This window comes from Variovorax sp. P5_A3 (assembly GCF_056400665.1).
Genome location: NZ_JBFUKW010000031.1, coordinates 1 through 55489, shown reverse-complemented (window position 1 = coordinate 55489; position 55489 = coordinate 1). Strand labels below are relative to the sequence as shown.

The following is a 55489-nucleotide window of genomic DNA, read 5'->3' as shown; positions in this document are numbered from 1 at the left end:
CATGGCAAGACGACGCTGACGGCGGCGATTGCGACGGTGCTGTCGAGCAAGTTCGGTGGCGAAGCCAAGGCCTACGACCAGATCGACGCGGCGCCGGAAGAGAAGGCGCGCGGCATCACGATCAACACCGCGCACGTCGAATACGAGACGGCCAACCGCCACTATGCGCACGTGGACTGCCCGGGCCACGCTGACTACGTGAAGAACATGATCACCGGCGCGGCCCAGATGGACGGCGCGATCCTGGTGTGCTCGGCCGCTGACGGTCCGATGCCCCAGACTCGTGAGCACATCCTGCTGGCGCGCCAAGTGGGTGTGGGCTACATCATCGTGTTCCTGAACAAGTGCGACATGGTCGACGACAAGGAGTTGCTCGAGCTGGTGGAAATGGAAGTGCGCGAGCTGCTCGACAAGTACGAGTTCCCTGGCGACGACACCCCGATCATTCACGGTTCGGCCAAGCTGGCACTCGAAGGCGACAAGGGCGAGCTGGGCGAAGGTGCCATCATGAAGCTGGCTGAGGCGCTGGACACCTACATCCCCACGCCCGAGCGTGCGGTGGACGGTACTTTCCTGATGCCTGTGGAAGACGTGTTCTCCATCTCCGGTCGTGGCACCGTGGTGACTGGCGCCGTCGAGCGCGGTGTCATCAAGGTTGGCGAGGAAATCGAAATTGTGGGTATCCGCCCGACGGTCAAGACCACCTGCACCGGCGTTGAAATGTTCCGCAAGCTGCTGGACCAGGGTCAGGCGGGCGATAACGTGGGCGTGCTGCTGCGCGGTACGAAGCGCGAAGAAGTCGAGCGCGGCCGAAATGGTCATGCCCGGCGACAACGTGTCGATCACCGTGAAGCTGATCAACCCGATCGCTATGGAAGAAGGTCTGCGCTTCGCCATCCGCGAAGGTGGTCGTACCGTGGGCTCGGGCGTCGTGGCCAAGATCCTTGACATCTGATTCGAGTACATAGGGGTATAGCTCAATTGGCAGAGCGTCGGTCTCCAAAACCGAAGGTTGTAGGTTCGATTCCTACTGCCCCTGCCACCCAGGGTGGCCCTAAACAAGGCCCGTCACGCCCCTGACGGGCTTCGGCGTCTCAAGCGACGCATTGAATTGAAGGCTGTGAGGCCTCAGGAACAAAGCCCAAGATGGCCACTTCTCAAGTTGAAACCGTGAGCACGAGTGCGGATAAGGCCAAGTTGGCCGCTGCCGCCGTGTTGGCGGTTGGCGCCATTGTTGCGTTCTATTTGCTCGCTCGCCAAGGGGCAATCTTGCAGTGGGCGGCTTTGCTTGTTGGCCTTGCCGCCGCCGTGGGCTCGTTCGCGAGTTCGGAAAGCGGTCGGCAGTTGTGGGCCTTTGGGCGTGATTCTTGGCGGGAGGTCAAAAAGGTTGTCTGGCCTACCCGCAAGGAAGCGATCCAAATGACAGCTTACGTGTTTGCTTTTGTTGCAATCATGTCGATCTTCCTTTGGCTCACCGACAAGACGCTCGAATGGGTGTTTTTCGACCTCATTCTGGGCTGGAGAAAATAATGACTGATGACGCTGTCGAAGCCACACCGGAAAGCACTTCAGTGCTAGCGGCACCGGCCCATCCAGATCTTCGCTGGTACGTTGTTCACGCGTACTCTGGCATGGAAAAGGCCGTGGAGCGCAATATTACCGAGCGCATCGCCCGAGCCGGCATGCAGGACAAGTTTGGGCGCATCTTGGTGCCGACCGAAGAGGTGGTGGAGATCAAGAATGGGCAGAAGCGAACCACCGAGCGCCGCTTCTTTCCCGGCTACGTTCTGGTCGAGATGATCATGGACGACGAAAGCTGGCACCTGGTGAAGCACACCAACAAGGTGACCGGCTTCGTTGGCGGCGCAAAGAACCGCCCGGCACCGATTTCCCAGAAGGAAGTTGAGGACATCGTCAGCCAGATGCAGCAGGGCACCGAGAAGCCGCGGCACAAGGTGGAGTTTGTCGCCGGCGAATTTGTGCGTGTCAAGGAAGGTCCGTTCACCGACTTCAATGGCACCGTAGAGGAAGTTAATTACGAGAAGAGCAAGGTGCGAGTGTCGGTCATGATTTTTGGTCGCGCTACGCCTGTTGAGCTTGAATTCAGTCAAGTCGAAAAGACTTGAGTCTCGGCGAATCGGAACCAATTCCGCTGCGCGTTGTCCGACTCGGCGCGCGGCCTAGTTTGAAGAGTCGTTTAACCCCGGGGAGCCAAGGCTGAGGCCAAGGCGTCACTACCCGCAAGGAGCAAAGCATGGCGAAAAAAATCGTCGGCTTCATCAAGCTGCAAGTGCCAGCTGGTAAGGCCAACCCGTCACCGCCGATCGGTCCCGCATTGGGCCAGCGCGGTTTGAATATCATGGAATTCTGCAAGGCGTTCAACGCGCAGACCCAAGGTGTCGAGCCCGGTCTGCCATTGCCGGTGGTCATTACCGCGTTCGCCGACAAGAGTTTCACCTTCATCATCAAGACGCCGCCTGCGATCACCTTGATCAAGAAGGCTATCAAGCTCGAGAAGGGTTCGGCCCGTCCGCATACAGACAAGGTCGGCAAGATTACGCGCGCCCAACTCGAAGAGATCGCCAAGACCAAGATGAAGGACCTGACGGCTGCCGATCTGGACGCCGCGGTTCGCACCATTGCCGGTTCTGCTCGCTCGATGGGCGTGAATGTGGAGGGCGTGTAAATGGCCAAGATCACCAAAAAGCAAAAGGCCCTTGCAGGCAAGGTCGACAGCAACAAGCTGTACGCTCTGTCGGACGCCATCGGCATCATCAAGGAAGCCGCGACTGCGAAGTTCGACGAGTCGATTGACGTGGCTGTCCAACTCGGTATTGATGCGAAGAAGTCGGACCAAGTCGTGCGTGGCGCCGTCGTGCTGCCCAACGGAACAGGTAAGACCAAACGCGTTGCAGTGTTTGCTCAAGGCGCCAAGGCTGAAGAAGCCAAGGCAGCCGGTGCCGACATCGTCGGCATGGACGATCTGGCTGCGATGGTGAAGGCTGGCGACATGCCCTTCGATGTCGTGATCGCCGCACCGGATGCAATGCGCGTCGTCGGTACGCTCGGCCAGATCCTTGGCCCTCGCGGATTGATGCCCAATCCGAAGGTCGGCACCGTGACTCCTGATGTCGCTACCGCCGTCAAGAATGCGAAGGCTGGCCAGGTGCAGTTCCGTGTTGACAAGGCGGGCATTGTGCACGGCACGATCGGTCGCCGTTCGTTCGACAACGACAAGTTGCAAGGCAACCTCGCTGCGCTCATCGATGCCCTGGTCAAAGCCAAGCCGGCAACCAGCAAGGGTGTGTATCTGCGCAAGGTTGCCGTGTCGTCGACGATGGGTCTGGGCGTCCGTGTGGACACGCAAACCATCGCTCAGCAGGGCTGAAGTGCATGAAGGGCCTTGCCGCGGCGAAGGCCCAGAGAATTTGCTCCCTTGTCGGTCAAACGGCAGCGGGGCGATGTGGTGGGTCGAGGCCGCGACAAGCGGCCTCGGGCCATCCAAGACCGCTGGTGTGCAGTGAGTGCTGCACTTAATCGCTTCGCATTCCGTGAGGTAGCCAGCGCAGATGGCGATTCCGCTGCAAAGGAAATCCTTTCCGAAACAGTTGGTCGCTGCATGAAGCGCGTTCCGAGGCTCAGGCCAAGGGGCGCATTAAAAGGAGTAGACCTTGAGTCTGAATCGCAGTGAGAAAGAAGCGGTCATCAGTGATGTGACCAGCCTCGCCGCAAAAGCTCAAACGCTCGTGATGGCGGAATACCGTGGCATCACGGTGGCTGATATGACCAAACTGCGCAACGATGCGCGCAGCAAGGGTGTGACACTCAGCGTGTTGAAGAACACGCTGGCACGCCGTGCTGTCGCTGGTAGCGCGTTTGAGATTGTTGGCGACCAGATGACCGGCCCGCTTATCTATGGCTTCTCCGAAGACGCCGTGGCCGCCGCAAAGGTGGTGGCCGATTTCGCGAAGACCAATGACAAGTTGGTGATTCGCGGTGGCGCTTTCGGTGGCAAGGCCCTGGACGTCGACGGCGTGAAGCAATTGGCCAACATCCCTTCGAAGGAAGTGTTGCTGGCGCAACTGCTGGGCTTGATGCAATCCCCGATCTCGCGCACGGCCCGTGTTCTGGCTGCGCTGGCGGAGAAGCGTGGTGGTGGCGATGCACCGGCCGAAGCTCCGGCCGAAGCGCAAGCTGCTTAGGCCTTGCGTTTGAAATATTCAACCCAATTGTTAGGAAATCAAAATGGCATTCGATAAAGACGCATTTCTGACCGCGCTCGACAGCATGACGGTCCTCGAACTCAACGATCTGGTGAAAGCCATCGAAGAGAAGTTCGGCGTAAGCGCCGCGGCAATGGCCGCCCCTGCTGCTGGTGGTGGCGCTGCCGCCCCTGTCGCCGAAGAAAAGACCGAGTTCAACGTTGTTCTGCTTGATGCAGGAGCGAACAAGGTGTCGGCGATCAAGGCAGTGCGCGAAATCACCGGTCTGGGCCTCAAGGAAGCCAAGGACCTAGTGGAAGCCGCTCCCAAGGCAGTCAAGGAAGGCCTGCCGAAGGCAGATGCCGAAGCCGCCAAGAAGAAGCTGGAAGATGCTGGCGCCAAGGTGGAACTGAAGTAATTCGGTCTCCCTGGAGGGCTGGAGCGCGCCGCAAGGCCCTCCAGCCTTTGCCGCTTTCAGAGCGCACCCAAAAGCCGGCTTGGGGCCGGGTTTTCCCGAAGACCTTCGGTCGACGGAAAAGCAAGCCAAGACGGTTTTTGAGTGTCTTCTGACCCCGACTGCAGAAGATCCCTTGGTTCGGGTGATGTGCAACGCATCACTGTCCGCCAACGGCTGGTAGTGGCCAGCCGCCAAGCAGGGGCGCGAAAGCGCCGCTGACAAGTCGCTGAAGATCTCAAGCTCCGGAGCTCTCATGGCCCAAACGTCCACGTACAGTTACACCGAACGCAAGCGCATCCGAAAGAACTTCGGCAATCGCGACAGCGTCGTCGAAATTCCTTACCTGCTGCAGATGCAGAAAGACGCGTACACCGCGTTCCTTCAGGCCGGTATCCCGCCCCAGAAACGGACCGTGGAAGGTCTGCAGGCTGCGTTCGACGCGGCATTCCCCATCGTCTCGCACAACGGTTTCGTCGAGATGAAATTCCTCGAGTACAACCTTGCGAAACCTGCCTTCGATGTCCGCGAATGCCAGACCCGCGGCTTGACGTTCGCCTCGGCAGTTCGCGCCAAGGTTCAGCTGATCATCTATGACCGCGAGTCGTCGACCTCGCAGTCAAAGGTGGTCAAGGAAGTGAAGGAGCAAGAGGTCTACATGGGCGAAGTTCCGCTCATGACCGACAAGGGCTCATTCATCATCAACGGAACCGAGCGCGTCATCGTGTCGCAGCTGCATCGTTCGCCAGGCGTGTTCTTCGAGCACGACAAGGGCAAGACGCACAGCTCGGGCAAGCTTCTGTTCTCGGCGCGCGTGATTCCTTACCGCGGCTCGTGGCTCGACTTCGAGTTCGACCCGAAGGACATGCTGTACTTCCGCGTCGACCGTCGCCGCAAGATGCCGGTCACGATCCTGCTGAAGGCCATCGGCCTGAACCCGGAATCGATCCTCGCGAACTTCTTCGTGAACGACAACTTCCGCCTGATGGACAGCGGCGCACAGATGGAGTTCGTTTCCGAGCGCCTGCGCGGCGAAGTCGCACGCTTCGACATCACCGACAAGTCCGGCAAGGTCGTGGTCGCCAAGGACAAGCGGGTCACCGCACGCCACACGCGCGAACTCGAGCAGTCGGGTACCACGCACATCAGTGTGCCTGAAGACTTCCTGGTCGGGCGCGTCATTGCCCGCAACATTGTCGACCCCGATTCTGGCGAAATCCTGGCCAAGGCCAATGACGAACTGACGGAAGCGCTGCTGAAGAAACTGCGCGCTGCCGGCGTGCAGGACGTCCAGGCGATCTACACCAACGAACTCGACCAAGGCGCCTACATTTCCCAGACGCTGCGCATCGACGAAACGGTGGACGAATTCGCCGCGCGCGTGGCCATCTATCGCATGATGCGCCCCGGCGAACCGCCGACGGAAGACGCGGTGCAGGCCCTGTTCCAGCGCCTGTTCTACAACCCGGACACTTACGACCTGTCGCGCGTCGGCCGAATGAAGTTCAACGCCAAGGTCGGTCGTGACGAATCGACCGGTCCGATGGTGCTCACCAACGAGGACATCCTGGCCGTGGTCAAGATCCTCGTCGACCTGCGCAATGGCCGTGGCGAAGTCGATGACATCGATCACCTGGGCAACCGTCGTGTGCGTTGCGTCGGCGAACTGGCCGAGAACCAGTACCGCACCGGTCTCGCGCGCATCGAAAAGGCCGTGAAAGAACGTCTGGGTCAAGCGGAACAAGAGCCGCTCATGCCCCACGACCTGATCAACAGCAAGCCGATCTCGGCCGCACTGAAGGAGTTCTTCGGTGCCTCGCAGTTGTCGCAGTTCATGGATCAGACCAACCCGCTGTCCGAGATCACGCACAAGCGTCGTGTTTCGGCCCTTGGCCCGGGCGGGCTGACCCGCGAGCGCGCAGGTTTCGAAGTGCGCGACGTGCATGTGACCCACTACGGCCGCGTGTGCCCGATCGAAACGCCTGAAGGCCCGAACATTGGTCTGATCAACTCCTTGGCACTGTACGCCCGGCTGAACGAATACGGCTTCATCGAGACGCCCTACCGTCGCGTGGTGGACGGCAAGGTCACGATGGACATCGACTACCTGTCGGCCATCGAAGAAGGCAAGTACGTCATCGCGCAGGCCAACGCCGCGCTGGACAAGGACGGCAAGTTGACCGGCGATCTGGTCTCGGCCCGCGAAACCGGCGAATCGATCCTGGTGAGCGCCGAGCGCGTGCAGTACATGGACGTGTCGCCAGCGCAGATCGTGTCGGTGGCTGCCTCGCTCGTGCCCTTCCTAGAGCACGACGATGCGAACCGCGCGTTGATGGGCGCCAACATGCAACGCCAGGCCGTCCCTGTGCTGCGCCCGGAGAAGCCGTTCGTTGGTACCGGAATCGAGCGCGTCTCCGCGGTCGACTCGGGCACCGTGGTGACTGCAACCCGCGGCGGTATCGTGGACTACGTCGATGCGACGCGCATCGTGGTTCGCGTGAACGATGCCGAGGCTGCGGCTGGTGAAGTCGGCGTGGACATCTACAACCTGATCAAGTATCAGCGATCGAACCAGAACACGAACATCCATCAGCGTCCGATCGTCAAGCGCGGCGACAAGATCGACAAGGGCGACGTTGTGGCCGATGGCGCGTCGACCGACCTGGGTGAACTCGCGCTCGGCCAGAACATGCTGATCGCGTTCATGCCCTGGAATGGCTACAACTTCGAAGACTCGATCTTGATCAGCGAACGCGTCGTGGCCGAAGACCGCTACACCTCGATCCACATCGAGGAACTGGTGGTGATGGCTCGCGACACCAAGCTGGGTGCCGAGGAAATCACGCGCGACATCCCGAACCTGGCCGAGCAGCAACTGAACCGCTTGGACGAATCGGGGATCATCTATGTCGGCGCCGAAGTGCAGCCGGGCGACACGCTGGTGGGCAAGGTCACGCCGAAGGGCGAGACCACGCTGACGCCTGAAGAGAAGCTGCTGCGCGCGATCTTCGGCGAGAAGGCTTCCGACGTGAAGGACACCTCGCTTCGCGTCGATCAGGGCTCGCAAGGCACTGTGATCGACGTGCAGGTGTTCACCCGCGAAGGCATCACGCGCGACAAGCGCGCCCAGCAGATCATCGACGACGAGCTCAAGCGCTTCCGCCTCGACCTGAACGACCAGCTTCGCATCGTCGAAGCCGACGCGTTCGATCGGATCGAGAAGCTGCTGACCGGCAAGGTGGCCAACGGCGGCCCGAACAAGCTGGCCAAGGGGACCAAGCTCGACAAGGCCTACTTGTCGTCGATCGAGAAGTTCCACTGGTTCGACATCCGCCCGGCGGAGGACGACGTTGCGGCGCAGCTGGAGTCGATCAAGAACTCGCTCGAGCAGACGCGGCACAGCTTCGACCTAGCCTTCGAGGAAAAGCGCAAGAAACTCACGCAGGGCGACGAGTTGCCCGCGGGCGTGCTGAAGATGGTCAAGGTCTACCTGGCCGTCAAGCGCCGCCTGCAGCCTGGCGACAAGATGGCCGGCCGTCACGGTAACAAGGGTGTTGTGTCGAAGATCGTTCCGGTCGAAGACATGCCCCACATGGCCGACGGTACGCCGTGCGACATCTGCCTGAACCCGCTGGGCGTGCCCTCGCGGATGAATGTGGGTCAAGTGCTGGAAGTGCACCTCGGCTGGGCCGGCAAGGGTGTCGGTCAGCGCATCGGTGACATGCTGCAAGCCGAGGCCAAGGTGGTCGAATTGCGCAAGTTCCTGGACGAGCTCTACAACGGTTCGGGCCGCAAGGAAGACTTGAGCAAGCTGAGCGACTCTGACGTCTTCGAGATGGCGGAGAACCTGTCGCAGGGCGTGCCTTTCGCGACGCCGGTGTTCGACGGGGCCTCGGAAGAGGAAATCCGCGGCATGCTGAAGCTCGCCTACCCGGATGAGATCGCCAAGCTCAAGGGCCTGACTGCAACGCGTACGCAGGCTTACCTGTACGACGGCCGCACGGGCGACCAGTTCGAGCGCCCGGTGACCGTCGGCTACATGCACTTCTTGAAGCTGCACCACTTGGTGGACGACAAGATGCACGCACGTTCGACCGGCCCGTACTCGCTCGTCACGCAGCAACCGCTGGGCGGCAAGGCGCAGTTCGGTGGTCAGCGTTTCGGGGAAATGGAAGTGTGGGCGCTTGAAGCCTACGGCGCTGCCTATGTCCTCCAGGAAATGCTCACGGTGAAGTCCGACGACGTGCAAGGCCGTACCAAGGTGTACGAAAGCATCGTCAAGGGCGAACACTCGATCGAAGCCGGCATGCCGGAGTCGTTCAACGTGCTGGTCAAGGAAATTCGTTCGCTGGGTCTCGACATCGAGCTCGAGCGTTCTTAATTTGAAAAGGGAAAGAGTCTTATGAAATCGCTACTCGACCTGTTCAAGCAATTCACACCCGATGAGCATTTCGATGCCATCCGCATCGGCATGGCTTCGCCCGAGAAGATCCGCTCATGGTCTTTCGGCGAAGTGAAGAAGCCCGAGACCATCAACTACCGGACCTTCAAGCCCGAGCGCGATGGCCTGTTCTGCGCCAAGATCTTCGGCCCTATCAAGGACTACGAGTGCCTGTGCGGAAAGTACAAGCGCCTCAAGCATCGCGGCGTGATCTGCGAGAAGTGCGGCGTTGAAGTCACGCAGACCAAGGTGCGTCGCGAGCGCATGGGTCACATCGACCTGGCCGCGCCCTGCGCCCACATCTGGTTCCTGAAGTCGCTGCCGTCGCGCCTGGGCCTCGTGCTCGACATGACGCTGCGCGACATCGAACGCGTGCTGTACTTCGAAGCCTACGTGATCACCGACCCCGGCATGACCCCGCTGAAGAAGTTCGGCATCATGTCCGAGGACGACTATGACGCGAAGCGCAAGGAATACGGCGACGAGTTCATCGCCAAGATGGGCGCCGAGGGCATCAAGGACCTGCTGGAAGGCATCGAACTCGACAGCGAGATCGAGAAACTGCGCGGCGACCTGACCGGCTCCGAAGTGAAGGTCAAGAAGAACTCCAAGCGCCTCAAGGTGCTGGAAGCCTTCCGCAAGTCGGGCATCAAGCCCAACTGGATGGTGCTCGAAGTGCTGCCCGTGCTGCCGCCGGACCTGCGTCCGCTGGTGCCGCTGGACGGCGGCCGTTTCGCGACCTCCGACCTGAACGACCTCTACCGTCGCGTCATCAACCGCAACAGCCGTCTGCGCCGCCTGCTCGAGCTGAAGGCGCCGGAAATCATCGCGCGCAACGAAAAGCGGATGCTCCAGGAAGCGGTCGACTCGCTGCTGGACAACGGCCGTCGCGGCAAGGCCATGACGGGCGCCAACAAGCGTGCGCTCAAGTCGCTGGCCGACATGATCAAGGGCAAGAGCGGTCGTTTCCGCCAGAACTTGCTGGGCAAGCGCGTCGACTACTCGGGCCGTTCGGTCATCGTGGTCGGCCCGACGCTCAAGCTGCACCAGTGCGGCCTGCCGAAGCTGATGGCGCTCGAGCTGTTCAAGCCCTTCATCTTCTCGCGCCTCGAAGCCATGGGCATCGCAACCACCATCAAGGCGGCAAAGAAGGAAGTCGAATCCGGCACGCCGGTCGTGTGGGACATCCTTGAGGAAGTGATCAAGGAACACCCGGTGATGCTGAACCGCGCACCGACGCTGCACCGACTGGGCATCCAGGCCTTCGAACCCATCCTGATCGAAGGCAAGGCGATCCAGCTGCATCCGCTGGTTTGCGCGGCTTTCAACGCCGACTTCGACGGCGACCAGATGGCCGTCCACGTCCCGCTGTCGGTGGAAGCGCAGATGGAAGCCCGCACGCTGATGCTGGCCTCCAACAACGTGCTGTTCCCCGCCAACGGCGAACCGTCGATCGTGCCGTCGCAAGACGTGGTGCTGGGTCTGTACTACACGACCCGCGACCGGATCAATGGCAAGGGCGAGGGCCTGGTCTTCTCCGACATCGGTGAAGTGCAGCGCGCGCTCGACGCCAACGTGGTCGAACTCACCGCCAAGGTGGCGGTCCGCATCACCGAGTACACCAAGGACAAGGAAACGGGCGAGTTCACGCCGTCGACCTCGCTGGTGGACACGACCGTGGGCCGTGCATTGCTGTCCGAGATCCTGCCGAAGGGCCTGCCGTTCTCGAACATCAACAAGGCGTTGAAGAAGAAGGAAATCTCCAAGCTCATCAACGTCTCGTTCCGCAAGTGCGGCCTGAAAGAGACCGTCGTGTTCGCCGACAAGCTGCTGCAAAACGGCTTCCGGCTGGCGACGAAGGCCGGTATCTCGATCGCGATCGACGACATGCTGGTGCCCGCCGAGAAGCACGGCATCATCGAGCGTTCCGCCAAGGAAGTGAAAGAGATCGAGCAGCAGTACGTCTCCGGTCTGGTCACGTCCGGCGAGCGCTACAACAAGGTGGTCGACATCTGGGGCAAGGCCGGCGACGAAGTGTCGAAGGTCATGATGGCCAAGCTCTCCAAGGAGAAGGCCACCGATCGACATGGCAAGGAAGTCGAGCAGGAATCCTTCAACTCCATCTACATGATGGCCGACTCCGGTGCTCGCGGTTCCGCCGCGCAGATTCGCCAGGTCGCCGGCATGCGGGGTCTGATGGCCAAGCCTGACGGCTCGATCATCGAGACGCCGATCACCGCGAATTTCCGCGAAGGCCTGAACGTGCTGGAGTACTTCATCTCCACCCACGGTGCCCGAAAGGGTCTGGCCGACACGGCACTGAAGACCGCCAACTCCGGTTACCTGACGCGTCGCCTGGTTGACGTGACGCAGGATCTGGTCGTGATCGAACAGGACTGCGGCACGCAGGACGGCGCAGTGATGCGCGCGATCGTCGAAGGCGGTGAAGTGATCGAATCGCTGCGCGAGCGCATCCTGGGCCGTACCGCGGCCGAGGACATCCTGCATCCGGAAACGCGTGCAGTGCTGGCGAAGGCCGGCGACATGCTCGACGAAGACGTGATCGAAGCGCTCGAAGCCGAAGGCGTCGACGAAGTGAAGGTTCGCACGGCACTGACCTGCGCGACCCGCTTCGGCCTCTGCGCCAAGTGCTATGGCCGCGACCTCGGCCGCGGCGGACTCGTCAACAACGGCGAAGCGGTCGGCGTGATCGCAGCGCAGTCGATCGGCGAACCCGGCACGCAGCTCACGATGCGTACCTTCCACATCGGGGGTGCAGCATCGCGCGCGGCAGTCGCCTCCAGCGTCGAAGCCAAGTCCAACGGCGTGATCGGCTTCAACGCCACGATGCGCTACGTGACCAACAGCAAGAACGAGCTGGTCGTGATCGCACGTTCGGGCGAGATCGTCATTCATGACGAGCATGGCCGCGAGCGCGAGCGCCACAAGGTGCCGTACGGCGCCATCCTGGCGGTCAAGGCCGACCAGCAGATCAAGGCCGGCCACGTACTGGCCAACTGGGATCCGCTGACGCGCCCGATCATCACGGAATTCGCCGGTCTGACGAAGTTCGAGAACGTCGAGGAAGGCCTCACGGTCGCCAAGCAGGTCGACGAAGTCACCGGCCTGTCGACCTTGGTCGTGATCGATCCGAAGCGCCGAGGCGCCGCGAAGGTCGTGCGTCCGCAAGTGAAGCTGATCGACGCCTCCGGCGCCGAGGTCAAGATCCCCGGTACCGACCACTCGGTGACGATCGGTTTCCCGATCGGCGCGTTGGTCCAGGTGCGTGACGGTCAAGACGTGGGCCCCGGCGAAGTGCTGGCGCGTATTCCGGTCGAAGGCCAGAAGACCCGCGACATCACCGGTGGTCTGCCGCGCGTGGCCGAACTGTTCGAGGCGCGCTCGCCGAAGGACAAGGGCATGCTGGCCGAAATGACCGGTACCGTGTCGTTCGGCAAGGAGACCAAGGGCAAGATCCGCCTGCAGATCACCGATCCGGAAGGCAAGGTCTGGGAAGACCTCGTGCCGAAGGAAAAGAACATCCTGGTGCACGAAGGCCAGGTGGTGAACAAGGGCGAAAGCGTGGTCGACGGTCCGGCGGATCCGCAGGACATCCTGCGCCTGCTGGGTTCGGAAGAACTCGCGCGCTACATCGTGGACGAAGTGCAGGACGTGTACCGCTTGCAGGGCGTGAAGATCAACGACAAGCACATCGAGGTGATCGTTCGCCAGATGCTGCGCCGCGTCGTGGTCGAGAACCCGGGCGACACCAACTACATCGCCGGTGAACAGGTCGAACGCAGCGAGATGCTCAACACCAACGACGCTTTGCGCGCCGATGGCAAGCTTCCCGCGACGTTCACCAACCTGCTGCTGGGTATCACGAAGGCATCGCTCTCGACCGACAGCTTCATCAGCGCCGCATCGTTCCAGGAAACGACGCGCGTGCTGACCGAAGCCGCGATCATGGGCAAGCGCGACGAACTGCGCGGCCTGAAGGAAAACGTCATCGTCGGCCGCTTGATCCCCGCGGGCACCGGCATGGCGTATCACCAGGCCCGCAAGGTCAAGGACGCCATGGACGAAGCCGAGCGGCGCGCGATCGCCGAAGCGGAAGCGGCCGAGTTGTCCGGATCCTCGGCCGCAGCCGACGATGTGACCACGGTCGACGCCAGCGAAGGCGCTGCCACCGAATAACTGGTTAGCATCACCGGCCATGACCGGTCTCCAACGCCCCCCTTCCGCCCGCGGATCGGGGGCTTTTTTCTGCCCGACGCAGGCATGAGCCAAATGCCCGATTCGTTGCCGTACTGGATCGCCGGGGCCCTTGCGCTTTTCTGGTTTGTCGGCGCCTACAACCGTCTGGTTCGGCTGCGCTCGGCGGCCTTGCATGCGTACGCAGCCCTTGATGCCGCGTTGGTGCGGCAACTCGATTTCGTGCAGGCGCGCCTGGGCCAGACCGAGGAGGCCGCCGCGCCAGCGGCTCAATCTGGGGCATCAATCAACGCTGCGGCAGCCCAATTGGCGACGCTGCTTGCGGCGACGCGTCTGCGCCCTCTCGATCCGGCCGGCATCGCCGCGCTCGGTACGGCGACGCATGTTCTGGTCGCCGCCTGGCAGCACATGCATCCCGATGCCGTGATCAGCTTCGAGGCGGACGGGACGCTGTCCAGGCCAGCACCGCTGAATGGCCATGATGAGCCGATCGAGGGAGTTGCTCCCATTGCCTGGCCCGAGCCTTCAGCAGCAGCGGAAATAGCCCGCGGCCAGTTCAATCTTGCGGTCGCGCACTACAACGCCGCCATTGCACAGTTCCCCGCCTTGCTGGTGGCCTGGATCATGCAGCTTCGACCCGCAGCCCCGTTGCGCTGACCCCGCGGGGCGGGCCCACGTCCTGCCATTACCATCGACTCAAGTTGCCAGATCCTTCAGATTCCCTCCCCGGTTCGCCACCCCTTTGGCGCCAATTGCAGCTCACCGCTTCGGCACTCGCCTCGATACGCAGCGGCGTGTCGGGTTCGGTCGCCTTCGAGGCGGTCGATCCTGCCTTGCGCCCGGGCGTGCAGGCACTGGGCTTCCAGGTGCTGCGCTGGCTTGGCCGGGCCGAAGCGTTGCGCCGGCAACTGGCCAAGCGCACGCCGCCGCCCGCCGCCGACGCGCTGCTCTGCACCGCGCTCGCCCTCGCCTGGGACGCCGGGCGTTCCCCCTATGAGCCCTTCACGCTGGTCGACCAGGCCGTGGAGGCTGCCAAGCGCAATCCGGGTACCCGCGCGCAGGCGAGCTTCGTCAACGCCTGCCTGCGGCGTTTCTTGAGGGAGCGCGACGAACTCGTCGCGGCAACCGAGCGCGAGCCGGTCGCGCAATGGAACCACCCGCGCTGGTGGATCGAACGGCTCAAGCGCAATCATCCGCGCGAGTGGCAGCGCGTCCTGGCCGTCGATAACCAGCAGGCGCCGATGACGCTCAGGGTCAATGTGCAGAAGACCGACGTCGCATCCTTTCAGCGTGCCCTGGGCGCGGCGGGCCTGGATGCCGTTCCGGTGGGCGCCAGCGGGTTGCAACTGACGCGTGCCCGACCGGTCCAGCAGCTTCCAGGTTTCCTCGGCGGCGAATTCTCGGTGCAGGATGCTGCGGCGCAGCTCGCCGCGCCGTTGCTCCTTGACGGCCTTCGCCCGCAAGGAACATCACCGATGCGGGTGCTCGATGCCTGTGCGGCACCGGGCGGCAAGACGGCGCACCTCCTGGAATTTGCCGCTCCCGGGGCCATCGAAGTCACGGCGCTGGAAGTCGATGCCGCGCGAAGCCGGCGCATCGACGAGACACTCTCAAGGCTCGGGATGAGTGCCAAGGTGGTCATCGCCGACGCCTCGCGTCCGGCCGCTTGGTGGGATGGCGTGCTGTTCGACGGCATCCTGCTCGACGCGCCGTGCACCGCTTCGGGGATTGTGCGCCGGCATCCGGACGTCCGGTGGCTCCGCCGGGAAAGCGACATCGAACAGCTCGCGCTCCAGCAGGCAATGCTGCTGGCGTCGTTGTGGCCCTTGGTTCGCCGGAGCGGCCGGCTGCTGTATTGCACCTGTTCGGTGTTTCGGGAGGAAGGCTCGCACCAGATCGAGGCGTTCCTTGCACACAACACCGATGCCCGTTTGCTGCCCTCGCCGGGCCATTTGCTCCCCCAAAGCGGGGTGAATGCCCGTGGCGTCCCGGACAATCCGTTGGGTGATCACGACGGTTTCTTCTACGCTCTGCTCGAGAAGCACTAAGACCGGCCGGCGCGGGCCGGCTTGGCTGGCCGTGTGGGTGATGCTCGTCGGGCTTCTGGGATGGCTTCCCGGCGGGGCGGCCGCAGATCCCCACGCGACGGCGGTGACGCAGATGCGCCTCGAGCAGGCGGACGACGGCGTCTATCTCACGGCGCAGGTGCAATTCGAACTGCCGCCCTCCATCGAGGAAGTGCTCGACAAGGGCATTGCCATCTATTTCGTGGCCGAGGCGGAGCTCTATCGGGAACGCTGGTACTGGACCGACCTCAAAGTTGCACAGGCCGCGCGGCACATGCGACTCGCCTACCAGCCACTCAGTCGCCGCTGGCGCCTCAACGTGTCTCCCGTGCCCATAACCAACGCAGGATTCGGCGTTTCGCTGAACCAGAACTTTGACACCCTGGCCGACGCCCTCGATGGCGTGCGCCGGGTCGGCCGAATGCGGCTCGGCGACGCCTCCGAGATCGGCGACGAGGCGACCCATCCCGTGACATTCCGCTTCAGGCTCGACACCTCCCAGCTTCCGCGGCCCTTCCAGATCGGTGCCGTTGGTCAGTCGGACTGGAACATATCCATCGAGAAGAGCGCCAAGCTGCCGCTGGAGAAGGCGAAGTGAGCAACGAATCGAGCGGTGGCACCCGGCCGCCGCAGGCGGTGCGGCGGCGTTCCCGTGCCGTCCGCTGGGCCATCGGCGTCGGCGCGGCGCTGGTGACGGCCATCGGCCTCGTGCTGATGTTCCTCCTTGCACAGGCCACCAACAACCGGGCCTTCTACGAGCGGAATTACGCGCGCCTTTTCGGCATCAACGTCGTGGTTGCGGTGGTGCTGATCCTTGTCATCGGATGGGTGGCGTTCAGGCTCCTGCGGCGTCTGCGCCAGGGCAAGTTCGGGAGTCGCCTGCTGATCAAGCTGGCCGCCATCTTCGCCCTGGTGGGGGTCGTGCCGGGCATGCTGGTGTATGTCGTGTCGTATCAGTTCGTCGCGCGTTCGATCGAAAGCTGGTTCGACGTCAAGGTCGAAGGCGCTCTAGACGCTGGTCTCAACCTCGGTCGTGCCACGCTGGATTCGCTGTCGGAAGACTTGATGAACAAGACCAAGTCGGCCAGCGGCCAGTTGGCCAACGTGTCCGATGCGGGCGCCGGTCTCGTGCTCGAGCGCATTCGCGACCAGCTCGGCGCCACCGATGTGGTCCTCTGGACGGGCAGTGGCCAGCTCGTTGCGGGCGCCGGGCTGTCGCGCTTCCAGCTCAATCCGGACCAGCGGCCCACGCCGCAGCAGTTTCGGCAGGTGCGGGCTGATCGCGCGATCGCCCATATCGAAGGACTCGACGAGACGCCCGCACCGGGCGCCGCCGCCCCGCCCCCGGCCAACGTCCGGGCCCTGGCGCTGGTTCAGCGGCAGGGCTTCGAATTCAATACCGAGCCGCGCTTCCTGCAGATCACCCAGCCGTTGCCGCCGGCGGTCGTCGCGAACGCGCTCGCCGTGCAGGAAGCCAATCGCGAGTACCAGGAAAGAGCGCTCGCCCGCGAGGGCCTGCGCCGCATGTACATCGGCACGCTGACTCTGACCTTGTTCCTGGCGGTCTTCGGCGCCGTGCTCCTGGCCGTGCTTTTCGGCAACCAGTTAGCGCGGCCGCTGCTGGTGCTGGCCGACGGCGTGCGGCAGGTCGCAGGCGGCGACCTGCGGCCCACGGCCGTGTTGCAGGGCAAGGACGAACTGGGCGGCCTCACTCGATCCTTCGCAGTCATGACCCAGCAGTTGGCCGACGCACGCGGCGCGGTCGAGAAGACCATGGGCGAGCTCGATGCGGCCCGATCCAACCTGCAGACCATCCTCGACAACCTGACCTCGGGCGTGATCGTGCTCGACACCCAAGGTGTCATCATGTCGACCAACCCGGGTGCGACGCGCGTCTTGCGCGCACCGCTGGCCGCCTTCGAGAGCCAGCGGCTTGCCGACGTCCCGGGGCTGGGCGAGTTCGCGCAGAACGTCCAGCAGCAGTTCGACGACTTCGAGGTCGAGCGGATGCAGCACGGACTCGACCATTGGCAGCACGCCTTCGAACTCCACCCCGAAGGCGATGCGATGGACCAGGACACGATCAACATCGTCGCCCGCGGCGCCGAGTTGCCGGATGCGGCCAGGCTCCTCGTGTTCGACGACATCTCGGAAATCGTGTCGGCGCAGCGCGCACAGGCCTGGGGCGAGGTCGCGCGTCGCCTGGCGCACGAGATCAAGAATCCGCTCACGCCCATCCAGCTCTCGGCCGAGCGCCTCGAGATGAAGCTCTCGGGCAAGGTCGCACAGCCCGAGCAGGCGATCCTCACCAAGTCCGTCAAGACCATCGTCGACCAGGTCGATGCCATGAAGCGCCTGGTGAATGAGTTCCGCGACTATGCGCGCTTGCCCGCGGCCGAACTGAAGCCCGTCGACCTGAATGCGATCGTCGGCGATGTGCTGCACCTGTATCCACCGGACAGCGCCACGGTCGTGTTGCGATCCGAGCTGGATGAGCGGTGCCGGCCGATTCGCGCGGATGCGCAGCAGATTCGGCAGGTCATTCACAACCTGTTGCAAAACGCCCAGGACGCGGCGGAAGCGACAGCACATCGCACCGGACACCCGGGCGAAGTCGTCATCCGCACCCGGCTTGCGGACTCCGGCCGGCGCGTACGCCTCACCGTGCAGGACAGCGGTCCCGGCTTTGCGGAGCATATCCTCAAGCGCGCCTTCGAGCCGTACGTCACCACGAAGGCCAAGGGGACCGGACTGGGCTTGGCGGTCGTCAAGAAAATCGCCGACGAGCACGGCGCCCGCGTCGAACTTTCCAATCGCGTCACCGATGGGGCTGTGGCTGGCGCGCAAGTCTCGTTATCATTCGCGCTTGCAGCTGAGCCGCAGGGAGCGGTCGCTCACACAGAAGATTCGAAGTCGTCCGTCACCTGAAGCACGTGAAGAGCGCAGGCGGCGGATCGGCAAGCGAACCCAATACCTTATAAGACAGACGGCGCACAACTAAGCACAATGGCAAACATCCTCGTGGTCGACGACGAGCTGGGCATTCGAGACCTGCTCTTCGAAATTCTCAATGACGAAGGCCACAACGTGGAACTCGCCGAGAACGCAGCCGAAGCGCGTGCCGCTCGACAGCGTGCCCGTCCCGACCTGGTCCTCCTCGACATCTGGATGCCCGACACCGATGGCGTGACGCTGCTCAAGGAGTGGTCTGCGGCCGGTCTCCTGAGCATGCCGGTCGTCATGATGAGTGGCCACGCGACGATCGATACCGCGGTCGATGCCACGCGCATCGGCGCCTTTGCATTCCTCGAGAAGCCCATCACCTTGCAGAAGCTGTTGAAGGCTGTCGAGCAGGGTCTTGCGCGTGAGAGCGCAAGGCGCGCCGCGGCCAGCGTGGTGCCGCCCGCGAGCAGCTTCGCCGCAGTGGTTACGACCGTGGGCGACAGCGCACTGGTGCCCGCTGCGCCGCAATTGCCGGCAGCCGACCTGGGCCCCCAGTCCACGCAGAGTTTCGATCTGGATCGCCCGCTGCGCGATGCGCGCGATGGCTTCGAGAAGGCCTACTTCGAGTTCCACCTTGCCATGGAGAACGGCTCCATGACACGTGTGGCCGAGAAGACCGGTCTTGAGCGCACCCACCTTTATCGAAAGCTGAAGCAACTTGGCGTCGATCTTTCGAGAGGGCGCCGGAGCGCTGTATAATCGCAGGCTGCACACCAAGGCCCGGTAGCTCAGTTGGTAGAGCAGCGGATTGAAAATCCGCGTGTCGGTGGTTCGATTCCGCCCCAGGCCACCAAATCTCAAGCCCCTGATTCTTTACGAAGTCAGGGGCTTTTTCATTGCGCCAACGCTTCAATCACGAAGAAGCCCCCTGCATCGATCACTGCTCCGAGCCGCAATCCCGACGCCTCGATCAATGTCACGAACTCCTCGCGAGTCCGCTCGCGCCCGCCGGGCCCCACCAGCATGTTGAGGTCCGAGAACTTCGTGTCGCGCCCTTCGTTGGGAGGCGCAATGAGCCGTTCCACGATCAGCACGCGCGACTTCTTGACCAGCGCGTTGCGGACCTTGGCAAGGATGCGGACAGCGTCGTCGTCCTCCCAGTCGTGAATAACGGCGCGCAGCACGTAGGCATCCGCGCCTTCGGGCACCGCATCGAAGAAGCTGCCTCCAACGAGTTGGCATCGACCGGCGATGCCTGCGCGCTCAAGCACGAGCCCGGCCGCCGCCACGACATGCGGTTGATCGAACAGGATGCCGTCGAGCGCGGGGTGCGCGCTCAATATCGCCGCCAGCAGCGTGCCGGTGCCTCCCCCCACGTCCACGACGTTCCGAAAGCCTCCGAAGTCATATGCGGCGAGCAGGGCTGTACTGGCGCGGCCCGAGAGCGAGGTCATCGCGCGATCGAAGATCGCGCCCTCCTCGGGATGGCTCGCGCGGTGGCTCCATACATCCGTGCCATGAATATGCTGAAACGCGTTCTCGCCCGTACGAACGCTGTGCAGGAGTCCTGTCCACGCCTGCCAATAGCTCGGCCGTCCGATAAATGCGGCCCAACCCGCCATTGACCCGACAACATCCGAACGAAGATGCTGGCCGAGCGGCGCCAGCGTGAATGATCGTTCATCGCCTTCTTGCAGGATCTCGACGCTCGCGAGGGCGCGCAGCAGTCGATACAGCGTGGGCGCATGCGTGCCAGTGGTCGACGCCAGGGCATCGACGGTGCGACCGCCGTCCGCGAGCAAGTCCGCGATGCCGAGCGTCGCGGCGACGTGGATAGCCTGGGACACCTGGTAGCCCTCGATCAAACGGCGGATCGTGACCGAAGGATTCGAATCGCTCTCCATGGCATGTCCTTCCAACGCGTTGCGCTGATCGAACATTGTGAACCTCGCTGGCCATCCGACGCACTGGCTGCAAGGCCGACTCTTGATGCAAGATGGCGCTTCCGTCGACTTGGAACAGCCCCATGCGTATTCACTTGTGTATTGGTTCGGTTGCGCTCGCAATGCTCTTTGCAACACCGGCGGTCGCCCAGCCGAAGCCCACCGAGGCCGATTGCTACGCGCAACAGGCCGCGCTGGAAAAGGACATGCGAGCGGCGCGATCACGGGGGCAGATGCTGCGCAGGCGGCAGATCGAGGAGAACCTGCATGCCTTGCAGGCCCGATGCGAGGAGATTGCCGCCAAGGACACGCACGAGGCGCGCGTCATGCGCCAGAAGAACGTAATTCTTCAGATGCGAATCGACCTGGACCGCGCCGAGGAAGATCTGCGGAAACTGCTCGCGGAGAAGAAGTGACCGAAGAGCGGATCGTCTAGAAGTCGACCAGCGCGAGCCCGATGTTGAACACCGTGCGCTTCCGGTTGTAGTCGATCAGCGTGTCGCCGTAGCCGTAGAAGAGCGACGCCTGGAATCGCAGGTTGCTCTTGACCGGGTCGCCGATCGCCTTCAGCCATTCGAGCCTCACGGCCCCCTTGCCACCGTGCGCGGAGATGGCGACCTGGTTCAGCCGGTCGACCTGCCAGGCGGCCCGGATATCGGCGTTGCCCAGGTATTTGGTGATGTCGGGGTTGTCGTCGTCGGCGGGGTTTTCGGAGATGCGTTTCCAGACGCGTCCGGTGACGACGAACTGGTCGCCCAGCTCCATACCGCCCATCAGGTAGACCCGGTTCCAGCTGCGCGAGTAGGGCAGGTCCTGGCCATTCGATTGGTGCACCAGGCCGAGGCCGGTGTAGCGGATGCGCCAGCCGCCCGGCAATTCGTAGTTGGTCGGGTAGCTGTAGATCAGCTCCGGCTCGTGGTCGGTGGTGCGGAAGGGCCGCGAGAGGTCTTCGTTGAACACCTGCCAGGTGGAAGCCTGCGAATACGCGAACCAGAGCCCGTCCTTCTTGACCGGATCGTCTCCTGTGAGCATGCCCTGTGCGAGCTTGGTGCGCAGCGACAGGCCGATGCGCATGTCCTGAGCCTGGTAGGGCCGGTCGACCCCGTTGTGGTTGGGTGCCGGCGACATCGCGGTCTCCGGGTCGCGGGCCGCCACGCCGATCCCGACGCTGAGTGGCCGGTAGCCGCGGAAGCCGAGGGTGCCGCAGCTGCTTCCGGCTTCGAGTTCCCAGAAGCGTGAGAGAGGCGAGTACTGGCGGTCGCGGCAGCCATCCTCGGTGGCGATGGTGACCACGCGCGTTGCCGGTATTTCGGAATTCACAGGCGGCAAGGTTTCGGCGAGCACGGGCGGTGCCGCCGGCACCGCGGCGGCGGGCAGCGTCTGCTGCTGTGCCCATCGATCGAAACAGGCGAGCCGCGCCTCGTTGTTGGCGCTGCCTGCGAGGCTTTGGCAGGTCTGCCAGGTAAGTTGGGCTTCGGCCAGGGGACTGGGCGGTTTGTCGACCGCCTGGGCCTGGGCGCCGGTGGCGCAGATCACGGTGAAAAGCGCGCTGAAAAAATGTGTGCGTTTATTCATCGATCAGTTGCCGAGTTGCCAATCTTGTCCAGGACGAAGGGATGCGTCGTGTCGCTCGCAGCGTCACGCCAGATGCCCTTCCATTCCTTGCCGCACGACCAAGCCTGCAATTCGCCCAGCCAGACGCCGCTGATGGCGCGGCCATCCTGTGATTCATCGAGGCTGAGCATGCCTTCGTCGTCTATATCGCCCGCCAGTTGGGCGACTGCGCTGGGTGATCCATCCCCGCCCCGCGAAATTGTCCCGCGCACCCCCGCGTAGTCCGGATGTTTGTTCAGCTTGACTTTTGCGACGCCGTTCTGACCGTCGATGCGTGCCTCCCAGGTGCCGAAAAGTGCCTCGAGCGGCATCTCGGTGCCGCGTGTCGGGCACGTCGCGGCGGACGGCGCCTCCGGCCGCCCCTGGGCTGCGGCGCTTGCCGGAGCGAGGCAGGCGGCGGTGGCCAGGCAGCCCATCCACGCGTATTTCATGGCGCCGATGCGGCGGCGGCGGCTGCCGCGGCGTTGTCCTGCGCCTTCTTGGCAAATTCCGCGCGCAGCGCCTTGAGTTTCTCGCGCGGGTCTTCCTTCATCGTCTTCTTGTCGAGCGCCATTTCGGCAATGAAGCGACTCGGCTGCGCCGCCACCATCTCGCGGCCCTTCTTGCGGCGCTTGGTCCAGCTCACGGCCAGACTGCGCTGCGCGCGCGTGATGCCCACGTACATCAGACGGCGTTCCTCCTGCAGACGCTCCAGGGTGTTCTCGCTGATCTTTTCCTGCCGGCCCTCATCGTCGTCGAGCTTGAAGGGCAGCAGACCTTCGGTCACGCCGACGAGCATCACGTGCGGCCACTCCAACCCCTTGGAAGCGTGCAGCGTCGACAGCGTGACCATGTTCTGGTCCTGCTCCCGCTCGCTGATGGTGGACAGCAGGGAAATGGTCTGCGCGACTTCGAGCAGGCTCTTGCGCTCGCTCTCGACGGTGGCGCCCGAGGCGTCGTCAATCTGCCCGCCGCAGCGCTGGGACATCCAGTCGCAGAACTCCAGGACGTTGGTCCAGCGGCTCGCGGCGGCTTGCTCGCTGTCCTCGCCGTCGTAGAGGTGCTTCTCGTAGTCGATTTCCTTGAGCCACTCGGCCAGGAATGCGCGTGCATCCTCGGCGCCCATCGTGCGGCGCGCCCGGTATTCGAGGTCGTTGATGTAGCGGCCGAACTCGTGCAGGCCTTCCAGCGCGCGCTTCGGCATCACGCTCGGCAGTGAGGAGCTGAAGAGTGCTTCGAACAAGCTGAGCTTGTACTGGCTGGCGAAGGTCCCGAGGCTGGCGAGCGTTGTGTGGCCGATGCCCCGCTTGGGCGTCGTGACCGCGCGCAGGAACGCCGGATCGTCGTCGTTGTTGACCCAGAGCCGGAACCAGCCGCACAGGTCCTTGATCTCGGCGCGATCGAAGAAGCTCTGGCCGCCCGAGACCTTGTACGGAATCTGCGCCTTGCGCAGCGCCTGCTCGAAGACCCGCGCCTGGTGGTTGGCGCGATAGAGGATCGCGAAGTCGCGGAACTCCTTGAAGTGCGGGCCCTGCGAGGTGGCGTCGCCGGCGCGCAGGCTCTGGATGCGAGCGACCGCACGCTCGGCCTCGTGCGCCTCGTTGTCGGCGTCGACGATACGCACCGGCTCACCTTCGCCGAGTTCGCTGAACAGCGTCTTGGGAAACAGCTTGGGATTGGGTCCGATGACGTTGTTGGCCGCGCGTAGGATCGAACTCGTGCTGCGGTAGTTCTGCTCGAGCTTGATGACCTTCAGGCTCGGGTAGTCGATCGGCAGCTTGCGCAGGTTGTCGAGCGTGGCGCCTCGCCAGCCGTAGATCGACTGGTCGTCGTCGCCCACCGCGGTGAGGCGGCCGCGGTCGCCGGCCAACGCCTTCAGCACCTCGTACTGCGTGGCATTGGTGTCCTGGTATTCGTCCACGAGGATGTGACCGAGCGCGGCCTGCCACTTGGCGCGCACTTCGTCGAAATCCCGCAGCAGCTTGAGCGGCATGCCGATCAGGTCGTCGAAGTCCACGCTCTGGTAGGCGACCAGCCGCTCTTCATAGCGGCCCATGATGCGGGCGGTGATGCGTTCGTTGTCGTCCACCGCCTGCACCTCGGCCTGCGCGGCGTTCAAGCCCATGTTCTTCCACTTGCTGATGGTCCACTGCCAGATGCGTGCAGTGGCAGCGTCGGTCGTGCCGCCCGCGTCCTTCAGGATCTTCGTCACGTCGTCGCTGTCGAGGATGCTGAAGGCAGGTTTCAGGCCCAGCACGGCGCCGTCCTCGCGCATCATCCGCACGCCCAGCGCGTGGAAGGTGCAGACGACCACCTTCTTGGCGTCACGCCCGATCAGCCCCTTGGCGCGTTCGCGCATTTCGGCGGCCGCCTTGTTGGTGAAGGTGATGGCCGCGATCCGCTGGGGCTCCAGTCCAGCCTGGATGAGGCGCGCAATCTTGTGCGTGATCACCCGCGTCTTGCCCGAGCCTGCGCCCGCTAGAACGAGGCAGGGTCCGTGCATGTAGTTGACCGCTTCTTGCTGCGCTAGATTGAGACCGGAAGACATGGATGGGGAAACAGAGGCGCAAAGCGAGCAATGATACGGGTCGCGTTGTGCGCGGCGGGCCCGGTCGATGTGCTAGGCCCGCCCAAGCACAATCGCCGCGTGCTGCAGATATTTCTTGTCACCGTCCCCTTCTTCGCGCTGATCGCCGCCGGCTTTGCCGCCGCCCGCAGCGGCGTATTGCCACTGGCGGCGATTCCGGGGCTGAATGTCTTCGTCCTGTACTTTGCGCTGCCCTGCATGCTGTTCCGCTTCGGAGCGGGCGCCCCGATCGACCAGTTGCTGAACGGCGGCGTGGTGCTGGTCTGGGGCGTCAGCGGGCTGATCGTGGTCGGGGCGACGGTCGCGTTGAGCCGAAACGAGCGCATCGGCTGGAACGACGCAGCTTTCGGCGCCCTGGTGGCCGCCTTTCCGAACACCGGCTTCATGGGCGTTCCACTGTTGATTGCGATCCTTGGCGCGCAGGCCGCATCGCCCACGATCATCAGCATCGCGTTCGACATGATCGTGACGTCATCCCTGTGCATTGCGTTGTCGCGCCTCGATGGTGCGGACGAGCACGGGACCGCCAAGGCCGTGCGGCAGGCACTGCGTGGCATCCTGCAGAACCCGATGCCCTGGTCCATCCTGCTGGGTGCCGCCGCGTCCGCGAGCCGGTTCTCGCTGCCGGGGCCGGTGGATCGCACGGTCGCGATGCTTGCCGAGGCCGCGTCCCCGGTGGCGCTGTTCACGATCGGGGCCGTTCTGGCGCGCTCCGCCCTGCTGGCGCGGGAGCATCGCGCCAGCGCGGTTGTCGCGCAGGCGATGGGCAGTGCGACGGCTGCAGCTCGACAGGCGCCATTGCGCGACGTTCTGCCGGTAGTCGTGATCAAGCTGCTGGCGCACCCGCTGCTCGTCTACGGCGTTGCCACCGGCGCGATGGCGCTCGGTTTGCAACTGGGACGCACGGCGCTGGTCACGATCGTGCTGATCGCCGCGCTCCCCAGTGCGAGCAACGTGTCGATGCTCGCCGAGCGCTTCGGTGCCGACAACGGGCGCGTCGCCCGCATCATCTTGTGGACGACCGTCGCCGCCTTCTTCAGCTTTCCGCTGGCAGTCGGCTGGGTGCGCTAACGAATTGTCTAGGGCGTCAACACGCCGAGCTTGTACGGGTCGGCGTCAGGCAGCAGTTCGCAGCGCGACATGTCGCGGCCTTGCGTGCCGTCGCAATAGAAGCTGTTGTAGACACGTCCGAACAACGTGGGCGTGGAGGTGAAGAGCACGCCCTGGTCCGCTTGCCAGCGTTCCTTCGGGGAGGCCGGCGAGGCGGCCACCTGGGTGGCCGATGCCGTCACGGTGGCGGGTGGCTCACCAGCTGTAGTCGAACTTCTGGCCGGCCCCGTGAACTCGGCCAACGTCCGGTAGCTGTCTTCCCCGTTCCATCGGCTGACGAGGTCGGAAGGCCGAGGGCGCTGGGACACCGGCAACAGCAGGCCATTGACCTGGAAGCCGCGGCCGAAGCGATGCTCCTTGCCGGCGAGGAAGGCGTAGGCGCAGGCTGCCTGGCACTGGCCCTTCGCCTCGGTGTTCACGCCGGTCGCGCGGATCGCTTCGGCGTAGTCGCGCGCAACCTCGGGCGTGCCTCCGAGCGAATTCTCGAACACCACGGTCCGAACCTTGCCGGTGGCCAGGTGCTCTTCGAATTCCTTGATGGCGCTGCCGTCTAGCATCCCGTTGACGATCAGCCGGCTGCCATCCAATTCCAGATCGGCCGCGTGTGCGCTCCAAGCCATGCACGCGAGGGAAAGAACCCACATGACCCTGAACGGCGTTATCACGACACACCCCCTTTTTGCGAGTTTCAGCTGAATCCCGCCGGATTCCTAGATTGGACAGCGCGTCGGCGGATCGTCAACTGTTGTTTCAGAGTATTTCCTACACACAGGGTTCGCAAAATAGCGCAATAGTCCTAGCTATTGCTTTTAGGTAGTGCTTAGGTTTTCAAAGGTGCTGCTAAAGTGAATCCCTGAATCGGGAGAGTTGGCATGACGACATGGTTGCGCGGGGTCTTGTGGGTGGTCTGGCTCGCCAGCGCCATCTGGCTGTGGCATGTAGGAACCCTCGGCGGGGGCGGTGCGCTCACGGCGAGCGTGCTCAGCTTCGTGCTGTTGATGTGGCCGGGTGCCCATCGACGACGGCGTTCCGCCCTGCAATATGTGGAAGTTGGCAAGGAGCCGGTCGGACTGCTCTGAAGCGGGGCGCCAGCCCCTTCAGATGCTGTGCGGGTCCACGTCGACCAGCCAGCGAATCACTCCCTTGCCTTCGGGCGTTCGTCGCAGATCGTGCAGCAGCGGTTGCCAGCCCGCGAGCACGCGCTGGAGCGCCGCGCGCGACGCGCTTTCGATCAGCATCTGCGCACGCTCCACATTTGCCACGCGCTGGATCGCCAGCGGAACCGCCGGATAGCGCGTCACCCGGTCGGCACCCCCCAGCACATCGGCTGACACGCTCGCCGCATTCAGGAAGGCCTGGGCTGCGTCCTGGCTTCGGGCATCGGCACGCAACAGCGCCTGGAAAGCGAAAGGGGGCATGCCGGCGGCGACACGATCTTCGAGTTCACGTTGCGCGAAGGCCGGGTAGTCGTGGCGCCGCAATGCCGCGAAAAGTGGGTGCTGCGGGTGATGCGTCTGGATCCACATTTCCGCCGTCGCGCCCTGCGCGGACAAATAGGCCGCATCTCTTCCCGCTCGTCCGGCCGATTGCATGAGCAGACTGAACAGACGCTCCGGCGCGCGGAAATCACTCGAGAACAGCGCCCCGTCCGGATTGATCGCCGCCACCAGCGTGATGCGCCGGAAATCATGGCCCTTGGCGATCATCTGTGTGCCGACCAGCACGTCGACCTCGCCTGCGTGGACCGCCGCGAGCTGCGATTCGAGCGCTCCTTGCTTGCGCGTACTGTCCGCATCGATGCGAGCGATGCGAACCGGTCCGCCATCGGGCCGCGTGACCACGGAGAACAACTCCCCCAGGTGCTCTTCCAGCCGCTCCGTGCCGCGTCCGACCGGCGCGATGTCCAGGTTGCCGCATGCCGGGCAGGCGCGCGGCACGCGTTCGGTGAAACCGCAGTGGTGACAACGCAAAGTGCGGTCGATCTTGTGGAACACCCGGTAGGCGCTGCAATGCGGGCATTCGCTCTTCCAGCCGCAATCGCCGCAGGCGAGCACGGGCGCATAGCCCCGCCGATTCAGGAACACCATGCTCTGCTCGCCGCGCGCGATCCGCTGGCCGATGGCATCGAGGAGCGCGCCCGACAGCACCGTCTTCGGGGGCTGCAGGTTCATGTCGACCAGCCGCACGGCCGGCAGGGTGCTCGTGCCGATGCGTGATGGCATCGCCAGTCGGACATACCGTCCGCCCGCGTCCTCACCTTGCGCCGGACGGCTCTGGTGCCAACTTTCGAGCGACGGCGTGGCGGAGCCGAGGATCACTTTCGCGTTCTCGCGCTGGCCGCGCCACACCGCCAGGTCGCGTGCCGAATAGCGTGCGCCTTCCTGCTGCTTGTAGCTCGGGTCGTGCTCCTCGTCGACGACGATGAGCTTCAGGCCCGGCATCGACGCGAACACCGCCATGCGCGTGCCGAGAACGATGCGCGCGGTGCCGCTGTGCGCGGCGAGCCAGCTCGCCAGCCGCTGCGGATTCGTCATGCCGCTGTGGATCGACATCACCGCGGACGCGCCGAACCGGCCTTCGAAGCGTTCCTTGAAGCGTGCTTCCAGCTGCGGCGTCAGGTTGATCTCGGGCACCATCACCAGCGCCTGGGCGCTCGGATCGCGCTCCAGTAGCGCGGCGACGACGCGCAGGTAGACCTCGGTCTTGCCGCTGCCCGTGCTGCCGAACAGCAAAAAGGGGCCGGCTTCGGCGTCGAAGCGGGCGAGCACCTGGGATTGCTCCTCGGTGAGCGCCACGGTGTGCGGGATTAGGCCTGTCGCCTCCGATGCGCCGGAAGGTCGCTTCAGTCGCCTTGCCAGCTGAACCGCTGTCAGGTCCCTCAGTTGCGGCGGCAGCGCTGCCAGCGCGATCTCGCCCAGCGATCGCTGGTAATAGCGGGCCGCGAAGGTAACCAGGTCGCGCCAGGCGTCACCCAGCGGCGCAATTCCATCCAGAACCGCGCCGACGGGCTTGAGTTCGATATCGCCAGAGCGCTCTCCTTCGTCCGATTCGACCGCCCAGACAACGCCGAGGACCTCGCGACGGCCCAGCGGAACCCTCACAAGTGCGCCACGAACCATCGGCACAACACTCGCGTAGCTAAGGACATCCCCTAGTGCGCTGTGCGCCGGAGTCTGCACGGCGACGTCTGCGCGCCACTTCAAGGCCGGCTCCCGCTACGGCTGTTTGTTAAAGAGACTTTGAGCAAAACGACCTAAGTTGTTGATTTGTCTGTGCTTTGCAGTCCATCCAGATTTTCTGTGGATAACTTTGTTGATATCGGGGCTTGACTCGCCGCCAGCCCTTGAAAATCAAGGGTCTCGCTGGAATGCACGCAAAAAAAGCAAAGTTCAAAACCTATATGAATCAACAAGTTAGCAGCGCTATCGCTTTAGGAGCGGCCGCGAAGACGCAAATATTTTTTTGCGCGCCGCAACACGCGTTTTGTGCATAAGTCAGTCCCTCCTCACGCTTTTTAGTCCTTGACAAGCGCTGGACAGTCGATCTCTGTGCTTACAAGTGATAACAATACGTTCATGCGCGGAGGGCGCGGGATTGGTCGTGCACCGCCGCAACGAGCGCGGCAACGTGATCCGGCGGCGTGAACTGGCTGATGCCGTGTCCGAGGTTGAAGATGTGCGTGGGGCCGCTTGTCGCGTGGTCCGCGTGCGGTCGACCGAAGCTCTGCAGCACCTTCGCCACCTCTGTCTCGATCTGCGCCGGCTGTGCGAAGAGCACGTTGGGGTCGATGTTGCCCTGGAGCGCCTTGCCCTGCGGTCCCTCGCCGACGAGCGCGCGCGCCTTCGCGAGATTGACGGTCCAGTCCAGTCCAAGCACTTGGCAGTCGAGCGCGCGCATGTCCTGCAGCCAGAGTCCACCGCCCTTGGTGAACACGATGCGCGGCACAAGTCGACCGTCGGCGCCTTCGCGCTTCAGTTGCGACAGCACGCGCGCGGTGTACGCGAGGCTGAATTCCTGGAAGGCGCCGTCGGCCAGCACACCACCCCAGCTGTCGAACACCATCACGGCCTGCGCGCCCGCGTCGATCTGCGCATTAAGGTACGCGGCCACCGAATCCGCATTGACCGCGAGCAGGCGGTGCATCAGGTCGGGGCGGCTGTAGAGAAGCGTCTTGACCAGCCTGTAGTCGCTCGATCCCGCGCCCTCGACCATGTAGCAGGCCAGCGTCCACGGGCTTCCCGAGAACCCGATCAGCGGAACCCGGCCGTCCAGGGCTCGGCGGATCGACGTGACCGCATCGAAGACGTAGCGGAGCTTGTCCATGTCAGGCACGGCGAGGGCGAAGATCGATGCCTCGTCGCGCACCGGTCGCGCGAAACGCGGGCCTTCGCCGGCTTCGAACGAAAGGCCGAGGCCCATGGCGTCGGGCACTGTCAGGATGTCCGAGAAGAGGATGGCCGCGTCCAGCGGATAGCGCTCGAGGGGCTGCAGCGTGACCTCGGTTGCGTAATCGGTGTTGGTCGCTAGGCCCATGAAGCTGCCCGCCTTGGCGCGCGTCGCGACGTATTCCGGAAGGTAGCGCCCGGCTTGCCGCATGAGCCAGACGGGCGTGTGGTCGGTGGCCTGACGCCAACAGGCGCGCAGGAAGGTGTCGTTCTTCAGGGGGGCGAAAGGCATCCCGCGATTGTCGCAGGGGCCCCGGATGCCAATGCGCGAGCCTTCGCGGCCAGGATCAACTCTTGTACTTGATCGAGCAGCCGTACGGCCGGGTGGTCGCGGCGCTGATCGCCTTGCCGTCGTAGGCTTCGCCGAGCGCCTGGTTCACGTAGTTGGTGGCAGTCTTGATGTCATCGGGCCGTGACGACGGAATGCTGTCGATGCCGCCTGCGTAGACGAGCGTGCCCTTCGGATCGACGATGAAGATGTGCGGCGTCGTCCGGGCGCCGTACGTGCGGCCGATCACGCCGTCCTCGTCCATGAGCACGGCCGTCGGTGCGCCGGACTGGTCCTCCATCCAGGCATCGAGCGCCGTCGGCTTCAGGTAGTCGCTCGCGGCACGCTCGGTCGAATTGATGGCCAGCCAGACCACGCCCTTGGCGGTTGCGGCCTTCTGAGTGGCGGGCATGTTGCCGCTACCGTAATGCTTGCGCACGAAGGGGCAGCCCGGGTTGGTCCATTCGAGCACGACGAACTTGCCGGCGAAATCGGACAGGCGGTGTTGCTTGCCGGCGGTGTCGACGCCGATGAAATCGGGCGCCGGTTGGCCCACGGCGGGTGCGGCGAGGGCCTGCGAATTCATCAGGAACGTGGCGCCGAGGGCCACGGCGGCGGTCATGACCGCCCGGCGGGAAGCCCGGTCGAGGGCGGCGCGGGCATTGCGCGCCGCGCGGATGGAACGCGATTCGGAAGATGACGATGAAGCCATGGTCAGCTTGACCTCCTGTGGATAAATCTCAACAATCACCACAGCTTAGAACGGATTCCTCATCCGCTTGTGACAACCCGTACCGCCTCAGGGTCTAAGCATTGTCACAGAGCGGCGAGCGCTTCGTGCACCTCGTCCTTGCTCAGGATTTCCGTCAGGATCAAAGGCGCCTTGCCGGGCGCCTGGAGCACGTAGACCGGCACGCCGCTGCGGCCGAGGGCTGTCAGGGCTGCAGTGATCGCGGGATCCCTGCGGGTCCAGTCGGCGCGCAGCATGGCGACGTTCCTGGCATCGAATTCGGCCAGCAGTCCGGCGTCGGCCAGAGTGCTTCTCTTGTTGTATTGGCAGGTTACACACCAGGCGGCCGTGAAGTCCACGAACACCGGTCGGCCGGCGGCCGCAAGTTCGCTCACACGTGCAGTGGACCAGGGTTGCCAGCGCTCGCTCGACGCCGCCGTGAGCGGCTCCACGGGCCGGAGCACGTTGCCCCCGATGGCGCCGGCCAGTGCCATCGTCGTAGCGACCATCACCCCCGTCATCACGATGCGCGTGCGGCCGCGAAGCGTCAGCGCCCACACGATGGCGGCCAGACAGACCAGCAAGCCCAGCAGCGCGCCCGCACCGTCGATGCCGCTCTGCTGGCCGAGCACCCAGACCAGCCAGGCCACCGTCGCGAACATCGGAAATGCCAGGAGACGGCGCAAGGTGTTCATCCACCGCCCCGGCTTGGGCAGCAAACGGGCGACCGCCGGAACGAACCCCGCCGCGAGATAGGGAAGCGCCAGGCCGAGGCCGAGCATCGCGAACATCAACAAGGCCTGCGCGGCGGGCAGCCCGATTGCAAAGCCCAGGGAAGCGCCCATGAACGGCGCAGTGCAAGGCGAGGCGATGACGACGGCGAGCACCCCCGACAGGAAGTCATTGACCACGGGATGCCTCGCCTGCGCGGTGGAAAGCGAAGTCGGCGCCATGCGGCCGAACTCGAAGACGCCTGCCAGGTTGAGCCCGATCAGCGTGAACAGGCCGGCAAGCACGGCCACGACCGCAGGCGACTGGAGCTGGAAGCCCCAGCCGAGCTGCGTGCCCGCCGCACGCAGCGCGATCATGGCGCCGCCGAGCGCCAGGCACGAGAGGATCACGCCGGCCGCGTAGGCCGTGGCTGCCGTGCGGTGGCCGCGCCGGTCCTCGGCGCGCCGCGTGAAGCTGAGCACCTTGATCGCCAGCACAGGGAACACGCAGGGCATCAGGTTCAGCAGTAGGCCGCCGATGAAGGCGCCGAGCAACGCGGCGAACAGCGTACCGGTGGATTGCGCGAGAGGCGGTGCGGCGGTGTTGGCCTCGAGGGCGGCCTGCAGCGCCGGCGAAACCTGCGCCCTGGGGGCAACGGTGGGCCATGTGCCACTCACAGGCGCCTCGGCGCGCCAGGCGATGGGTTGGCCGGCTTGCCGATCGGCCTGCGTCAGCGCGACCACCAGGGGCATCACCGAGGGGCTCGCGCTGCGCTGGTCGGCGAGCGGCACGGTCGCGGTCCAGGCATCGCCTTGCCACGATTGCGTCCAGTCCTTGCCGAGAACGGCCGCGGTGTGGACGACCTCGGGCGTTTCCGGGAAGAACTCCAGCGTCTTGCCCCGAACCGAGGAGGGCAGGCCTTCGAGGCGGATCTGGAGCTTGTTTCCGTCAATCGCGACCTCGCCGGGTTTCGGGAGCGGCGACGGCTGGGCGGCCAGCGCGGCGTCGAATTCAGCCTTGTGAAGCGCCGTCGATCCGTGCAGCGGCACCTTGAGCTGGAACTCGCCTTCCTCGGGGATGCACTCCTTGCGGCAGACCAGCCAGGATGCCTTCAGCCGCACGTCCAACTCGGCCGCGCCCGTGAGCGCCGTGGGCGGCTTGAAGTCGGGCGCGATGGTGAGCGGGACCGGCAGCAGCACCGTGCCCTCGTAACCGTAGTTGGCGAGGTTGCCGATCGGAATCTTCCGGGGCACTGGCCATGCGATGTCGCCGATCGAAGCGCCGGGAGGCAGCGACCACGCGAGTTCAGTCGGCAGGCCGGAGTCGCCGGCGTTCTTCCAGTAGGTGTGCCACTCGGGCTGGTGCGTGATCTGGAGGCCGACCCACACGGGTGCGCCGGGAGAGATCCCATCCGGCGCGTGGGCCATCAACTCCGCCCGTACGTGCGGTGTGGTGACGACCGACCCGACGCGGGAGGACAACTGCGCGGCGGCCGGCATGCAGGCTGCCAGCGAGGCGAGCAGCAAGCCCGCGAGACGAAGAGGGGAGAAAAGCGCCATGCCGGTCAGTCGGAGCAAGTCGCAGGGTCGAAGTTCCGGCCCATGCTCAAGCCGCCCATCCAAGCACCACCCGGCGGCTGTTCGCACTCTTCTTCTCGATCTTGGTCACCACCACGGCGCCGATCTCGCGCGTGTTCGCCACGTGCGTGCCACCGCAGGGTTGGAAATCGATGGATTCCGTGTCGCTGCCGATGCGGATCGTGCGAACCGTGCCAGTGCCGCGCGGCGGCTGCACGCTCATGCTCTTGACCAGCGCCGGATTGGCATCGAGCTCGGCGTCGGTGATCGCGCCCACGGCGAGCGGATGGCCGGCCTCCACCAGGCGGATCAGGCCGGCGGTCAGGGCTTCCTTGTCGAGGGGGTCGGTCATGTGGAAGTCCAGCCGCGCATATTCAGGCGTGATCGAGCAGCCATTGACCGGCTGCGGCACCAGATGGCACAGCAGGTGGGTGGCGGTGTGGAAGCGCATCAGCTTGTGGCGGCGCTCCCAGTCGATGCGCGCCGTCACTGTATCGCCCGGCTTCAGCGTGCCCGGCGCATCCTGGGCGGGCGCGGGCACATGAAGGATCTCGTCGGTCGGCTTGCCTTCGGCATCCTTGGCCTTGCGGGTGTCGGCGATCGCGATCTCGCGTCCGTCCGCGAGCACCAGCCAGCCGCTGTCTCCCGCCTGGCCGCCGCCCAGCGGGTAGAACACGGTGCGGTCGAGCACGATGCCATCGTCTTCGATGCGCGCGATGCGGGCCCCGCACTCGCGCAGGTAGGCATCGGAACGGAACAGGTCTTCGGTCATCGCCCGATGGTAGCGGCGACGCTGCGCGAGGGTGCACCCACGCCAGAAAGCGCCCACAGCCGACAGCCGCCGACGGTCGCGCCCGGATCATCGTCCGGATGCGATTCCAACCGATCCCCGCCCTCGAAGGACTTTGGACCATCAGACCCGTCACCCGTATCCCCGGCCCCGCGTCGCTGTTCGTTACATTGACTGCCGCCTTGCTGCTCGTTGCCTGCGGCGAGAACGCCCGGTTGCCGCCAGAGGCCGGCATCGGCCCGACGCCGCAACTGCCGGCGCCCAACAAGACCCTGATGCCCACCGTGAACATCGCACCCGCTGTCGGCTGGACCGATACCGCCGGGCCGACCGCGCCAGAGGGCTTCACCGTGACGGCGCTGGCCCGGGGCCTCGACCATCCGCGATGGGTGTACGTCCTGCGCAACGGCGACGTCCTGGTGGTCGAGAGCAACAAGCCGCCCAAGCCCGAAGGCACCCACGACGGCGGAGACGGCCTGTTCGCCCAGGCCCGAGCGATGGTCATGGGCTCCGTCATGAAGCGCGCCGGAGCGGGCGTGCCGAGCCCCAACCGGATCACCCTGCTGCGCGATGCCGACGGCGACGGTGTCGCCGAGGTGCGTCAGGTGTTCATGCAGGGCCTGAGTTCGCCCTTCGGCGTGGTGCTGGTCGGCAATGACCTGTTCATCGCCAACGCCGACGCGCTGGTCAAGGTCCCGTACGCGGAGGGGCAGACCTCGATCACCGCCACGCCCACCAAGCTGACCGACCTGCCCGCCGGCATCAACCACCACTGGACCAAGAACGTCATCGCCAATCGCGAAGGGACGAAGCTCTACGTGACAGTCGGCTCCAACAGCAATGTCGGCGAGAACGGCCTCCCGGCGGAAGAGGGACGTGCGGCCGTTTGGGAAGTCGACGTCGCAAGCGGCGAGAAAAGGCTCTTTGCCAGTGGCATGCGCAACCCCAACGGCATGGGCTGGGAGCCCGACACCAACGTGCTGTGGACCGTGGTGAACGAACGCGACGAGATCGGCAGCGATCTCGTACCCGACTACCTCACTTCGGTGAAGGAAGGCGCCTTCTACGGCTGGCCCTGGAGCTACTACGGCGGTCATGTCGACGCGCGTGTCAATCCGCAGCGGCCGGACATGGTGGCCAAGGCCGTCGTGCCGGACTATGCGCTCGGCTCGCACGTGGCGCCGCTGGGCATGACCTTCTCCAGCGCGCGGGGCATGCCCGCCGAGTTCGCGAGCGGCGTCTTCATCGGTCAGCACGGCTCATGGAACCGCAAGCCGCTGTCGGGCTACAAGGTGGTGTTCGTGCCCTTCATCGGCGGCCGGCCGAGCGGGGCGCCGGTGGATTTCCTCACCGGCTTCCTGAATGCCGACGAGAAGGCGCAAGGCCGTCCCGTCGGCGTGGCGCTCGACAAGAACGGCGCCCTGCTGGTGGCGGACGATGTCGGCAACGCCGTCTGGCGCGTGAAGAGAAAGTAGCGCTGCTCAGAAACCTTCGAGCACGACCTTGCCCTGCGCCTTGCCGCTTTCGACCAGCGCATGCGCCTTGCGAAGGTTGGCCGCAATGATCGTGCCAAAGCTGGCATTGGCGGTCGTGCGGATACGGCCGGCGTCGACCAGTTCCGCGACTTCAGCCAGCAGCTCGCCTTGGCGCGCCATGTCCGGCGTCTCGAACCGAGACCGCGTGAACATCATTTCCCAGTGAAGCGAGATGCATTTGGTCTTGAGCGCCATCGCGTCGAACACCGGCATGTCGTCGATCACCGCGAGCTGGCCCTGGGGTTTGAGGCTTTCGATGATCTGCGCGTAGTGCTGATGGGTCTGGGTCAGGCTCGCGACCATGTCGACCTCGCCGATGCCCGCGGCCTTGAGTTCGGCGGCCAACGGCTTCGAATGGTCGATCACTGCATGCGCGCCGAGCGACAGGCACCACTGGCGGGTCTCGGGCCGTGATGCCGTCGCGATCACCCGAAGTTGCGTGAGTTGTCGCGCCAGCTGGATGAGTATGGAGCCGACGCCGCCGGCGCCTCCCGTCACCATCAGGGTCTGGCCCGCACCGCCCCCCTTCGGCACGCGCAAACGGTCGAACAGCAATTCATAGGCCGTGATGGTGGTCAGAGGCAGTGCCGCAGCCTGTGCATCGTCGAGGCTCTTGGGTGCCAGCGCGACGATGCGTTCATCGACGGCATGCAGTTCGCTGTTGGCGCCCGGCCGCGTGATCGATCCGGCGTAATACACGCGGTCGCCTGGCTTGAACCGACTGATCGTCGGACCGACGCCCTCGACGATGCCGACCGCGTCCCACCCCAGCACTTTCACCTGGCCGGGTTCCGGGGCGACGCCCTTGCGCACCTTGGTGTCGACCGGGTTCACGGAGATCGCCTTCACGCGCACGAGCAGGTCGCGCGGCCCCGCTTTCGGATCAGGCAACTCGACATCCTCGAGCGAGGCGGGGTTGTCGATGGGGAGGGATTGGCGGTAGCCCACAGCTTTCATGGAGGGTTCTTTCACTGATTGGATGACAGACTGTAGGCGCGCTGCCGACATTTGATAAGCTGGCTTCAACTAGCTTCACTTTCAAATGAAGATTGAAAATCTGGCCGACCTGCAGGTACTGATCCACACCGCACGGAGCGGCACGCTGACCGCCGCTGCGCGCACGCTCGGCATCACGCCGGCAGCAGCCAGCGCCACGCTCAAGCGGCTCGAGGCCCAGCTCGGCGCGCGGCTCTTCGAGCGTTCGACCCGCGCCATGCGCCTGACGCCGCAGGGGCAGACGTTGCTCGACTACGCGGTCCGCGCCTTCGAACTCCTGGCCGAGGGCGAATCGCTGGTGACCGCGGACCGGGGCGCGCTGGTCGGGACCTTGCGCGTGGCCGCTCCGTCCGATCTGACGCGCAGCACCTTGTTGCCGTGGTTCGACGAATTCCTGGATGCCCACCCGGGCGTCCAGCTCGTGCTCTCCGTCGGCGACCGGCCGCTCGATGTCACGCGCGACGAGGTCGACGTGGCGCTGCGTTTCGGCGCGCTCGCGGATTCGCGTCTGGTGGCGCGGCGGCTGGCCGATTCCCGCCCGGTCCTCTGCGCCTCGCCCGACTACTTGCGTCGCCATGCGGCACCGCAGACGCCGCAGGATCTGCTGCGGCACAACTGCCTCACCTTCCATCGCAGCGGCCGTCGTCAAAGGCTGTGGCGCTTTGCGCGTGACGGCCAGTGGACGGAAGTGCGCGTCGATGGCGATCGCGTGGCCGACGATGCCGCCCTTGCGCGCGAATGGGCAGTGGCCGGTCGCGGAATCACGCTCAAGTCCGCATTGGATGTGCGGCAGGACGAAGCGTCCGGTGCCTTGGTCCGCCTGCTGCCGGAATGGGACACCGAGCCCTATCCCCTGCACGCGCTGCTGCCGAGCGGCCGCTTCGTGCCGGCACGCGTAGGGGCGCTGGTCGACTTTCTTTCGCTCAGGTTCGCAGCCCTGCCCGTGCCGCGCTCCGGCAGGGAACACTAAGATCGCCGCATGACCGCACTTGCCAGCCGCTTCTGGTCCCAACTCACGACGCGCGATTTCGGCGCGCTCGATCCGGCGACGACGGTGGCGGTGCTGCCGCTCGGCGCGACCGAGCAACACGGCCCTCATCTGCCGCTCAGCGTGGATTCGACCCTGGCCGATGGCATCGTGGCCGCCGCCGTGCCGATGCTGGCTGCGGACTTGCCGGTGCTCTTCCTGCCCACCCAACAGATCGGCCTGAGCCCGGAGCATGCGCGCTACCCCGGCACCCTGACGCTCTCGGCCGAGACCCTGATCCGGCTCTGGAGCGAGATCGGCACCTGTGTGGCGCGATCGGGCGTGAGAAAGCTCGTGCTCTTCAACGCGCATGGCGGACACACCGGCGCGATGGACATCGTCGCGCGCGAACTTCGCGCGGCCCACGGCCTTATCGTGTACAGCGTCAGCTGGTTCAACCTGCCGCTCGGTGATGCGGGCGCGCAGTTCAGCGCAGACGAGCATCGCTTCGGTGTGCATGCGGGGGACATGGAGACTTCGATGATGCTGGCCCTCGCGCCGGCGCAGGTGGCGATGAATGCCGCGCGTGATTTCGGCTCGACCTCGCGCCAGCGCGCCGCCGACTACGCGATCCTTGGCAATGGCCGCAGCGCCAAACTCGGCTGGGCGATAGAGGACTACAACCCCGACGGCGCCGCAGGCAACGCTGCTGCGGCGACGGCGGAGAAGGGCCGTGCGCTGGTCGACGTTGCCGCCACCCAGCTTGCGGCCCTGCTCGCCGAGGTCTCGCGCCTGCCGCTCAGCACGGCCCACACGCAGCCCTTGCGCTGACGCGCTGGCGTCAGCCGGCGATCAGTGGCCCCGTAGGCGCGGCGTCCTCGATCCTGACGGAGCCGTCCGGGCGTTCACAGGTGCCGATGAGCAAGCCGCTGGCGATGGCGTGCGCCTTCAGCGCATCGAACACTTCGTCCCGCCCGGGCGTCGCCGAAAACTCGTGTGCCGTGCCGAGCGCAAAGACCTGGAAAGCGTAGCGATGCACGCCGTGGCCCGGCGGCGGGTCGGGCGGCAACCATGCGGCCTGGAGATAGGAATTGCGGCCCGCATGGAGGCCGCTGCCCTCGTTTTCGACGCTCGGGAACGCGGCCTCCTGGAGGCTCCCGTCGGCCGCGGGGAGGTCGACCGCGATCGCGTGCACCATCGGATGCGGCGTCGGCGAATCGGCGTCCTCGACCATGAGCACCAGGGAGGCCGTGCCGGCCGGCACGCCGATCCACTGCACCGGCGGCGACAAGCCCTCGCCGTCGGCCGTGTAGCGCTGCGGTATCGGCGCGTGATCGGCAAAGGCGAGGCTGGCGACCGTGATGGACGCCATCCCTTGCCGCAGACCCAGCGTGTTGAATGCAATTTCGTCCAGGCCGGCGCGCACGTCATGGAGCGCGTGGCCGATCGCGTCAGGAAGCTTTTCGAGCATGTCGAAGGTATAGCGTGAGGCCCTTCGGATGCGTGTAGGACGGAAGCAGGAGAGTGGGCGCTACGCAATCAGCCTCCGCTATCATGAAATCGCACCGCGTCCCGCGATGCCTCGGCCCGCAAGAACCACCTACACCAAGGATCCGTATGAGCATCGTCTGGACCATTCTGATCGGCTTTGTCGCGGGCCTGGTGGCGCGCGCCATCAAACCCGGCGACGACTCGGCCGGCTTTATCGTGACCACGCTGATTGGCATTGCCGGCTCGCTCATCGCGACCTATGTGGGCCAGGCCATGGGCTGGTACACCGCCGGCCAGGGTGCGGGCTTCATCGCATCGGTGGTCGGTGCGATCGTCCTGCTCTTCCTGTATGGGCTGATCAAGCGCAAGTGAGATCGGCGGACGGCGCGCCGCATGCCGGTTCGCAAGACGCGCAGTCGTCACCATCACCACGTCTACGTGGTCGAGCTCGACGACCGCGTGTGGAACGTGGCGCGCTTCCGGCGCGCCAATCCTGACTATCGACTGGGCATGCCCTTCGTCTACGTGGGCATGACGGGACTCGATCCCGATGTGCGCTTCGACAAGCACAAGGCCGGCATCCAGGCCAACAGCTTCGTGCGCGACTACGGACTGCGATTGCTGCCCGCGCTCTACGCGATGTACAACCCGATGCCGTACGAAGCCGCACGCGACATGGAAGTCGAGCTGGGCATCGCACTTCGTGAGGCTGGCTACGGTGTGTGGCAGGCGTAGCATTGGCTCACCCCCAGGCTCGTGCACTTCGTGTCACTCTCCACCCCCTGCAGGGGGCAATACCGGCGGCCCGGCGGAGCCGGTTCCGCGGCATTTCTGGCAAGCGAAATGAACGGAGGTGCGTAAATGGACAGTCCTGCTTGCATTGTGATGACGAGCATCGGGACCGAGGACGAGGCTGAAGCGCTGGCGGCGGCGATTGTCGAGGCGCAATTGGCCGCGTGCGTGCAGATCCAGCGCGTGCGCAGCCTTTATGTCTGGCAGGGCGAACTGCACCGCGAGCCTGAATGGGTGCTGCAGATCAAGACGCTCGACGCGCGCTACGCGGCGCTGGAGGCATTCATCCGCGAACGACACAGTTACCAGACGCCTGAGATCGTGCAGTTGCCGATCACGGCCGGCTCGGCCGACTACCTGCGTTGGCTCGAAACCGGCAGCACGCCGGCAGTCCGGTAGCTCAGGAGTAGGTCACCCAGCCCTCGTAGGCAGGCCCGTCGAGGTGCGGCAGCGTGTTGTAGGTCACGAGCATGTGCCGCTTCGGCGTGAATGCGAACTCTGTGACCGCGGTGTTCCGCATGCGCAGGTTCAGCTCGATCGTGGTTTCCGAGCTCGTGCCCAGCACATGCCCGACGGCAGTGCTGATCGGGCCGCCGCTCGACACCACCAGCACCCTCGCGCCGTGGTGCTTGTCGCGCACATGGTCGAGCGCGGAGGTGACGCCGGCCAGGAAATCGACGTAGTTGGGCATGCCGCGCGGTTCCGTACGGCCCTGCATCCAAGCGCCGAGGCCCTGGCGCAGCAGCCGGAAGTGGTGGCGGTACAGCTCCGGCGTGTCGGCTTTTTGCAGTTTTTCAGGGTGGATGGTCGCGATCAGCGCCTCGCTGTCGTACTCGTTGAGGCCCGGCCAGGGGAGCACGTCCTCGCGCTGCAGGCCCAGGCCCTCGGCGATCCCTGCCCAAGTCTGCCGGTGGCGCCTCAAGGTGCCGGTGATGACCGCATCGAAAGTCATCCCGCGCTCGCGCCAGTACTCGCCCAGCCGGACGGATTGCCTGCGACCCAGTTCGCTGAGGTTGTCGTAGTCCGCCGCGCCGAAGCTGGCCTGTCCGTGGCGCACGAGGTAGAGGGTTCCCATGTCCGAATTCTGCCAACGGGGCTCTGGCGCGCCCGTCGCGACGGCGACGCTTGCTATCGATTTCGTAGCAGATTCCGGTTTGCGTACGGCGACGGCAACGAAAGTGTAAAAAAGTGAGGATTAAAGTTCTCAATATGTTAAAAATGAACACTTTTGTAGGCGTCACCTGTTGCGCGTAGCGCACAGCGACGTCCAGCCCCGGAAAAGGACCGGCAGGAGCATGAACAAGTCATATCGCAGCGTCTGGAATCACGCCCTCGGTGCGTGGGTGGCCGTGTCGGAGATCACGACGTCGCGCGGGAAGCGATCCGGTGGGGTGGTCGTCTCGCTGGTCGCAGCGGGCCTCGCGGGCGGAATGCCGGCGATCGGCACCGCGCAGACCGTGGACTACGCCGCGAGCCCGATTCCCTATGCGACGCCGATCGCGGTGGTCACCCCTTCGGCGACGTTGAACAGCCTGGATGCCGGCACGGCGGAGCAATCGGGAGTGATCAGCGGCACGGGTGGCGTCACCAAGACCGGTGCCGGCACGCTCATCCTGAGTGGCGCGAACAGCTATCAGGGTACGACCACCATCAGTGGCGGCACCCTGCAGGTGAACACCGACGGCAACCTGGGCAATACCAACACCGGCATCGCGCCGGTCGCTCCGATCGCCCTCGACGCCGGGACGCTGCGCATCGGCGCCGACAACTTCGCGACGGCGCGTGCCATCACGCTCGGCGCCGGTGGCGGCACGGTCGATGTCAGGGATAGCAAGTCGAATGCACTGAACGGCGTGATCTCGGGCGCCGGGCAACTCCGGCTGATCAATTCAGGCACGAACGCCGCCGAAGACCAGCGCCTGCGCATCGACAACGCGGGCAACAGCTACAGCCTGGGCACGCGCATCGAGGGCGGAGCCGGCCGCATGAGCGTCGCCACGGGAACTGCGGGATCGCTCGGCACGGGCCCCGTCGATATCTACACGAATGCCCAGATCGAGTTCCTCGGCACGAACGCGGGCAACCTCGCCATCACCGTGCGCACCAGCACGGACACGTTCGGCACGAACAGCGGCATCCAGTTCAATACCGACGCGCTCGACAACGGTTCCAGCGCCGGCACCTCGACCCTGACACTCAACGGCGCAGGCTCGTACCTGATCTTCGGGCGGCACGCGACGGCGGCAAACTCGACGATCCAGAACAACGGCGGGCGCGTCTACTTCAACGTCGACAGCGTCGGCGGGAGCACCACGGTGCGCAACAACGCCGGCCAGGTCTACCTCGCGAACACGCCTGACCTGAGCGGCGCGACGATCGAGAACGGGGCTGGCGGCAGGCTCTACATCCACGATGTGGCCAGCTCCGTGTCGGTCGGGTCCTTGTCCGGCGATGGCAACGTGACGCTGGGCTCGAAGAACCTGACCGTCGGTGCGCTCAACCGACCGAACGACGTGATCAACGGCGTGATTTCGGACCAGGGGCCTGCGAACGTTCCCTCGGGCGGGGGCACGCCCTACAACTACGTCATTCTCGACACGGGCGGTTCGCTGACCAAGGTCGGCACCGGCACGCTCACGCTCGGGGGCGCCAACACCTACACCGGCGCGACGACGGTCAGTGCGGGCACGCTGCGCGCCGGAGCACCCAATGTCCTCAGCGCCCAGTCGGCGCATGCGGTGGCGGCTGGTGCCACCCTGGACCTCGCCGGCGCGAGCCAGACCGTGAGTTCGCTCTCGAACAGCGGGACCGTCTCCCTCGTCGGCACGGCGCCCGGAACGGAATTGCGCGTCACGGGCGCCTATGTCGGCAACAACGGGACATTGCGCCTCGCGTCCCGACTCGATGCTACGGGTCCGTCCGACCGCCTGATCCTCGATGGCCCCTCGGCAAGCGCCAGCGGAAACACCAACGTCCAGGTCACCAATATCGGCGGCCTGGGCGGCTTGACGAGCGGCAACGGCATCGAGGTGGTCTCCGCCATCAATGGCGCCACGACGACCGCGCAGACGACACGCAGCGCCTTCGCATTGAGCGGGGGCCACGTGGACGCCGGCGCGTTCGAGTACCGCCTCTTTGCCGCCGACGCGGCCGGGGCTGGCGAGAACTGGTACCTGCGGTCGGAAGTGACTCCGCCTCCGCCTCCGCCGCCGCCACCGCCACCGCCACCACCTCCTCCGGCACCCCCGGCACCCCCGGCGCCGCCCGCGCCACCGGCTCCTCCTGCGCCACCCGCACCGCCCGCGCCCCCAGCGCCGCCGGCTCCACCGGCGCCGGCACCTTCGCCGTCGGTGGCCCCGCCCACCGCGTCGGCGCCGCTCGCGCCGGCTCCCAGGCCCGTCACGGCCTACCGTGCCGAGGTGCCGCTGCTCGCCTCGGTGCCGGCCCAACTGCGCCAGAACGACCTGGCAATGATTGGCAACATGCATCAGCGCCTGGGCGACGACGACGCCAGGGCGCAAGCGCTGGCGAGCCTGACGCCGGTCGAAGGCACTCTCTCGACCGATCGCCGCGCCTGGGCGCGCGCCATCTACAGCGACGTCGACATCCGTCAGGCCGGCACCGTGAACCCGTCCAGCCAGGGCAACGTCAGCGGTGTGCAGGCCGGCACCGACCTCTACATCTCGCCACTGGGCGACTGGCACGCCGGTGTCTACGTCGGCACGCTCGACGGCAGCACTGACGTGAGCGGTTCCGCCAGTGGCCTGTGGCGTGCCGTCGGCAGCACGGACACGCGCTCGCGCTACTTCGGCGCCTACGCCTCTTATGCCAACACGACCGGCTTCTACGCCGACACGGTGCTGCAGTACGGATCGCAGCGCTACACGATCCAGCCGCTGGCCGGCTTCCAGACCACCGGCAACGGCAACAGCTACCTGGCCGCCTTCGAAGTCGGGCAGGCCTTCGGGCTCGGCAACGGCTGGACGCTCGAACCCCAGGCGCAGTTGATCTACAGCCACGCACGCCTCGACGACCTCGTGATCCCGGGCGCCCTCGTGCAGCAGGACAGCCTCGACAGCTGGACCGGCGGTCTCAGCGTCCGCGTGAAGGGCGACTTCGCGACCTCGGCCGGCCGCTTGCAGCCCTACGGCCGAATCGGCGTGATCCGCGGGACCGGCGGCAACACCATCGCACGCTTCATCGGGCCGGCCGCCTTTACCGACATCGCCAGCGCGGGCGACTACACCTCGATGGAACTGGCGGGCGGCTTCACCCTGTCGGTCACCCGCGCGGTCAGCGTGTACGGTGAAATCGGCAGGCTTTTCAGCACCGGTGGCGACACGAAGGTGGAGGCCTCGATCCAGGGCGCCGTCGGCGTTCGCGTGCGCTGGTAGGGCTTGCGCGGAGGTGCGCTACTTGCGATCGGTCAAGGCAATGCGAACGGCCAGCGCCGCGAGCACGCTACCCATCACGTAGCGCTGCGCGCGCAGCCAGCCTTCGCTCTTCGAGAGAAAGGCGGTGATGCTCGCCGCGGTCATCACGAGCGTCGCGTTGACCGCGCCGCTGACGCCGATCTGCACGGCGCCCAAGGCCAGGCTCTGCAGCAGCACCGAACCGCGCTCCGGATGCAGGAACTGCGGAAAGAACGACAGGTAGAACATCGCCACCTTGGGGTTCAGCACGTTGGTGAGGAAGCCCATGCTGAAGAGCTTGGCCGGCGGGTCGTCCGGCAGAAGCCGGGCCTCGAAGGGCGCCGTGCCATCCGGCTTCACAGCCTGCCATGCGAGCCAGAGCAGGTACGCGGCGCCGGCCAGTCGGATCGCATCGAAGGCGAAGGGCACCGCGACCAGGAGCGCGGTCAGGCCCAGCGCGGCTGCCATCAGGTGCACGACGAAGCCCAGCAACACGCCGGCCAGGGAGATCAACCCGGCCGCTCGGCCCTGGCAGAGCGTGCGCGAGACGCAATAGATCATGTTCGGACCCGGCGTGAGCACGAGCACCAGCGCGGCGAGCGAGAACCAGGCCAACTCGGTGGCGGTCAACATGTTCAGATTCCTCCGGATTCGAGCGTGACGGTGCCGCGCGGCGTGTCGAACACAGCGCGAAGGTTGGGTGCGCCGGTCGCCAAAGAAACGCCTGCAAGGCCAATGGCTTGCAGTGCGAGGGCCAGGTCCGCCTTGCGGGGATGGGCGAGATCCAGCGAGCGCAGCGTGACACCCGAATGGGCCATGCTGTCGGTCGGATGCACCGGACCCCATTCGATCAGCGTCGGCAGCGCGCCGTAGAAGAGCCGCTGGCCGTCGTCGCGCACCGTGATCTTCCAGGACAGGCGGCCGGCAGGCGTGTCGCGCGATGCCTCGAGGACTTCGCCGCGATCGATGCGCCCTTCGGCCAGCGCCTGCACGGCGGCATCGGCGTCGGGCACCTCGGCAACGAAGTGGATCAGTCGCGGACCGCCGCGTGCCACGGCCATTTGCAGCGCCGCGTCGTCGAGGTCGAACCATCGGTGAGCGCCCACCGCCCGCGCAGGCCTGGCCTTCGGGTCGATGGCGATGATCTCGACATATGCGCGCGGAAAGTCCGCCGTCGCGACCTTCAAAAGGCGATTGCGCGTGCCCATCAGCGGATGCATGCCGCCGGGATCCGGTTCGACACCGAAGGTGGCCTCGCACCAGCGAACGCCTTGATCGAGGCTGCGGGCGGCAATGACGAGGTGGTCGACGCGCGCGTTCACGCTTCTCCCTTAGAGCGTGACGCTTCCGTCGATGCAGGTCACCGATGACCCACCGACCCAGACCTGGCCGTCCGCGTCGCGATGGACGTGAACGCGGCCCGCCCGGCCCAGGGTCTGGCCTTGCGCTGCGATGTAGCGCTCCGGCAGCAGGCCCTCGGCGATGAGCCACTGCGCGAGGCTGGCGTTGAAGCTTCCCGTGACCGGGTCTTCCTCGATGCCGACGGGTGCGGCGAAAACCCGCACTTCGACGCCGGCCGCGGGTTCCTCGGTGCGCGCGAAGGCGCGGGCCTCGCGATTCGAGCGCGTGATCAGCGCAGGCGATTCGTCCTGGGGCCAGATACCCGCGACGCCGACCTTCTGGCCGAGTTCGCGCAGCATGCGGTGGTCAGGCTTGAGCGTGAGCACGGTGTCCGCGTCGTTGAGCAGGAGCCCGAGCCAGATCGGGCCGTTGTCGAGCAACTGCGCTGCAAGGATCTGCTGCGCGCGGAGCCCGAGGGCCGCAGCGATCTTGGCCAGCAGCGTGGGGCTCGGCGCACTGCGCTTCAACGGAGGCGAGGCGAACGCCAGCCGTTCACCATCGTGCTGGATCGCCACGAGCCCCTGCGCGCACTGCTGCACGATGTGTCCGCGGGCATTCGGCTTGCCGCCGGCCTGCAACCACGCGTGGCAGCTTCCCAGCGTCGGGTGACCCGCGAACGGCAGCTCACCGCCAGGCGTGAAGATGCGCACGCGATAGTCGGCCGTCGGGTCGGTCGGCGGCAGCAGGAAGGTGGTTTCGGAGAGATTCGTCCAGGCGGCGAAGCGCTGCATCGCGGCGTCGTCGAGATCGGTGCCGTCGAGCACCACCGCGAGCGGGTTGCCGAAATAGGGCGTCGACGTGAAGACGTCGACCTGCTTGAAGGGACGGGGTTTCATGGTGTTCATTCGAGTGCGAGGTCGAGCACGCCGCGCGCGCCCGCGCGGCTGCGCAGGTCGCCGAACCAGCGTTCGACATTGGGCCAGGCCGGGCGCGTGTATTCGGTCTGCGGCAGGCCGAACCAGCGGTGCGCCTCGCAGCCGACCGGGATATCCGCCATCGTGAAGTGGTCGCCGATCATGAAGGCGCGCGTCGCGAGGTGGGCATCGAGCAATTCGAACAGGGGCTCGGTGGCACGGACCGAGTGCGCGATCACCTCGGGTTGTCGCTGCGCCGCCGGGGTCCGGACCCATTGGCGGAAGGCGCCTGCACTGACCGGGTTGAGCGTCGTTTGCTGCCAGTCCATCCAGCGCTCGGCATCGAAACGCTCGGCCAGCAGATCGGGGTACAGCTTGCCCAGCGAATGTTTTGCACAGAGATAGCGCACGATCACGTTCGATTCCCAGAGCGTGACGCGTTCCTCGCCCTCGCCGTCGTCGATCGCAGGTACCAAGGCGTTCGGATTCATTCGCTGGTACTCGGGCGTCTGCACCACGCCGAACTTGCCGCCGGCCTCGGTGCGCTGGAAGTCAAGCCCGAGTTCCTGCGCGCACCACACCACCTTGCGGACATTGATCGAGCTGATGCGGCCCCAGATGTTGAGCATGTCGGTTGTTCCGTGATCGTTCGTCTCAGGTGGGGCTCGCGGCCAGCTGGCGCTGGACCTCGGCCGCCGCGATGTGCGCCAGTTGCTCGCGCACGGTCTCGGCCAGCGCGGCGATCGCCGTGTCGATCTCGTCGACGCTCGCCGTGACGAAGGACAGGCGCATCGTGCGCGGGTCGCTGGCGCCCGCATAGAAGGGCGCGCCGGGCACGAAGGCCACGCCGCGCTCCACGGCCTTCGGCAGTAGCGCGACCGTATTGATGCCCTCGGGCATACGCACCCACAGGAACATTCCGCCGGCCGGCTTGCTGAACTCGACCTGCAGCCCCTTCATTTCGCGCGTGAGCGCCGCCAGCATGGCATCGCGCTGGCTCTTGTAGAGCGAGCGGATGGTCGGAACGTGGCGGGCGAGAAACCCATCCTTCATCACTTCGGAGACCATGCGCTGGTTGAAACTCGGCGTGTGCAGGTCGGCTGCCTGCTTGGCCTGCAGCAGCTTGGGGTAGATCGACTTGGGCGCGACCAGGAAGCCGAGGCGCAAGCCGGGCGCCAGCACCTTCGAGAACGAGCCGAGGTAGATGCAGCCTTCGGGGTTGCGCGCGGTGAGCGGCGGCGGCGGCGCTTCGTCGAACCAGAGCTCGCCGTAGGGGTTGTCCTCGACGATGGGCAGGCCGGCCTTCGCCGCCGCGGCCGATACTGCCGCGCGGCGTTCCTCCGTCATCGTGCGTCCGGTCGGGTTCTGGAAGTTGGGCAGCAGGTAGACGAAGCGCGCGTCCTTCGCCTTGGCGACGAGGTCATCGACGATCACACCCTCGTTGTCGCTGGCCACGCTGACCGGCTCGGGCTCCATCGGCGAGAAGGCCTGCAGCGCGCCGAGGTAGGTCGGTGTCTCCACCAGCACGCGGCTGCCCGGGTCGAGCAGCACCTTGGCGATCAGGTCGAGGCCCTGTTGCGAGCCGGTGGTGATCAGCACCTGTGCCGGATCGACCGCCCAGGGCAGCATCTCCGCGACGGCTTCGCGCAGCGGACCGTAGCCTTCGCTGGCGGCGTACTGGAGCGCCGCCTGGCCGTCCTTGTGCAGCACTTCGGCACAGGCTTCGGCGAAGTCGCTGATCGGGAAGGTCTTGGGCGAGGGCAGTCCACCCGCGAGGCTGATGATGCCGGGGCGCTCGGTCACCTTGAGGATTTCACGGATCACCGAAGGATTCATCTTTTCGGCGCGGGCGGCGAGTTTCCAGTTCATGCTGTTTCCTTGTATGCGATGCGTTATCGCGAGACCGTCGCGAGAGCGGCCGACGTGCGCGGCTGCGAGAGTTTCTTCCCCGCGACCACCGTGGCAACCACTGCGGCCGCGAAGCCGAGGGTGACGACGTCGAGAGGCTCGCCGAGCAGCGGCACAGCGGCGAGTATCGAGAGAAATGGTTGCAGCAACTGGGTCTGGCTGACCCGCAGCGCACCGCCCATCGCGAGACCACGGTACCAGGCGAAGAAGCCCATCCACATCGAGAATACGCCGACGTAGACGAAGCCGGCCCATGCAGACACGGCGACCGGCTGCTCCGGCCAGAGCCACAACGTGCCTGGCAGCGAGATGGGCAATGCCATCACGCAGACCCAGCAGATCACCCGCTCGGCACCCAGCGCCGGCGTGACCTGAGCGCCGTAGATATAGCCCAGCGAAGCGGCAAAGACAGCGCCGACCAGCAGGACGTCCGCCCATTCGAAGCCGAAGCCCGCGCCGTGCGACTGCGCGCGCAAGAGAGAGAACACGACCACGAGCAGGCTGCCCGCGATGGCGCAAAGCCAGAAGCCGAGCCGTGCACGCTGATGCAGCACCCACGCGGCACAGGCCGCCGTGACCAAGGGCAGCAGCGCGGTGATCACCGCCGCGTGGCTGGCACTGACCACGCGCAGCGCGTAAGCGAGCAGCAAGGGAAATCCGATCGCATTGCCGAGCACCGCCATGCCCAATGGCTTCCATTGATGGCGCTTAGGCCGAGGCGCGCGCGTCGCGAGCAGGAAGATGGCTGAAAGCACGCCCGCCAGTCCCACGCGCCCGAGTGTCACGAACAAGGGCGAGAGTTGCGGCGCCGCTTGCGTGCCGGTGGCGAGCCGGGTCATCGGCAGCGTGACCGCGAAGAAGGCCACGCCGAGGACGCCGAGCCACATGCCGAGCGTTTCGTCCTTGATCTTCATACGCTGATCATCCACCAGGCGGTGAGCACCAGGACGCCTGCCATCGCGCGGTTGAACCAGAGCAGGCGTCGTCCATGCGCCAGCCAGTTGCGCAACAGGGCGCCGGCCAGTGCGTAGACGAAGTTGCTGGCGAATGCGTAGACCAGCATGACCGGCGCCACGATCGCAAAACGCCGCAACGCATCAGGCTGCCCTGCGATCCAGCCCGCGACGAGTGTCAGGGCCAGTAGCCAGGCCTTGATGTTGAGGAACTGAAGCATCACGCCTTGCCTGAAGCCGACGTGGAGCTGCGCGCCATCCGCCTCTGCGAGTGCCGCCCTGCCGCTGAGCTTCCATGCCAGCCACAGCAGGTAGGCGATGCCAAGCGCCTTGATGATCCACCGCAGCGAAGGCACCGTAACGACGAGGGCGCCGATGCCGGCGGCGCACAGTGCAAGCAGCAGCGTCCAGCCGACGGGCACGGCGAAGATGAAACGCATGGCCCGTGGCAGGCCGCCGTTGGCACCGAGTGCCGTGGAGAGCGTGGTGTTCGGGCCCGGCGAGAAACTCATCGCCGTGGCCAACACCAGCAGCGCAGTGAATTCTTGCCAGTTCATGAGACACACTTTAAACTGAGGACCATTACAGTGCCAGTACAGATTGCCATACAAGAGGTAGGTCTGTATCGGTCTGGCCATCGACACAGAACGCCGACGCGCATGCTGACACGAACCTCCACACAGTCCCTGACGGAGCAACTCGCCGATCGCTTTTCGGAGCGTATTCGCAATCGCCTGCTCGCCCCTGGGGCGCGCCTGCCTTCGGTGCGCGAGTGTGCGCGTCAGCAGGGGGTGAGCCCGCACACGGTGGTCGCTGCCTACGATCAGCTTCTCGCACAAGGCCTGGTCGAAGCACGTCGCCAGCGCGGCTTCTATGTGCGCGACGCTGTGGCTGCCACTGGCGCGACGGTGTCGGGCATGAATCTCGTCACCCCGCTGCCACCGCGTCCGACCGTGGTGGCGGATGCCAGCACACTGATCCGCGGCATGTTCCACCGGCCGAGCGACAAGCCGCAGCCCGGCATGGGCGTCTTCCCGCCCGATTGGATGGAGTCGACCTTCATGCCCGCCGCGGTGCGACGCGTCACCAGCACGAAGTCCTTGCAGGAGTTTTCGCTGCAGTACGGCGAGCCTGAAGGGGACAGCGGGCTGCGGCGCAGCCTCGCCACCAAGCTGGGCAGCATCAACGTGCCGGCCGGACCGGAGCAGATACTGACGACGGTCGGCGCCACGCACGCGCTCGATATCGTGAGCCGCACGCTGTTGCGGGCCGGCGATCCGGTGATGGTCGAGGAGCCAGGCTGGGCGCTCGAATTCGCGCGTCTCGAAGCACTGGGCATGCGAATCCTGCCTGTGCCCCGCAAGGCGGACGGACCCGACCTGGAAGTCATGGAGCGCTACTGCAATGCCGGCGAGGGCCACAAGCCCAAGCTCTTCGTGAGCGTCAGCGTGCTGCACAACCCGACCGGCTACAGCCTCTCGCCGGGCAGCGCGCACCGCGTGCTCCAACTCGCGAACAAGCACGATTTCCACATCGTCGAGGACGACACCTACAGCCACCTGGCGCCCGAACACGCGACTCGGCTCAGCGCGCTTGACGGCCTGCAGCGCACCATCTACGTGAGTGGCTTCGCGAAGATCCTGGCGCCCAACTGGCGCATCGGCTTCCTCGCGGCATCGCCCGCGCTCGTAGGGCGCCTGCTCGAAACCAAGCTGCTCGCCACGTTGACGACGCCCTCGCTGTTCGAACGGGCCTTGGCCTGGTGCATTGACCAGGGGCAGTTGCGTCGTCACGCGGAGCGGATTCGTCTGCGTCTGGACGGGGCGCGAGGGCGCACCGTCAAGCTGGCGCTGGCTGCCGGCTGCAAGCTCGCATCGGAGCCGGCCGGGCTCTTCGGTTGGGTCGACACCGGCGTCGATACCGACGCGCTCACGCAGCGCATGCTCGACGAGGGCTACCTTCTGGCGCCAGGCTCGCTCTTTCATGCGAGGAGGCCGCCCAGCACCCTGATGCGAATCAACTTCGCAACCGCGCAGGATGCGACTTTTTGGAAGGTGTTCGCGCGGGTCAGGGGCCAGGTCTGAAGGCGGCGTTGGAAATCAGAGGAGCTTGTCGGGGGCGAGCGGCCCGAACAGCTTGAGCAACATCCGGAGACTGGCGCTGGCGTCAGGCTCGGTGGTCGTATCCTGAAGACCACTGCCCTGCGGAGCGCGCCAGACGAGGTGGCCGTCATTGAGCTCGACATGCCACGCACCCTCGCCCAGCGCGGTCTGGATCTTGCCGGCGGCAACGCGCGAGAGTTCATCGCTGCGGATCAGCAACGCGATTTCGGTGTTCTGCAACTGGGAGCGCAAATCGAGGTTCATCGAGCCCACCACCAGCAGGCGACCATCCATCACCAGCACCTTCGAGTGCAGCATCGAGCGCGATTCGCCTGACACGTTGCCGGAACTGCCGAACGCGTTGCTCAGTCCCGCCTGTTCGCTGCGGAGCTCGTAAAGCTCGATGCCCATCGTGAGCAACTCTTCGCGATGCCGCGCATAGCCGACGTGGGCCACCGGCGCATCGTTCGAGGCGAGCGAATTCGTCAACACCCGGATCCGAACGCCGCGCGCACGCGCCGATGCGAACGCCTGCATCATGTCGGGGCCGGGGACGAAATAGGGCGAGATGATCAGGAGATCGCGCTGGGCCAGCCCGATCAGTTGCAGCAGACCTTCGACAAGGGTGTCCCCGGTCGCCGCGGTATTGGCGGCTACGCCGAGCGAATCGCTTGTTTGCGCCCCTGCCGGCCGGCCTGGCTGTCGCGATATCACCAGGCCTGGTGCCTTGCCTCCGCCACCGTTCGAGCCGGCGTTGTCCGGCGGAATCTTGCCCGGACGATCGACCAGCACGACGGCGGGTGCCCAAGTGAAATTCGCGGTACTCAGGTCCAGCGCATTCTGGTCCCATGCATGGGCGCGTTGTCCGGCGGTGGGGGCCTTGTCTTGCTTGTCTTCGGTCGCCGTCGTCGGGGAACCGCTTGCGTCCGTTCGGTCGCGCTGCGCCGCGTCGGCCTGTCGCGTGCGCTCGCGCATCTCGTCGAGTTCCTCGCGGGTCACCAGCGATTGAACCGGATAGGCGCGTTCGTTGTTCCAGTAGGCGTCGAAACTGCGCGAGAGATCCTGCACGACCGGCCCCGCGACCAGGACATCGAGATCGATGAAGTTGGCCTTGCTGGCGTTGCCGAAGTAGGCGTCGCCGAGATTGCGACCGCCCGTCACGGCCAGCACGTTGTCCGCGATGAAGAGCTTGTTGTGCATGCGCTGCTGGATTCGGGACGCGTCATCGAGCGAGTTGAAGAGGCGCCCTACTGTCGATGCCCTCGCGCCGGCGAGTGGGTTGAACATCCGCATCTCCACGTTGGGTTCGAACGCGACCCGCATCACGAGCGCGTCGCGGCCGGTGCTGTGGAAATCATCGAGCAGGATGCGCACCCGAACGCCTCGCCGGGCCGCGTCGCGTACACCTGTCAGCAGGCGAGCCGTGCTGGCGTCAGCGTGGATCGAGTAGTACTGCAGGTCGAGTGTCTTCTGTGCGCCTTCGACGAGCGCGAGCCTGCTGCCGTAAGCGGCGGGCGCGCCGTCGAGCAGCATGAAGCCGGAGTCAGATCGCCCCTTGGCCGCTTCACGGCGCTTCTGCACGAGGGTCGCCAACGGCGTGCCTGCTGGCGCCGTCAGGGCAATGGAGACCGGTCGTTCAACGTCCTTGGGAAGCTCCGCACACGCGGAGAGGCAAAACAAGACCGCCCCGGTCGCCAGGGAGCGGTGCAGCACGACGGCAACGTGCCCGAGGAGTGACGACATGCGCTGTGGGGTGAGCCTTGTGAACTGCCGCATACATAGCGATATAGCGCGGCCCGGCCGTGCCGCACGTCGGACAAAGGCGCCGTTATCCCGGGCGCACGGTGCCGAGTTCTTCCCAGCGTTCGAGCGCGGCAAGCAGTTCGTCGTCGATGCGGGCATGGCGTTCGCCGAGCTCCGCCGCGCGCGAGGCATCGCTGGCGTAGATGGAACCGCCGTCGAGTTCGAGGATTTCGGTGATGCGCTTCTGCTCTTCCTCGAGCGCGGCGATCTGCGCAGGGAGCGTTTCGAGCTCTCGCTGTTCCTTGTAGCTGAGCTTCTTGCGTGTCGCACGGGACGCGTCTGCCGCGGGCGGCGGCGATGGCGATGACACAAGGGCGGGTGGCGCGACCGGCGATGCGGCGGCGCGTTGCTCGGCAATTTCGCGAGCACGTTTCGACTGGATCAACCAGTCCTGCACACTGCCTTCGTATTCGCGCCAGCGGCCATCGCCCTCGAATGCGATCGTGCTTGTCACCACGTTGTCGAGGAAGGTGCGGTCATGGCTCACGAGGAAGACGGTGCCATCGTAGTTCTGCAGCAGGTCCTCGAGAAGCTCCAGCGTATCGATGTCGAGGTCGTTCGTCGGTTCGTCGAGCACCAGCACGTTGGCAGGACGCGCGAAGAGACGCGCGAGCAGCAGTCGATTGCGCTCGCCGCCGCTCAGCGAGCGCACCGGTGAATGCGCGCGTGCGGGTGAGAAGAGAAAGTCGGCCAGGTAGCTCTTGACGTGCTTGCGCTGGTTGCCGATCTCGATCCATTCGCTCCCGGGACTGATGAAGTCCTCCAGCGTCGCGTCGAGGTTCAGCGCATTGCGCATCTGGTCGAAGTAGGCCACCTGAATGTTGGCGCCGCGGCGGACCTTGCCGCTGTCTGGCTCCAGCTCGCCGAGGATCAGCTTCAGCAGGGTGGTCTTGCCGGCGCCGTTTGGGCCGATCAACCCCACCTTGTCGCCGCGAAGGATCGTGCCGCTGAATTTCCTTATGACTATCTTCTCGCCGAAAGACTTGGAAGCGTCGGTCAGTTCGGCCACGATCTTGCCGCTGGCCTGGCCCGTGGCCACATCCATGTTGACGCTGCCAAGGACTTCGCGCCGCGCAGACCGGCTCGCCCGCAGCGCCTCGAGACGGCCGATGCGGCTCTGGCTGCGCGTGCGGCGGGCTTCCACACCCTTGCGGATCCATACCTCTTCTTGTGCCAGCAACTTGTCGGCCTTGGCATTGATGACGGCTTCCTGGGCGAGCTGCTCTTCCTTCTGGACAAGGTATTGCTCGAAGTTCCCTGGATAGGAGCCGAGCTTTCCGCGATCCAGTTCGATGATTCGTGTGGCGACGCGGTTCAGGAAGCTGCGATCGTGCGTGATGGTCACAACGCTTCCCTTGAAATCGATGAGCAGTTGCTCCAGCCACTCGATCGAATCGAGGTCGAGGTGATTGGTCGGCTCGTCGAGCAGCAACACGTCGGGAGCGGCGACGAGGGCCTGCGCGAGTGCGACGCGTTTGCGGGTGCCGCCTGACAGCGACCCGATGCGGGCCGTGCCGTCGAGGTGCAAGCGATGCAGCGTTTCGTCGACGCGTTGCTCCCAGTTCCAGGCGTCGAAGGCTTCGATCTGCGACTGCAGGGCGTCGAGGTCGAGGCCCGGCGCGCCTGACAGGTACTGGTCGCGGATTGCGATCACCTCCGAGAGACCTGCACTAGCTGCGGTGAACACGTCGGCATCCATGTCGAGGACGGGTTCCTGCGCGACATAGGTGACGCGCACACCTTGCTGTACCTGCAGTGTTCCGTCGTCGGGCTTCTCGAGCCCGGCCAGGATCTTGAGGAGGGACGACTTGCCCGCGCCATTGCGGCCGATGAGGCCGATGCGCTCGGATTCGATGAGAGCGAAGTCCGCATGATCGAGCAGCGGGACGTGACCGAACGCCAACTGGGCGTCGAGGAGTGTGATGAGTGCCATGTGGGTCGAATTATCGGATCGCGCGCCCAACATCTGGCCTATACTCATGGGCTCGGCTGAATACGCGAAGGCGTGGTCGGTCAGGGACTGGCTCCAAGGCCTCTCCGGCGAAGCCGAGAAAAGTTTGCCAGGGTTGATGAAGGCGCCAAAAACGCGTCATAATCCAAGGCTCAGCTGAAAACGACTCGTCGTGCTGCTTCCCTGGTGGGGTGGTGAGGGGGGGTCGGAGGAGGCGGAGAAAAAGGTCTTCGGACTTGGCGGGATTGA

General features: G+C 65.3%; 46 protein-coding genes, 2 tRNA genes and 1 pseudogene. 27 read left to right on the top strand and 22 right to left on the bottom strand.

Annotated features, from left to right (window positions below):
• From AC1D3B_RS31470 to AC1D3B_RS31395, 16 genes and pseudogenes are all read left to right on the top strand, one after another.
• Window positions 1-955: pseudogene (locus tag AC1D3B_RS31470) on the top strand (elongation factor Tu); the annotation flags it as partial.
• Between the two features lie 11 nt (window positions 956-966).
• Window positions 967-1042, top strand: a tRNA-Trp gene (locus AC1D3B_RS31465).
• A gap of 104 nt (window positions 1043-1146) precedes the next feature.
• A complete protein-coding gene (secE, locus tag AC1D3B_RS31460; protein ID WP_478194597.1) occupies window positions 1147-1530 on the top strand; it encodes a preprotein translocase subunit SecE in 384 nt (127 codons plus the stop codon).
• Window positions 1530-2126 (top strand): transcription termination/antitermination protein NusG, encoded by a 597-nt coding sequence (nusG, locus tag AC1D3B_RS31455; RefSeq protein WP_478194596.1) that lies wholly within the window; start codon window positions 1530-1532, stop codon window positions 2124-2126. The genes secE and nusG overlap by 1 nt, the downstream gene beginning before the upstream one ends.
• A gap of 128 nt (window positions 2127-2254) precedes the next feature.
• Window positions 2255-2686 carry a 50S ribosomal protein L11 gene (gene rplK, locus AC1D3B_RS31450; protein WP_028252759.1) on the top strand — a complete coding sequence of 144 codons (432 nt, stop codon included), beginning with the start codon at window positions 2255-2257 and terminating at the stop codon, window positions 2684-2686.
• Window positions 2687-3388: a 50S ribosomal protein L1 gene (gene rplA / locus AC1D3B_RS31445; protein WP_478194595.1), complete on the top strand. Its 702-nt coding sequence runs from the start codon at window positions 2687-2689 to the stop codon at window positions 3386-3388.
• Window positions 3389-3671: 283 nt separating this feature from the next.
• A complete protein-coding gene (gene rplJ / locus AC1D3B_RS31440) occupies window positions 3672-4202 on the top strand; it encodes a 50S ribosomal protein L10 (RefSeq protein WP_478194594.1) in 531 nt (176 codons plus the stop codon).
• 43 nt (window positions 4203-4245) lie between these two features.
• A complete protein-coding gene (rplL, locus tag AC1D3B_RS31435) occupies window positions 4246-4620 on the top strand; it encodes a 50S ribosomal protein L7/L12 (RefSeq protein ID WP_028252756.1) in 375 nt (124 codons plus the stop codon).
• Window positions 4621-4912: 292 nt separating this feature from the next.
• Complete coding sequence (gene rpoB, locus AC1D3B_RS31430) at window positions 4913-9037, top strand: DNA-directed RNA polymerase subunit beta (RefSeq protein WP_478194593.1); 4125 nt, start codon at window positions 4913-4915, stop codon at window positions 9035-9037.
• Between the two features lie 21 nt (window positions 9038-9058).
• Window positions 9059-13294 carry a DNA-directed RNA polymerase subunit beta' gene (gene rpoC / locus AC1D3B_RS31425; protein ID WP_478194592.1) on the top strand — a complete coding sequence of 1412 codons (4236 nt, stop codon included), beginning with the start codon at window positions 9059-9061 and terminating at the stop codon, window positions 13292-13294.
• A gap of 105 nt (window positions 13295-13399) precedes the next feature.
• Complete coding sequence (locus tag AC1D3B_RS31420) at window positions 13400-13969, top strand: LemA family protein (RefSeq protein ID WP_478194591.1); 570 nt, start codon at window positions 13400-13402, stop codon at window positions 13967-13969.
• 44 nt (window positions 13970-14013) lie between these two features.
• A complete protein-coding gene (gene rsmB / locus AC1D3B_RS31415; protein WP_478194590.1) occupies window positions 14014-15360 on the top strand; it encodes a 16S rRNA (cytosine(967)-C(5))-methyltransferase RsmB in 1347 nt (448 codons plus the stop codon).
• A 40-nt stretch (window positions 15361-15400) separates the two neighbouring features.
• On the top strand, window positions 15401-15976 hold the full coding sequence (locus AC1D3B_RS31410; protein WP_478194589.1) for a DUF4390 domain-containing protein: 576 nt from the start codon (window positions 15401-15403) through the stop codon (window positions 15974-15976).
• The gene (locus AC1D3B_RS31405; protein WP_478194588.1) at window positions 15973-18306 is read left to right on the top strand and encodes a sensor histidine kinase; all 2334 of its coding nucleotides are present in this window, start codon (window positions 15973-15975) and stop codon (window positions 18304-18306) included. The genes AC1D3B_RS31410 and AC1D3B_RS31405 overlap by 4 nt, the downstream gene beginning before the upstream one ends.
• A gap of 78 nt (window positions 18307-18384) precedes the next feature.
• Window positions 18385-19080 carry a response regulator gene (locus AC1D3B_RS31400; RefSeq protein ID WP_435519986.1) on the top strand — a complete coding sequence of 232 codons (696 nt, stop codon included), beginning with the start codon at window positions 18385-18387 and terminating at the stop codon, window positions 19078-19080.
• 18 nt (window positions 19081-19098) lie between these two features.
• Window positions 19099-19174 (top strand) — tRNA-Phe (locus AC1D3B_RS31395).
• Window positions 19175-19214: 40 nt separating this feature from the next.
• Here AC1D3B_RS31395 and AC1D3B_RS31390 read toward each other — a convergent pair.
• The gene (locus tag AC1D3B_RS31390) at window positions 19215-20225 is read right to left on the bottom strand and encodes a methyltransferase (protein WP_478194587.1); all 1011 of its coding nucleotides are present in this window, start codon (window positions 20223-20225) and stop codon (window positions 19215-19217) included.
• Between the two features lie 122 nt (window positions 20226-20347).
• Here AC1D3B_RS31390 and AC1D3B_RS31385 point away from each other — a divergent pair, with 122 nt between their 5' ends.
• Window positions 20348-20680 carry a DUF1090 family protein gene (locus AC1D3B_RS31385; protein WP_478194586.1) on the top strand — a complete coding sequence of 111 codons (333 nt, stop codon included), beginning with the start codon at window positions 20348-20350 and terminating at the stop codon, window positions 20678-20680.
• A gap of 16 nt (window positions 20681-20696) precedes the next feature.
• Here the strand turns inward: AC1D3B_RS31385 and AC1D3B_RS31380 are convergent, their stop codons facing one another.
• Genes AC1D3B_RS31380 through AC1D3B_RS31370 form a run of 3 tightly spaced genes read right to left on the bottom strand, consistent with a single transcriptional unit; the run spans window position 20697 to window position 24405 of the window.
• Window positions 20697-21839: a phospholipase A gene (locus AC1D3B_RS31380; RefSeq protein WP_478194585.1), complete on the bottom strand. Its 1143-nt coding sequence runs from the start codon at window positions 21837-21839 to the stop codon at window positions 20697-20699.
• Window positions 21836-22309 carry a hypothetical protein gene (locus AC1D3B_RS31375; protein ID WP_478194584.1) on the bottom strand — a complete coding sequence of 158 codons (474 nt, stop codon included), beginning with the start codon at window positions 22307-22309 and terminating at the stop codon, window positions 21836-21838. The genes AC1D3B_RS31380 and AC1D3B_RS31375 overlap by 4 nt, the downstream gene beginning before the upstream one ends.
• Window positions 22306-24405 carry an ATP-dependent helicase gene (locus tag AC1D3B_RS31370; RefSeq protein WP_478194583.1) on the bottom strand — a complete coding sequence of 700 codons (2100 nt, stop codon included), beginning with the start codon at window positions 24403-24405 and terminating at the stop codon, window positions 22306-22308. The genes AC1D3B_RS31375 and AC1D3B_RS31370 overlap by 4 nt, the downstream gene beginning before the upstream one ends.
• Before the next feature lie 99 nt (window positions 24406-24504).
• Between AC1D3B_RS31370 and AC1D3B_RS31365 the strand changes: the two genes are divergently transcribed.
• Window positions 24505-25515, top strand: coding sequence for an AEC family transporter (locus AC1D3B_RS31365; protein ID WP_478194599.1), 1011 nt, complete (start codon window positions 24505-24507; stop codon window positions 25513-25515).
• A gap of 8 nt (window positions 25516-25523) precedes the next feature.
• Here AC1D3B_RS31365 and AC1D3B_RS31360 read toward each other — a convergent pair whose 3' ends face one another.
• Window positions 25524-26198 (bottom strand): hypothetical protein, encoded by a 675-nt coding sequence (locus tag AC1D3B_RS31360; protein WP_478194582.1) that lies wholly within the window; start codon window positions 26196-26198, stop codon window positions 25524-25526.
• Between the two features lie 228 nt (window positions 26199-26426).
• Between AC1D3B_RS31360 and AC1D3B_RS31355 the strand changes: the two genes are divergently transcribed.
• Window positions 26427-26633, top strand: coding sequence for a hypothetical protein (locus tag AC1D3B_RS31355; protein WP_478194581.1), 207 nt, complete (start codon window positions 26427-26429; stop codon window positions 26631-26633).
• An 18-nt stretch (window positions 26634-26651) separates the two neighbouring features.
• Here the strand turns inward: AC1D3B_RS31355 and priA are convergent, their stop codons facing one another.
• The 5 genes from priA to AC1D3B_RS31330 form a co-directional block, all read right to left on the bottom strand.
• Window positions 26652-28757 (bottom strand): replication restart helicase PriA, encoded by a 2106-nt coding sequence (gene priA, locus AC1D3B_RS31350; protein WP_478194580.1) that lies wholly within the window; start codon window positions 28755-28757, stop codon window positions 26652-26654.
• Between the two features lie 370 nt (window positions 28758-29127).
• Window positions 29128-30231 carry a uroporphyrinogen decarboxylase gene (gene hemE / locus AC1D3B_RS31345; protein ID WP_478194579.1) on the bottom strand — a complete coding sequence of 368 codons (1104 nt, stop codon included), beginning with the start codon at window positions 30229-30231 and terminating at the stop codon, window positions 29128-29130.
• A 55-nt stretch (window positions 30232-30286) separates the two neighbouring features.
• Window positions 30287-30979, bottom strand: coding sequence for a thioredoxin family protein (locus AC1D3B_RS31340; protein WP_478194578.1), 693 nt, complete (start codon window positions 30977-30979; stop codon window positions 30287-30289).
• A gap of 104 nt (window positions 30980-31083) precedes the next feature.
• A complete protein-coding gene (locus AC1D3B_RS31335) occupies window positions 31084-33207 on the bottom strand; it encodes a protein-disulfide reductase DsbD family protein (protein WP_478194598.1) in 2124 nt (707 codons plus the stop codon).
• A gap of 106 nt (window positions 33208-33313) precedes the next feature.
• A complete protein-coding gene (locus AC1D3B_RS31330) occupies window positions 33314-34057 on the bottom strand; it encodes an alanyl-tRNA editing protein (RefSeq protein WP_478194577.1) in 744 nt (247 codons plus the stop codon).
• Between the two features lie 98 nt (window positions 34058-34155).
• On the opposite strand from AC1D3B_RS31330, the gene AC1D3B_RS31325 reads away from it, so the two are divergent.
• Entirely contained in the window at window positions 34156-35550 is a 1395-nt protein-coding gene (locus AC1D3B_RS31325) for a PQQ-dependent sugar dehydrogenase (RefSeq protein ID WP_478194576.1), read from the top strand.
• Window positions 35551-35556: 6 nt separating this feature from the next.
• On the opposite strand, the gene AC1D3B_RS31320 is transcribed toward AC1D3B_RS31325, so the two are convergent.
• Window positions 35557-36567 carry a zinc-binding alcohol dehydrogenase family protein gene (locus tag AC1D3B_RS31320; protein WP_478194575.1) on the bottom strand — a complete coding sequence of 337 codons (1011 nt, stop codon included), beginning with the start codon at window positions 36565-36567 and terminating at the stop codon, window positions 35557-35559.
• Window positions 36568-36652: 85 nt separating this feature from the next.
• Between AC1D3B_RS31320 and AC1D3B_RS31315 the strand changes: the two genes are divergently transcribed.
• A complete protein-coding gene (locus AC1D3B_RS31315) occupies window positions 36653-37576 on the top strand; it encodes a LysR family transcriptional regulator (RefSeq protein WP_478194574.1) in 924 nt (307 codons plus the stop codon).
• Between the two features lie 9 nt (window positions 37577-37585).
• Window positions 37586-38404: a creatininase family protein gene (locus tag AC1D3B_RS31310; protein ID WP_478194573.1), complete on the top strand. Its 819-nt coding sequence runs from the start codon at window positions 37586-37588 to the stop codon at window positions 38402-38404.
• A 10-nt stretch (window positions 38405-38414) separates the two neighbouring features.
• On the opposite strand, the gene AC1D3B_RS31305 is transcribed toward AC1D3B_RS31310, so the two are convergent.
• On the bottom strand, window positions 38415-39044 hold the full coding sequence (locus AC1D3B_RS31305) for a YbhB/YbcL family Raf kinase inhibitor-like protein (protein ID WP_478194572.1): 630 nt from the start codon (window positions 39042-39044) through the stop codon (window positions 38415-38417).
• Between the two features lie 146 nt (window positions 39045-39190).
• Between AC1D3B_RS31305 and AC1D3B_RS31300 the strand changes: the two genes are divergently transcribed.
• From AC1D3B_RS31300 to cutA, 3 genes are all read left to right on the top strand, one after another.
• Window positions 39191-39436 carry a GlsB/YeaQ/YmgE family stress response membrane protein gene (locus tag AC1D3B_RS31300; RefSeq protein ID WP_478194571.1) on the top strand — a complete coding sequence of 82 codons (246 nt, stop codon included), beginning with the start codon at window positions 39191-39193 and terminating at the stop codon, window positions 39434-39436.
• Window positions 39437-39457: 21 nt separating this feature from the next.
• Window positions 39458-39799 (top strand): hypothetical protein, encoded by a 342-nt coding sequence (locus tag AC1D3B_RS31295; protein WP_478194570.1) that lies wholly within the window; start codon window positions 39458-39460, stop codon window positions 39797-39799.
• A 126-nt stretch (window positions 39800-39925) separates the two neighbouring features.
• The gene (gene cutA / locus AC1D3B_RS31290; protein WP_478194569.1) at window positions 39926-40255 is read left to right on the top strand and encodes a divalent-cation tolerance protein CutA; all 330 of its coding nucleotides are present in this window, start codon (window positions 39926-39928) and stop codon (window positions 40253-40255) included.
• 1 nt (window position 40256) lies between these two features.
• Here the strand turns inward: cutA and AC1D3B_RS31285 are convergent, their stop codons facing one another.
• Window positions 40257-40931, bottom strand: a complete 675-nt coding sequence (locus AC1D3B_RS31285; RefSeq protein WP_478194568.1) for a histidine phosphatase family protein — start codon at window positions 40929-40931, stop codon at window positions 40257-40259.
• A gap of 220 nt (window positions 40932-41151) precedes the next feature.
• On the opposite strand from AC1D3B_RS31285, the gene AC1D3B_RS31280 reads away from it, so the two are divergent.
• Complete coding sequence (locus AC1D3B_RS31280; protein WP_478194567.1) at window positions 41152-44250, top strand: autotransporter outer membrane beta-barrel domain-containing protein; 3099 nt, start codon at window positions 41152-41154, stop codon at window positions 44248-44250.
• An 18-nt stretch (window positions 44251-44268) separates the two neighbouring features.
• Here AC1D3B_RS31280 and AC1D3B_RS31275 read toward each other — a convergent pair whose 3' ends face one another.
• Genes AC1D3B_RS31275 through AC1D3B_RS31245 form a run of 7 tightly spaced genes read right to left on the bottom strand, consistent with a single transcriptional unit; the run spans window position 44269 to window position 49941 of the window.
• Window positions 44269-44901, bottom strand: a complete 633-nt coding sequence (locus AC1D3B_RS31275; protein ID WP_478194566.1) for a LysE family translocator — start codon at window positions 44899-44901, stop codon at window positions 44269-44271.
• Window positions 44902-44903: 2 nt separating this feature from the next.
• Entirely contained in the window at window positions 44904-45590 is a 687-nt protein-coding gene (locus AC1D3B_RS31270) for a VOC family protein (RefSeq protein WP_478194565.1), read from the bottom strand.
• 9 nt (window positions 45591-45599) lie between these two features.
• A complete protein-coding gene (locus tag AC1D3B_RS31265; protein ID WP_478194564.1) occupies window positions 45600-46505 on the bottom strand; it encodes a PhzF family phenazine biosynthesis protein in 906 nt (301 codons plus the stop codon).
• 5 nt (window positions 46506-46510) lie between these two features.
• On the bottom strand, window positions 46511-47152 hold the full coding sequence (locus tag AC1D3B_RS31260) for a glutathione S-transferase (RefSeq protein ID WP_478194563.1): 642 nt from the start codon (window positions 47150-47152) through the stop codon (window positions 46511-46513).
• A 25-nt stretch (window positions 47153-47177) separates the two neighbouring features.
• Entirely contained in the window at window positions 47178-48392 is a 1215-nt protein-coding gene (locus AC1D3B_RS31255) for an aminotransferase-like domain-containing protein (protein WP_478194562.1), read from the bottom strand.
• Window positions 48393-48415: 23 nt separating this feature from the next.
• Window positions 48416-49345 (bottom strand): DMT family transporter, encoded by a 930-nt coding sequence (locus tag AC1D3B_RS31250; protein ID WP_478194561.1) that lies wholly within the window; start codon window positions 49343-49345, stop codon window positions 48416-48418.
• The gene (locus AC1D3B_RS31245; protein ID WP_478194560.1) at window positions 49342-49941 is read right to left on the bottom strand and encodes a LysE family translocator; all 600 of its coding nucleotides are present in this window, start codon (window positions 49939-49941) and stop codon (window positions 49342-49344) included. The genes AC1D3B_RS31250 and AC1D3B_RS31245 overlap by 4 nt, the downstream gene beginning before the upstream one ends.
• A 102-nt stretch (window positions 49942-50043) precedes the next feature.
• Between AC1D3B_RS31245 and AC1D3B_RS31240 the strand changes: the two genes are divergently transcribed.
• The gene (locus AC1D3B_RS31240; RefSeq protein ID WP_478194559.1) at window positions 50044-51468 is read left to right on the top strand and encodes an aminotransferase-like domain-containing protein; all 1425 of its coding nucleotides are present in this window, start codon (window positions 50044-50046) and stop codon (window positions 51466-51468) included.
• Between the two features lie 15 nt (window positions 51469-51483).
• On the opposite strand, the gene AC1D3B_RS31235 is transcribed toward AC1D3B_RS31240, so the two are convergent.
• Both AC1D3B_RS31235 and AC1D3B_RS31230 read right to left on the bottom strand, forming a co-directional pair.
• Window positions 51484-53229, bottom strand: coding sequence for a phospholipase D family protein (locus AC1D3B_RS31235; protein ID WP_478194558.1), 1746 nt, complete (start codon window positions 53227-53229; stop codon window positions 51484-51486).
• An 85-nt stretch (window positions 53230-53314) separates the two neighbouring features.
• Window positions 53315-55222: an ATP-binding cassette domain-containing protein gene (locus AC1D3B_RS31230; RefSeq protein ID WP_478194557.1), complete on the bottom strand. Its 1908-nt coding sequence runs from the start codon at window positions 55220-55222 to the stop codon at window positions 53315-53317.
• Window positions 55223-55489 lie beyond the last annotated feature (267 nt).

Coding starts and splice junctions, on each gene's coding strand:
- secE (WP_478194597.1), top strand. CDS start 1,147: ATGGCCACTTCTCAAGTTGAAACCGTGAGCACGAGTGCGGATAAGGCC.
- nusG (WP_478194596.1), top strand. CDS start 1,530: ATGACTGATGACGCTGTCGAAGCCACACCGGAAAGCACTTCAGTGCTA.
- rplK (WP_028252759.1), top strand. CDS start 2,255: ATGGCGAAAAAAATCGTCGGCTTCATCAAGCTGCAAGTGCCAGCTGGT.
- rplA (WP_478194595.1), top strand. CDS start 2,687: ATGGCCAAGATCACCAAAAAGCAAAAGGCCCTTGCAGGCAAGGTCGAC.
- rplL (WP_028252756.1), top strand. CDS start 4,246: ATGGCATTCGATAAAGACGCATTTCTGACCGCGCTCGACAGCATGACG.
- rpoB (WP_478194593.1), top strand. CDS start 4,913: ATGGCCCAAACGTCCACGTACAGTTACACCGAACGCAAGCGCATCCGA.
- rpoC (WP_478194592.1), top strand. CDS start 9,059: ATGAAATCGCTACTCGACCTGTTCAAGCAATTCACACCCGATGAGCAT.
- AC1D3B_RS31410 (WP_478194589.1), top strand. CDS start 15,401: ATGCTCGTCGGGCTTCTGGGATGGCTTCCCGGCGGGGCGGCCGCAGAT.
- AC1D3B_RS31400 (WP_435519986.1), top strand. CDS start 18,385: ATGGCAAACATCCTCGTGGTCGACGACGAGCTGGGCATTCGAGACCTG.
- AC1D3B_RS31390 (WP_478194587.1), bottom strand. CDS start 20,225: ATGGAGAGCGATTCGAATCCTTCGGTCACGATCCGCCGTTTGATCGAG.
- AC1D3B_RS31385 (WP_478194586.1), top strand. CDS start 20,348: ATGCGTATTCACTTGTGTATTGGTTCGGTTGCGCTCGCAATGCTCTTT.
- AC1D3B_RS31380 (WP_478194585.1), bottom strand. CDS start 21,839: ATGAATAAACGCACACATTTTTTCAGCGCGCTTTTCACCGTGATCTGC.
- AC1D3B_RS31375 (WP_478194584.1), bottom strand. CDS start 22,309: ATGAAATACGCGTGGATGGGCTGCCTGGCCACCGCCGCCTGCCTCGCT.
- AC1D3B_RS31370 (WP_478194583.1), bottom strand. CDS start 24,405: ATGTCTTCCGGTCTCAATCTAGCGCAGCAAGAAGCGGTCAACTACATG.
- AC1D3B_RS31360 (WP_478194582.1), bottom strand. CDS start 26,198: ATGTGGGTTCTTTCCCTCGCGTGCATGGCTTGGAGCGCACACGCGGCC.
- AC1D3B_RS31355 (WP_478194581.1), top strand. CDS start 26,427: ATGACGACATGGTTGCGCGGGGTCTTGTGGGTGGTCTGGCTCGCCAGC.
- hemE (WP_478194579.1), bottom strand. CDS start 30,231: ATGCCTTTCGCCCCCCTGAAGAACGACACCTTCCTGCGCGCCTGTTGG.
- AC1D3B_RS31340 (WP_478194578.1), bottom strand. CDS start 30,979: ATGGCTTCATCGTCATCTTCCGAATCGCGTTCCATCCGCGCGGCGCGC.
- AC1D3B_RS31335 (WP_478194598.1), bottom strand. CDS start 33,207: ATGCCGGCCGCCGCGCAGTTGTCCTCCCGCGTCGGGTCGGTCGTCACC.
- AC1D3B_RS31330 (WP_478194577.1), bottom strand. CDS start 34,057: ATGACCGAAGACCTGTTCCGTTCCGATGCCTACCTGCGCGAGTGCGGG.
- AC1D3B_RS31325 (WP_478194576.1), top strand. CDS start 34,156: ATGCGATTCCAACCGATCCCCGCCCTCGAAGGACTTTGGACCATCAGA.
- AC1D3B_RS31320 (WP_478194575.1), bottom strand. CDS start 36,567: ATGAAAGCTGTGGGCTACCGCCAATCCCTCCCCATCGACAACCCCGCC.
- AC1D3B_RS31315 (WP_478194574.1), top strand. CDS start 36,653: ATGAAGATTGAAAATCTGGCCGACCTGCAGGTACTGATCCACACCGCA.
- AC1D3B_RS31310 (WP_478194573.1), top strand. CDS start 37,586: ATGACCGCACTTGCCAGCCGCTTCTGGTCCCAACTCACGACGCGCGAT.
- AC1D3B_RS31305 (WP_478194572.1), bottom strand. CDS start 39,044: ATGCTCGAAAAGCTTCCTGACGCGATCGGCCACGCGCTCCATGACGTG.
- AC1D3B_RS31300 (WP_478194571.1), top strand. CDS start 39,191: ATGAGCATCGTCTGGACCATTCTGATCGGCTTTGTCGCGGGCCTGGTG.
- AC1D3B_RS31295 (WP_478194570.1), top strand. CDS start 39,458: ATGCCGGTTCGCAAGACGCGCAGTCGTCACCATCACCACGTCTACGTG.
- cutA (WP_478194569.1), top strand. CDS start 39,926: ATGGACAGTCCTGCTTGCATTGTGATGACGAGCATCGGGACCGAGGAC.
- AC1D3B_RS31285 (WP_478194568.1), bottom strand. CDS start 40,931: ATGGGAACCCTCTACCTCGTGCGCCACGGACAGGCCAGCTTCGGCGCG.
- AC1D3B_RS31280 (WP_478194567.1), top strand. CDS start 41,152: ATGAACAAGTCATATCGCAGCGTCTGGAATCACGCCCTCGGTGCGTGG.
- AC1D3B_RS31275 (WP_478194566.1), bottom strand. CDS start 44,901: ATGTTGACCGCCACCGAGTTGGCCTGGTTCTCGCTCGCCGCGCTGGTG.
- AC1D3B_RS31265 (WP_478194564.1), bottom strand. CDS start 46,505: ATGAAACCCCGTCCCTTCAAGCAGGTCGACGTCTTCACGTCGACGCCC.
- AC1D3B_RS31260 (WP_478194563.1), bottom strand. CDS start 47,152: ATGCTCAACATCTGGGGCCGCATCAGCTCGATCAATGTCCGCAAGGTG.
- AC1D3B_RS31255 (WP_478194562.1), bottom strand. CDS start 48,392: ATGAACTGGAAACTCGCCGCCCGCGCCGAAAAGATGAATCCTTCGGTG.
- AC1D3B_RS31250 (WP_478194561.1), bottom strand. CDS start 49,345: ATGAAGATCAAGGACGAAACGCTCGGCATGTGGCTCGGCGTCCTCGGC.
- AC1D3B_RS31245 (WP_478194560.1), bottom strand. CDS start 49,941: ATGAACTGGCAAGAATTCACTGCGCTGCTGGTGTTGGCCACGGCGATG.
- AC1D3B_RS31240 (WP_478194559.1), top strand. CDS start 50,044: ATGCTGACACGAACCTCCACACAGTCCCTGACGGAGCAACTCGCCGAT.
- AC1D3B_RS31235 (WP_478194558.1), bottom strand. CDS start 53,229: ATGTCGTCACTCCTCGGGCACGTTGCCGTCGTGCTGCACCGCTCCCTG.
- AC1D3B_RS31230 (WP_478194557.1), bottom strand. CDS start 55,222: ATGGCACTCATCACACTCCTCGACGCCCAGTTGGCGTTCGGTCACGTC.